Here is a 55,844-nt window from a genome sequence, read left to right as displayed (position 1 = left end):
AAAACAGGCTCAGACAGCCCGCAGTCTTCATGCATTATTGTGCGGTTCAGGAACCGAAGTTCAGGCTCCTGAAAGAAATTACGTCAGCCACCGGCTCAGGCGCGGTGAACTATACTTAGCCAGACTCAGGCACGTACTTGTCTGTTTATCTGTTCTGAACAATCCAGGAGAGCACATGCAGGCACCCGGTATTCCTGACAATGAAGAACAGAGGCTGAAGTCCCTGTATATTACCGGCCTTCTTGATACACGTGACGATGAGCGTTTTGAGCGCCTGACGCGGCTGGCCCGCAAAGTCTTCCAGGTCCCGGTGGCCCTGATAAGCCTGCTGGATCGCGAGCGCCAGTGGCTCCTCGCCTGCCAGGGCGTCGGCGTGCGCGAGACCCCGCGTAACATCTCCTTCTGCGGGCACGCCATTCTGCAGGAGGGCCCCTTCATCATTCACGACGCCGCTGCCGATGCGCGGTTTCACGACAATCCCCTGGTCACCGGTGAGCCCCACATCCGGTTCTATGCAGGCCTGCCGGTGAGCCTGCCGGACGGTACGGTGGCCGGCACGCTGTGCCTGATCCACACGTCACCCCGTGACTTCACGGATGAGGACATTGCGTCCCTCCGGGATCTGGCCTGCATCGTGGAGCACGAATTCCAGGCCGTCAGCCTGGCCATGACGGACAGCCTGACGGGTATTCCCAACCGGCGCGGGTTTTACTACGTAGGAGATAAACTCTTCAGCGCAATGAACCGGCAGGATGCGTCGTTCAGCCTCATCTATTTCGATCTGGACAGGTTCAAACCGGTTAACGATCTCTGGGGACACGCTGAGGGTGACGAGGTGCTGAAGATCTTTGCCGGCTTTTTACATCAGCACCTCGAACCGGGCGAAATTGCTGGCCGCCTCGGCGGGGATGAGTTTGTCGTCCTTCTCCGTCGGGACGACGACACCGGCTCTTTTCTTGACGCACTGGGTGCCAGCCTGGATCATTACAATGACACCTCGGGTAAACCCTACAATATCAATTATTCCTTTGGCGAGCTGATTAATAACGCAGATCAGTATGCGACGCTGGCGGAGATGATCGGCAAATGTGACGAAGTGATGTACCTGAAGAAAAAACGAAAGACCCTGTCACAGAAAACGGAACCGTGACTCGTCTCTTACCGCTGAACCCGTTACAAGGCACCGGGGTTCAGCCGGATGACAAGAACATCATTTTTGACACAAAAATGCGCAAGTCATTTTTAGTTGCTTCAAGAGCAATAATGCATAATTCGCAATAGTTTACGTACATTTCTGCTTTATTTGCACCAGTCTCTCTTTTTCTTTCCTGAGATCCGAAAAATACCAAAGTCGGATCTCCAGACTACAGCTGGGTTATTTTGGCTAACATGCCGGAGATGGAAGCAGGGGAGTAAGCTGATATAATGATGTAAGAACAAATCTTACATAATGAAACGGAGGGGTTATGACCCGTACGATGACGGTGGACGTGGGTGATGAGCTGCGCGAATATATCGATTCCCTGGTTAAGGCCGGTGATTACCGTACCCAGAGCGAAGTCATGCGAGACGCGCTGCGTCTTCTGCGCGAGAAGCAGGCTGAATCACGCATTCAGGAACTGCGCGACCTCCTGGCCGAAGGGATCAGCAGCGGCGAGGCGAAACCATGGAACAAGGATGCCTTCCTGAATAATGTCAGGGCCAGGGTGGCAAATGAAAGAGATTGAGCTGACACCGAAAGCTGAAGAAGATCTGGAATCAATCTGGGACTACAGCTTTCGGCAGTTCGGGACTGTTCAGGCGGATGCGTATATCGGGCGTATAGCCGCAGTGTTTAATGTGCTGGCCATGCATGACATCGGCACGCATCGCGCGGAGCTGGGAGAAGATATCTGCTCGCTGCCGGTGGAACAGCACATGATCTATTTTGTGTCATCACATTCGGTGGTTACGATCATACGTATTCTCAGCCAGTCTCAGGATACGGCGCGGCATGAACCCTGGAGATAACTGAATGGATAAAATCACAATTAAATCAAACACTTAGTTCGTGCAATCTATCTTATGTTAAATGAAAGAAAAATAATTGAGAAAACATGCGGTCCTACTATGCCAAGCAAACTAAACAGAATAATTCTTTTGTATCAAAATCCGGGTTGCCCCCGGATTTTGATAGTCCGTTAAATATTATTCAGTGGTATCTTTTACTGTGAAAGCAGGCATTTCACCATAGTCTACTTTCAAACCCTTAAGTCTTTGTACTAAGGCATTTGTTATATCCATTTGTTCATCTGCTGAAACAACTGAAGTACGTAATAATATAACACTACAACCCCCTTCTTTGCGCATCTTTTCTATTTCTTCCAGGATGACTTTAAGCGAACTCAATCGAGCTAAATGTTTACTTTGTTCTAAAACAATCCCCATTTTTACAGCATCTGCCTTTCGCGCTTCCTCTGCTTTTTCCGGCGATAGCTTATCATATTCCTTTTTTGATTTATCCATAGCATCCTGCATTGTTCTAATAATGCTATCAACCCTCTCTTTTTCCTGAATTGCAATTTCACTTGAGGTAAATGCTTTTGGTAAATCAATCAATGCAATATTTGCGTGACTTTCACTACGATTATCATCACAACCACTCAAAATAAAAGCAATAAACGTTACTAAAGAAAATAATTTAAAAATATTCATACTAAATCTCTTTTCGATTTTGGCAGGCTCTATACGAGCCTGCCAGCTTCCTGATTAGAAGTTAACCTTAATACCCAGCATTGCACTGGAGTCACTGTAACCCTTATCGCCGATTTGCTGTGCAACGTTACCCCAGACATTTACATTACGGGAAACTTGTCCTTCCACACCGGCCTTGAGTTCTCCTATGTTTTTAGTACCTGCCTGCTCGATCTTCACATCATTCAGACGGGTACCAAAGGTCTTGGTATTATGTATCCAGTTAGCTTCGACAAATGGTTCAAATGTTTTTTCCTTACCTTTATCTAAGGTACTACGCCCTTTAATAAAGGCTCTAACACCGAGACGAGTCTGGATGTTACCCTTTCCTTCTGCTGTAACTTTTGTGCCATTTGCTTCATGGTGGTCATCGGCATCAACACCCATCCATGTAATCTGTGCTTTCGGCTGGATAAAGTACTGCTGGTCTTTATCGCGCTCGCCAGTTTTCCAGGTATAACCAGCCTCAATCGACGTGGTAAAACCTTTAGATTTATAACTTTCTGACGATAATGACTCACCCTTTACATCATTGTCGAACCAGTTATACAACCCCCACATATCGACATAGGCTCCGGTATGGTCAATGCTGTCCTGTAGCCAGGTAGCATAAACACCTGCGCTATAACCACTGATACTACCGTCTGCACGATAATGTGTGACATCACTACGTGTATTACTCTTCTGGTTGGCATACCCAGCCATTACTCCCAAATGGAAACGATCATCTTTATTTGAGGACCATTGCGCAATGTCTCCCCCAATTTGCATGACATAGCGGTTAGATTGAGTACTTAACTGTCCGCTGCTGTCCTTGCTGCGCGTATGGCCTCCCACATTTCGCATCCACATACTGGTGACTTTATCCTCTCCGGTCAGAGCATCTACATAGTGTGTCTCACCAAGACGGTCATGCAGTCTGGAGCTAAATAATGTGTTCGCCGCAGCCATATTAGCGGAATAAATACCCGCTTCAGGCCTGCTTACCGGTTCCGGTGAAGGTTTAGGATCTGGTTTACCGCCAGCGCCAGGTATACCACCATTTTCACCCGGCTTTTCCGGTTCCGGAGTTGGCTCAGGTTCAACAACCGTGTTAGTAAGGAACCAGTTACCAGCTTGATCAGCCTGACCTCGAACAAGGGAATATTCATACGCACCAGCTACAATGCGGCCTTTTTGTGCAAAATGACCATCCGATGCTCCGTCAACGTGGATCACTTCGATACCATTGATAGTCTCATCACCGGTTCCCCCTGCATTGTTAACCACAACGTCGGTTGTACCACTTGTATTCCCTTCAATAACCAACTTGTCAGTCAAAGAGTCATCATTACCCAGCTTGGTTTGCATGAAGATGGTACCAGCATCTCCTTTGTAATCGCCTTTAATCAGAAGCGTATTCCCAGCATTGTCTCCCTGCTGAGAAATAAGCACTGAGCCCTTGTTGGTGAATTCATTTCCAACAGAAAAAATCCTGCCAGGATTACTGCCAAAGTATCGAGTATCCGAGTCCGCTTTCAATGCTCCCACAACGAACGAACCAGCGTTATTCACATCGCCAGACGTGCTTCCAAACCCTCCAAAAGTACCGTTTTCAGCAATGTTTACGGCCTTTGATAAAAGGTCGACTTTTTCATTTTCGCTACCGATTTGCAAACCACCGTTTTCAACAGTTGTAATACCTGTGAATTTCGACGCATTGCCAGTCAGTTGCAAAATGCCATTGCCAAGTTTAGACAAAGAGCCGCTTCCTGAAATAAAGTTTTTAACTTTCCAGTCGTTGTTAGTGTTGAAAGTGATATCACCGCTGTTTTCAACACTGGCTTCTCCAAGGTTATTTACTGAATGAACAGTAACCTTACTGTTTTCTTCAATATTAAACACACCACTGAATGCGTCGTTTTTACCGTTCAGGTCTATATCGCCAGAGTTAATGATACTCACTAGTCCACTTCCAGTGAGTGTATTTGCAAATATCCCTTTGGAGCCATCTAAAGAAAGCTCTCCAGCATTATTAATATCGCCATCACCTAAACCTTTAACGTGTCTGACTACAGCTTTAGCAGCAGTGTTTACTGACGTTTTGCCATGATAGCCTTCGTTTGAAGAAGTTATATTCAATACTCCCCCAGTTAATTCGAGCACACCATTACCTTCAAGCGATCCATTAACGGTACCGCCACTGCTAATGGTCAAATGACCCGTATCCACATCTGTAACCGAACCAGAGGCAGTGTTGAGGCTACCTATGACTTGTTTGTGGCCGTCCATTTTAACCATAGTACCAGCCATCTGACGCAGTTCAGCTGTATTACCTAACACATTGTCATTTGCCATCAATAAGTTACCGGCACTTACTTCTGTAACTCCCGTATAGTCATTCCCGCCATTGGAAAGGCTTACTGTCTGACCGTCAGCGTTAATTATCAGATCGCCGTCCCCTGTAACTTTCGCCCTCAGATCTGTTTGAAGCCCTTTTGCGTCTAATGATGCTGTTAATGTCAGCGCGTTGCCGCCTGTATTCAGGAGCTCAATTTCTTTAAGTCCATAACCTATGTATAAACCATCACTATTAATACCGTCACGGCTGCTGACCATCTGGTAGTCATACACTCCACGAGCAACTTCCTGGCCATTTTGTACAATAGCGAAGTCTTGACTGTCGCTAATAACTTGGTTTTTTTCGTCAATTAACTGCAACTGGCCGCCAGTCCCCTTCACCGTTCCCTTTGCGTTAACAAGAGAGATCAGAGACGTAGCATCATCTTGCTCCAGAAGGGGCTTACGCGTATCTATAGCAGGGATATCATTGATGACGCTTGCAGGCATCGCCATCTTTATCGTTCCCTCACGACTGATATCAAGAACACCCTCCGCAGATGTAGTAATCGTATTTTCAGCGTTCATATCACCCGGAGTCACTGTCCCAAATACCAGTGTGCCTCCGTCGATTTTTAACCCGCCAATTTCCTGATTTCCTCGTCCAACAGTAGTAGTGTTATCCTTTTCAGAAGACAATGTGGCCTGTGAAAGCGCTGATGTATTGTAATCCTCAAGATGGAACGTGCTTTTCCCAAGTTTAACTAAACCTTTAAATTGGTTTCCTGCCTGCATACCCAGATCAAAGGCAGATTGAGCTGTATCCAGAACGACGGACAGCACTCCTTTACCTGTCAGCTCATGATTGAACGCGAAGTCCCCTGTCTGCACCGGATTGATTGCAAGCTCGCTTCCAGCTTCGATATCAACACTGCCAGCTCCTGAACCATCATTGGTCAAACGAAAATCATCTTTCATTAACACTGTCGACATGTTCTTGAGCTTAACTTTCTCAAAACGTCTTAGTTTTTCTGCATCACTCACAGTATGGTAAGTATTGTCGAAAATGAGTTCATCCTCATTTCCTGTTCCTGCATCCAGAGACATGTATGTTGCCTCCTTACCTTCAGTACCATCCTTAATAACGAACATATTTCGACCGGTATTTTTACTCATGCCCGTTTGCACACTGTCGACATGTGCATTACCGATAATAGAGATGAAATTATCGCCGTTACCAGACTGAGCATTACCCCAGAAATGGCTGTTATTCTCAAAGCTGAAGGTGTTGTTACCATCGTCAGCAGTCAACTGGCTTAATATATCCCCATGGTTAACAAGAGTATTGTTTCCGCCACCAAGAGTGATACGCCCTTCTATTTTCGCATTCTGAGCATTTAGCAGAGTGGTGTCTGTCGAACTATCAAAACGCATGGCCGTCTGAGCATCAGATTTCGCTTTAATTAAACCAGTATTCACAAAAGTACTGACCCGTGAAGCATCGACCACATCATGCGTATAGGACTCAGAAACCAGCTTGCCACTCTGAATGACTTCCCCCCCTTTGCCGGTAATAACCAAGGCTGAGCCACCTGTATTCTTTTCAACATTAACACTTGCGCCAGTCTTGATCATCACTCCACCAGTAGTGTTAAACAGGATGCCAGTCCCTTCATCACTCTTCAGATTAACAATCAAATCCTGCGAATCGGACATGTCAAAGCTACCGGAAGTTTCAGATCCGTCTGCTTTCTGGAATGCCAGGCCAATACCTTTGCCATCAACATTGATAACGCCACTGTTTGTTTTAGACAATGAAGTTGCCGTACGAACTGCATTACCGTCAGAAACATTTATAGTTGTCGATTCCAGTTTAATGTCACTAATTTCTGCAGCGTTTTCGATACCGTTACCCGTTGCGCCTGGTGCATTAACGTCGATGCGGGCACCATTAACTTTGAGTCCTTTAGCCCCTTCAGCAATCAAAACACCATGCGCGGTTCCCTGGCCTTCAACACGACCAATACCACTTCCCTGAAGATCAAGACTCGCATTGGTGCCAAGCTTTATCGCAGCCTCTCCATTTGTTGCAATAATGCTGCCACCAGTACTATTTACTAAAGCATTTTCGCCCTCAACATATACTGCAATACCGTTGACTGCGATAGTACTCGCACTATTTTGCAGAGCCCCATTCAGTACCTTAACACCCGTGTTATTCATTCCTGTAGTGAAATCAATGAGTCCATTGTTAACAAGCAGTCCTGCATCACGAGAGATGAATCCGGTAGCATTATTTAATGGAGAAGTGATATTTGCATTATTTGTTAAAGTTGAACCGGTATGCGTGGATACAACCTTTCCTTCAAGATCGTACTCATTACCGTCAACAGTCCCTACGATGGCACCATCACCGACAAGTTCTACAGAGACGCCATTTTCGATCGTACCTTTAGCACCACCGGCAATGTAAATACCCTGTGCATCTTCTCCCAGAATCTGTAAATCACTCCCGGCAGATGCTTTGATCTGGGTTCCGGAACCAGTGGCCCAAATACCTTTAGACTCTTTACCGGAAGTCCGAATTTGAATGACACCAGACTGACTTGCGCCATCTTCAATACGGAAAAGGGTTGAACGCAGTCCTGTTGCATCAAGTACCAGGCCATTAGGTATCGAGGTGCGAATCTCAGATCCTGCACCTGCAATACGAAAACCGATTTGCTCACTTATTGTTCCATCGCCAGTTTCAAAAACGGGAAGTGCACTACCCGCGAGATTTACTAGCCCTCCATTAAGCGCTTCGACGCCGACGGAACCCTGTCCCTTTAACTCAATGTTACCGGCTGTCATATTTACAACGACACCATTACCAGATGCACGTATACCGGTCGTACGGTTGGCATTATCGCCACCTGAAAGTATAAGATCACCAGTGTTGTTTATTGTCGTTTGCTTGGCAGAACCAGATGTTTCTGCAATTAATCCAACCCCTCCGTTTGCAAGAACTATCGAGCCGGTATTGATACCTGTCGATCCGTCCTGCACACGAATACCAAAAGTATTATCTCCGGTAAAATTGATGTTACCGATATTGTTTAATGTCGCTCCATTTCGAGCGATATATCCCGTAACTTTATCTTCATCAGACCGAAGATCAGCACTGGCCTCAAGAAGCGTTGAGGTATCATTGGCATTAATGACTGAACCGTTAATGTCATGGCCATTGCCATCGGCAATACCGGCGACAGCGCTGGAGTTGTTCAGATTTATTGATGCAGATTTCTCTACAAAGCCTTTGGCTCCTCCTTCAATAACAACACCAGTCGCCCCTTCACCCTGCAAATTGATGTTCATACCGCCAGACAAAAATGTTGAATTTTTTCCGGTAGCTAATACTGCCAGCGAGTTTTTACCCGAAGCAGCTAATTCATTCACCGAACCATTTGTACCAGTGAAAGAAGCACCATTACCCACCCTGAACAGGGTGGAACCTTCAGTGGCTGCATCCATGGTACCCGTACCGATATTATTTATAGACGCACCTTCTCCGTAAACGTAGAAACCAATCTGGTTTTTCCCGTCTACGAATTCGACCCGTCCCTCTTCGGAAAGGTCAATATGGCTTTTATTTCTCGCATGCAAACCGATTGCACCGTCACCCACAAGTTTAATGACCCCACTGACATTAATTTTACTACCCTGCCCATCGGCCCAGCCACCGTAGTTACGTAACGGATTCGAATCATTTGCACCCTTAACTTCAATAACACCTGAAGAAACAACCTCCCCGGCACCTTCTACCAACAGACCGACACCGTTTACACCGTTAAGTTCGATCCGTCCGGTATTACTGATACCTTTAACACCGTTAGCATAGATGGCAATATTCTGAGCGGGAGAATCACCATCCTTACCATTAATCAGAATTTGACCACTATTAAGAATATCTACAATGCCAGTATCCTTCGCTTTTAAGGCATAACTACCCTGAACTTTCTCGCCCAGAACAATTGTGCCAGCGTTTTCAACTTTTCCTGATTTAGCTCCTACTGCTATTGCGACAGAACCCGGTGCAGAGTGAATGGCATTTCCATTTTGATCAATGCCAACAGTAATAAGGCCATTTTCTGTGTTAAGGAATGTGGAGCCATAATCTTTGATTGCTCCGGCCTGGGTTGCATTATCATATGCATCAACACGAACACCTTCTGTCACAGATGTAACATCATTAGCAATAGGTGCAGCAGTAAGATTGATTACACCATTGTTAATACCTGCTGCCCCTTCTCTGATCCACATCCCCAGATTAGAACCTGATGGTGTACGTCCCTCGATATTCCAAGGTCTGATATTGATAACACCATTATTTATAGCAAGCGTGCCCGCATTACTGGCCCACATACCAATACCCCGGGCAGTAGTACCGCCTGCACCTGCTCTGTTCCAAACGTTAAGAATGCCGTTATTAGTTAAATTTGCCCCAGACGCTGCGCGCATGGCTGTATTAACGACATCAATAACACCGTCATTCACACCCTTCGCTTTTTCAATAACATACATTAGCCCTGAATCAGGGGCGTAACCGGTTATCGTGGCATCTTTTGCAATTCGAACCGTACCGTTTTCCCCTCTTGAGTACATAAGCGTACGGGTTCCACCGGTTCCTTTATAAGCAGTTAAATCTAATTCGCCACCTTTACTGAGGTCTATTTCGTAGTCGTGTACAGTGGTAATTAATGCTTTTTTAAATTCTGCATCATAAGCAGAAGCATTTAGTCTCAGAGCTTTTAACTCTTCGACCAACCAGTTATTATAAGATTTAAGATCATCAACATTATTGATGGAATGAACACTTCCATCATATGCAGTGATATCCCCCGCATACGCAACAGAAGATATGGATTTATTGTATTTTGATGTTTCGTCTGTTAAACCTGCTACATTATACATCGAAACATTATTGCTCGACGTCCAGTTAACTGTGCTCGGATTACTTCCACGGCCATCTGCAAATACCAATTGTGTATTTTTAAACGAACCGACTATGTTTGCGTCCGTTGAGAAGTTAGCAACACCACCATTCTGATTTACAGTTAAGAATCGAGTGTTGTTATAAAAATCAGGACTCCCGTTAGGGACTAAAAAACGATCGGCAATATCTGTGCCTGCATCTTTCTGATTGAAATTTGAATTGTTATATATATTGACAGTAACTTTACCCACCGCAGGGTCATTAATGACCACAGTTGAGGATCTTGAGCCTGTATCAACTTTAAATAAACCTGTCAGATCATCCCCTTTTGCAAATCCATTATTAAGTGCATTTTGCATTGTTGTAGAGTTATATCCAGAAGCACCCGGAACCATCGTTAGAGGGCCACTAACATCCTGTGCTCCATTATCTCCAATAATAACCTGTCCATTAAGATTGTTATTTTTCTGTGGAGACCAGTTATCTGTCGTTGATGCGGCATAACCATCAGTAATCAAGCCGAAATTTAAAATTGCAGATACAATAAGAGCAGTAAGCGAATTTAACGTAAAAGTATTCGTGCGCTCTGAGCTGGAATCCGAAGCTTCACTTTTCGTTTTAGTTCTGCCACTGGTCAGTTCAGAGACCACATCGTAACGCTGTAAGTTAGCGTTCCATTTAACTTTGTAAATAGAATTCATTGTGTTTATCCAGGTAATTACTATTAACTAACAAAATAAAAGAATATACTTCCGAAAAGTATAATTGCCTTTTCTTCTGAATCTTGTTTTCAGAAATGCTTTATATCGCAAAGCATATGCCGTTTTACTGGCTATATTTTTTCTTTTGGCTATTTCGAATATACTCTTTCCTCTTGCATCAAGTTGACAAATTTGGCTTTCTCTTTCTGTAAGACAGGTTGACCCAGTTTTCGTATTGCGCCTTACTATTTTCAGCAACGTTAAAAAATCGCTTGATTTATTTTTCTTGGAAGTTATATAAATATTCCTGTTTTTTACATACAGTTTATCCATTGGCGTATTCACGCATACAATAATTGTACCTGGTTGATTAAATAAACTTTCTGTTAGTTGCCTGGTTATTGAATAATATTCAAGAGAAACGATGATGACATCGTTTTCATTAGCATTGTCACACAGGGAAATCGAAGGATTACATTGAAAAATATGGTTTAGCCTAACAATCTCAGTTCCCAATCCACTTAATGCATGTTTTATGCCATTTAAAAAAAATATGTCGTCAGATGAGATAATTACGGTCGGCATGTCACACCTGCAACATAAAACCTTGCAAAAAATTTTTCTTTGTTATCCGTAATTATACATTTTCGTTTCATTATGTCTTTTCTCACTAAAAAAAACCTCTATCTCATTAGCTCTCACTACATATCCTTTTCTTCCGACACGATAAAAAATTTCTTTTGTAAGACCAGCTTCAGATAAACGATTTCGCATCTCTCGCATTACCTGCCACAATCTGGCATTTGACGCCCTTAAGTTATGTTTCTCCCAGATATTATCCATTAATTCTTCATCACTGATTATTTCATTCTGAGAATTTTCCAGAAGATACTTAAGTAGATTCGCCATTGTTGTTCTCAGTTTGATGATTGGTCGTTCACGGCAATCAATACTAATCAGAATCTGCTCACTTACTAAATAAACAACCTCATTTGCAATGAGAAACCCTGCTGCATACATATTTGCCTGGGCAGATCCCCTTTCATTTTGTTCAGTGTTCATTTGTACTTTACCTAAAATTTACTTTTGAATGAAAGTGGCCACAGTATAGCCACATAAAAACAATGTGAAATACATGACTACCTTTAAAAAAAGCTCAAAACATATCTCTGCAGGCATTTCCTTTTGTAGAGCATTCTGCTTTTGAATCGTGTGGTTTTTACTTATTGATATTGGCTTGAGCTTTTATGTTTGTATTAGGAATCTACACTCACTATGTAAAATCATAATAATTTTATTCTGAATTTATCTTTATTTCAGATGACATATCTTTTTTTCAGCGTGCAGGTCCACCTCCTTCCCCACGACTCATGATTCTGGTCAATTTTTGATGCGATAATCTTATCAATAGAAACAACTAAACGATATAATATAATGATAAATTTCAATTTATAGGTATTTGTTCTTTTTTATGGTTTATATTAACTACTCAACGGGAAAAGTAACTAAATTGTTCTATTTTTATTGCTATGTGAAAACTGTTTTTTGGTGATGCGATGATCTTTATTATCGAGCAAGAAGTAGTGTATTCACCGGATGATGGGAAGATCAGCTGTCAGGGAGATTCAGAAGAAGAGTCAATCATACTTACACCGGTGCTGAACAGAATCCTACTAATCCTTGTTGAGAGACATGGGGAACTTGTCACACGGGACGAATTTTTAACATATGTATGGGATGATTTCGGGAAGAGTGGTTCAACCAATACCCTTATCCAGTATGTCAGTACGTTACGGAGAATTTTTGAACCCAAGTTTGATAAGGAATTTATAATCACCATTCCCAGACTGGGTTACATGCTAAACTCTGAAATTATGATAATTCAGCAGAATGAACTATCTTCTGAAACAAAAGCTAATGATTCTGATAATGAAGATCTGGCTGAATCAGCAGTTGTTTTAGAAAAAACAAGCGCTAAAACTATTGCATCCTATAAAAACTATTATTTTCTTCTGTCAATATTCGGGTTATGCCTGTCAGCTGTTGTATATATTTTATTTCCAACAAACACTCAGGAGTTAAGAATTTTAACGAATTATAAATCCTGCCCGGTATTCACTAACAACTCTTCTGAAAGCATGCAGTCTCTTGATGACTTTAATGATTATTTAAAATACTTCGAGATAAAATGCACTGGCACCGAAAAATTATTTTTCTTACGATATAATCACAACGCTTCTGGAGGTAATAAATACATTTTATCTGTATGTTCACCCTCATTAAAATCAGGTCAGTGTTTATCTTTTTCACGCGAGATGGCATCATGAACAATAAACTAATTACGATCTTGTCATTGTTCTTTTTCATACTGCTTATATCTTTTATGGTTTACATTTTTAATGTTGAGCATAGCCTGTCATGCACTGGTTCTATGACACAAAAAAAAATTTACCCGGACTATACAGTGTCATCTCAACTAAACCATTCCATATTTGAAACCACTGCATCTGGTTATGATACCATACAAGGAAATGTAATGGTTGATAATGATACGTATTCTGTTTCAAGAATCATAGAATACTCTGTCTCGCAGCCAGGAGCGTCATACCGGACTATCAAAATAAAATCAGTCAAGAAAACACATAAAGACAATTTGCCTGATGAAATCGCCAGTAAGTTCTTCCCTTATCTGTTAGATTTTAATGATGGTCTGATCAGACTGGACAGGATTTCAAAAAATTTATTTATTGTATCAACCCCTGCTGCACCTATTGTCCTGTGTTATAGTGATTAGTCTCCATAAAAATTTATTACTTTTTTATTTCCGCCCTTCTTTTTATAATGTCTCAGGAATATCGTTCGGAACCTGAGCGCCAGCCCTGACATGAAAGCCGTTAATCCTCCAGCCGCAGAACCGTGATCTATATTCAATCAGACCCAAACTCTTCTTATCTGCTTATGAAGTTGAACATCTCAGGTGATCACATGCAGGCACCCGATATTCCGGACAATGAAGAACAGAGGCTGAACCGGCCCTCTTGATACCCGTGACGATGAGCGTTTTGAACGCCTGACGCGGCTGGCCCGCAAAACCTTTCAGGTGCCGGTGGCCCTGATAAGCCTGCTGGATCGCGAGCGGCAGTGGCTCCTCGCCTGTCAGGGCGTCGGCGTGCGCCCCCCCCCCCGTAACATCTCGTTCTGCGGGCATGCCATTCTGCAGGAGGGGCCCTTCATTGTTCAAGACGCAGCTGCTGATGAGCGGTTCCGTGACAATCCCCTGGTCACCGGCAAGCCCCACATCCGGTTTTATGCCGGCCAGCCGGTGAGCCTGCCGGACGGCACGGTGGCCGGCACGCTGTGCCTGATCCACACGTCACCCCGCGCCTTCACGAACGAGAACATTGCGTCCCTCCGGAACCTGGCCTGCATTGTGGAGGACGAGTTTGAGGCCATCAGCATGGCCATGACGGACAGCCTGACGGGCATTCCCAACCGGCGCGGATTTTACCGCGCCGGCGAAAAACTCTTCCGCGCAATGAACCGGCAGGATGCGTCGTTCAGCCTCATCTATTTCGATCTGGACAGGTGCAAACCGGTTAACGATCTCTGGGGACACGCTGAAGGTGACGAGGTGCTGAAGATCTTTGCCGGCTTTTTACATCAGCACCTCGAACCGGGCGAAATAGCAGGCCGCCTCGGCGGGGATGAGTTTGCCGCCCTGATCCGGCGAAACGGCAATACCGGCTCTTATCTGCACGCGCTGAGTGCCAGTCTCGATCATTACAATGACACCTCAGGCAAGCCCTACAACATCAATTATTCCTTTGGCGAACTGATCAATAACGCAGACCGGTATACGACGCTGGAGGAGATGATCGGTAAATGTGACGAAGTGATGTACCTGAAGAAAAAACGAAAGACCCTGTCGCAGAAAACAGAACCGTGACGCTTTCCTTCCCGGCTGATCCCCTGATCCGGGGTTCAGCCGGACGGCAGGAACAATATATTTAACCTCAGGACATATAAAGTCATTTATATTTGCCTATGGGGCAATAATCCTCTTTCTCCCCTCCAGAGATCCGAAAAAAGGTTGTTCCGGATCTCCGCGAACCGCCCCGGTGCACAGTGGCCATGAAACACAATATGTGCCACTCCGTCAGCTGCGTTTTCTGCTATATATTGTGTCTCTGCCCTGCCCCGTGACCGGCAGCTCAGCACCGGAAAAGGGCGGTGTGGTTATTCCCTGACCGTGTTACACTTCCGGAAAGTTGAGATATGCCGGAAAGTCGGATCATCGCGAAACGGCCATCCAGTAATTTAACGACGTGGTTATATGACTGCTTATTATCTGCCTGAAAATAATGATGGAACGGGAAAATCCTGCATTGTGACTGTCAGGTGTGTGACTAGATGATGGTTTAGGCTTGGTAAAATTGCATTGCTAATTATTCAGATGAGGAAATGACATGTTTACTGCTTTCAATGACAGAAATGATTTCAGTTATGCCTTCGAAAAAATCCGCAACGCGATTTCCTCACCAGGAGAAAATAATTTTCATGCGGCCACTGACCTCGGCCTCAAGATTCTGCAGAAAAAGTACGAACTGTTCCGTCAGGAACTGGATGCGTCCGGTGAACTGGGTGACTGGGAATACGATCTCGATACCTACTTCCACTGTATTGCATCGCTGCAACACTATTTCACTGGTAATCCATCAGGAATGACCGAAAGGGATGCACGGATTTACAGCCACTACCTCCAGAGTGAACACAAAGGATTCGTGAAACTGGCTGAAGAACTGGCTGCTGAACGTTGATACAAGCCGAGGGCGGGATTTCTCAGTAAAGGAAGGATTATGTGTGATTTATGCAGGGCGGACGGGAATTACTTCCATACGCCGGAATGTGTGTATGACCAGCTGGTCAGTGAGTACCCCGTGATGTGGCTGCGGGACTCGACCTGGATCGGCGCCTGCTACACCCTCCGTGAACTGCTGTCGCCGGAAGGGATGGTGCTGGCCATACAGAACGCGCCTCCCGTGACGGGATGGCGGCTGCGTATGCGGTATAACGAGGCCACTGACGAAGAGATAGACCCGCAGCGCGGGGACTGTATTGAGCTGCTCTCCAGGGCGGACGCCCTGCTCGCCTTCCGGTCGTTGCGGGAAGGCACCGCATCAGCTTAAACGAACGGTCCACACAGCAACCCTTAAATCAGTAAACAGGAAACCAGATGAACAGAACCGATGATGAACCACAGACAGAAGCGGACGTGATGGCCACCGCTTTCAGCGCCATGCGCAAGTACGGCATGAATATCCTCACCGCCAGCCAGCATATGGATATTAATGCTTACGTGAAATCTGATCCGCGGATGCCGAGAAAGCGGCTGCGCCGCTACCTGGGCCAGTACGGTCTGCGCGGTGAGGCGCTGAACAGGGAGGTCAGGCGTATCGTTGCCGGACCAGAACGACGAGACAGCACGCTGCAGGAAGGGATTTACCATACGTGGCCCTATGGCTGGGAGCCAGCGGATTTCACGCCAATGATGAGGCGCATTTTCAAGGGAAAGCGCACCCGTCATGTGATGTTGTTTGATGAACTGCCTCAGTTGTTTGGCAAATTAGGATAAGCCGGAGTGAACCGGGAAATGATGGCTGCGCAGGCAGCCGGTGAGCTCGTAGAGCAGCTGCATGACAATGGAGGCATAAAATGATGCCAGCACTGCCAGGCCATAGCGGGGCCTTTTCCTCTGCTCAGTTGCCGGTGGCCATCGACTACCCGGCCGCGCTGGCCCTGCGCCAGATGGCGCTCGTTCAAGACGAACTGCCGAAATACCTGCTGGCGCCTGAAGTGAGCGCTCTGCTCCACTACGTGCCCGATCTGCACCGTAAGATGCTGCTGGCCACCCTGTGGAACACCGGCGCCCGTATTAACGAAGCACTGGCCCTGACCCGGAGTGATTTTTCGCTGGCACCGCCCTACCCGTTCGTGCAGCTGGCCACGCTCAAACAGCGGACCGAAAAAGCCACCAGAACGGCCGGCCGCGCTCCGGCCGGTAGCCAGACTCATCGTATAGTTCCACTTTCCGATCCGCAGTATGCCAGCCAGCTGGAAATGATGGTGGCCACCCTGAAAATTCCGCTGGAGCGCCGTAATAAACGCACCGGCAGGACCGAAAAGGCACGCATCTGGGAAATCACAGACAGAACGGTCAGGACCTGGATAAATGAAGCTGTTGATGCGGCTGCCGCCGACGGGGTGACGTTTTCGGTACCGGTAACCCCGCACACGTTCCGACACAGCTACGGGATGCACATGCTGTATGCCGGCATACCGCTGAAGGTGCTGCAGAGCCTGATGGGACACAAGTCAGTCAGTTCGACGGAGGTCTACACGAAGGTTTTTGCCCTTGATGTGGCGGCACGGTATCGAGTGCAATTTTCAATGGCAGAGGCTGATGCTGTTGCAATGCTGAAAATCAGATAACTGTATTTTTATAGCATTTACAGCCAGTAGTAACGAAACCCACTTGATCGATAATAAATTAATTTTGCGTTACGTGAAAACTGACAGGGTTACAGGGGGGTACCAGGTCGGAATTCACGTAGCGCACTTTACCTCTTCTTCATTATTTACCTTTTCGTTCCGATCCTGTTCATCCTGACATTACCCCATTTCACCAGAACGCATCTCACTGTTGCCGATAGCCCATGGGGTCGACTTTGCGACCGCGGGCGCACTCAGAAGGATGGACACCTTTACCGGCGCCACCCTGGCATACCTCTTCTCCTCCGAAGTGAAAGCCCTGCTCTTCTATATACCGGATCTGCGCCATTACATGCTGTTCTCCACTTTCTAGAACACTGGTGTTCGGATCGGTGAATCCCGGACGCTGACCCCGGAATCCTTTGATCTCGACGGGTTAAGACCCTTTGTGAAAATATCGGGCTCAGGGCATCCGGCCTGACGCACAATATTGACTGAGTGATGAAGGGACACATATCGCAGTGTAGATGTTCAGCAGTCTGCCCGCTCTTCCACACACCGCAGTCAATATCAATACCCCGGTAGGCGTATCCGCATATCGCAGTCAAGGTAGGCAAAACCTAAACGGGATGATGAATCAGTATAAATTGACTGTGGTATGCAGAACGCATACCACAGTCAACAAACCCTAAAGCGGCATACCTCAGTCATTTTCCGGTTTCACGCTGCCGAGCGCTTTTGCCAGTTTCTGTGGATCAATACCTGCAGCCTTCAGGGCTTTAATTACTTCGTCATAGTTCTGCTCAGGTACTTCCTCTTCCGGCTCACGGGGAACAACGACCTTGCTACTGATGAGTTTCGGATTACGATAATGCACGCTGAAGTAGGTGGCCCGGCCGCGTTTGAATTCGGTGTAATCCAGATAGCCGATATCCTTCAACTGCGCCATGGCTTTGCGCACCGTGTGGTTCTGCGTGTAGAGGTTAGACGTCAGGTTGAGTCTGTCTCGCATACGCTTCAAGGAGATTGGGGCCGGATTCTGTGGCAGGCTTTCGATGTAAGTATAGAGTGCCTGTGCGGACTCCTTGCGCTGCAGTGCATCGATGGCCTTCAGACGCAACAGGACCCGCCTGTCCATCTGATAAAGCTCAAAAAGCTTGGGCTCTGCCCTAATCTCCACAACATCAGCAGTGATGTCGTAATAGGCAGACTGAACTAGGTGCGTAGTCCACCCTTTCGTTTCACTCTGAAACTTGAGGGTTACGGATGCCAGCTTGAACAGGGAGTTGCTGATCCTGTCGCGCATTTTCTTGTTAGAGCGCCGGGAGTCAAAGCCACACATTTTAACGAACTCAACAAAAGACAGTTTGAGCGTGTCATCCTTGACGCCAAAATCATACATTGAACGGATGATCCCAAGCCAGACTTTGAAGTCCGTATCCATATCGAGGCGCGATCCGGTGATCCTGACATCGGTATACCCTTCACTCCGGGCAATGGACAGCTGTACGAGCTCCTCAGTCGCATCCGTGACGTTTTTGCGGTTCGCCTTACTCCTGGAAGTCGATTTCAGTGTAGGAACGAACAGACCAAGCCTCATGAGTGCAACAGGCTGAACAGTACTGGCGCTGTTGACATCCAGCTTAACAACTTCGCCCGTTGTCTTGTTGACCTCCTGAAGATTCAGGGGTAACTCATTATTTTCCATAGCCATTTCATTAACCCGCGGTTATCCACAAAGGAAAGTATATACGCATATCACAGTCAACGGAAATACATACCCCAGTTAATACAATTGCATACCGCAATAGGTGATCCTGCACGCAACAGTCAACATACTACACACCATAGTTAATGAAGACAGTCTCCGAGCTCAGGCGCAGCGGGGCGCTGCACGATCCGGGGATCTCTTTTTGATCTCACTATGATCTCCTTAAGGATCAGTTATTGGATCGAAATATGGAATAACTGCCAGCATCCCGTACATATGGGCTACTGACATGACACAATACGAATCCTGGTACAACAACCCGGTAATACAATACCCGGAAAGGCAATAATCTTGACTGTGATATGCAGAAAAATGCATTCCATTCCCCTTCCCTGTTCCTGTTCTGCTTCATGCCGCAGTCAATAATCTACATACTGTAGTCAATTCCTCACCATTCAGAACCATCCGCTGGATCTTCGCTAGCTTCAGAGCGTCAGCCACACCTTGTAAGTACGCAGTAATTCCAATTCCTCGACGCATGCGCCTGCGTGCACATGTTTTCTGCGGCGAGCGGATAATATTGACTGAAGTATGCGGCAGACTTTCAGGTGGATGCTGAATTGAGCACGGCTACATTTTGATCAGCTTTGCAATTTTTAAGCTGGTTTGCATTTTTAATGTTGCTTTGCGCTTTTCATCAAGATTTAATAGATTAATGCAAAGATGATAACAAGGAACAGAGAATGGGACTGATGGAAACGCTTGACCAGTGTATTAAGGCCGGTCATGAAATGACGAAAGCTATCGCGATTGCACAGTTTAACGATGATAGTCCGGAAGCCAGGAAAATTACCCGTCGCTGGCGGGTGGGTGAGGCCGCCGATCTGATTGGCGTTTCTTCTCAGGCAATCCGTGATGCAGAAAAAGCAGGACGCCTTCCACATCCTGATATGGAAATGCGTGGACGGGTGGAGCAGCGGGTGGGCTACACCATTGAACAAATCAACCATATGCGGGATGTATTTGGCACTCGTCTGCGCCGTCCTGATGACAGCGTTCCGCCTGTCATTGCGGTGGCAGCACATAAAGGGGGGGTCTATAAGACATCGGTATCTGTCCACCTGGCACAGGATCTGGCGCTGAAAGGGCTGAGGGTACTGCTTGTCGAAGGGAATGATCCTCAGGGCACAGCCTCCATGTACCACGGCTGGGTCCCTGATTTGCATATCCATGCCGAAGACACACTGTTGCCTTTTTATCTCGGTGAGCGCGATGATGCAGCGTATGCGATCAAACCCACCTGCTGGCCGGGTCTCGACATCATTCCGTCATGCCTGGCTTTGCACCGCATTGAAACAGAGCTCATGGGAAGGTTTGACGACGGTAAACTCCCGACAGAACCCCATATGATGCTTCGTCTGGCCATCGAAACGGTGGCTCATGATTATGATGTAATTGTTATCGACAGTGCACCGAACCTCGGTATTGGTACCATCAATGTTGTCTGTGCTGCGGATGTACTCATCGTGCCAACGCCAGCAGAGTTATTCGATTACACCTCTGCCCTTCAGTTTTTTGACATGCTGCGCGATCTGTTAAAAAACGTGGACCTGCAGGGTTTTGAACCTGACGTCAGAATTCTTCTAACCAAGTACAGCAATAACAATGGCTCACAGTCACCCTGGATGGAAGAACAGATCCGCGATGCGTGGGGAAGCATGGTACTGAAAAACGTTGTACGCGAGACCGATGAAGTCGGTAAAGGTCAGATCCGTATGAGAACAGTGTTTGAGCAGGCTATCGATCAACGCTCGTCTACAGGAGCCTGGCGAAATGCGCTGGCTATCTGGGAGCCTGTCTGTAATGAAATTTTTGATCGCCTGATTAAACCTCGCTGGGAGATCAGATAATGAAACGTGCTCCAGTTATTCCAAAACATACCGTAAAAGATATTCGCCCCGAAACTGAGCCGTCAGCGGCACCCGCTGCACCGATGGTTGATTCATTAATTTCACGTGTTGGAGCCATGGCCCGCGGGAATGCCATTCTGCTTCCAGTTTGCGGCCGGGAAGTGAAATTTATTCTGGAAGCCATCCCAGGCGAGAGTGTTGAAACGGCATCGAGAGTCTGGTCAGGTAATGAACGTGACCAGGAACTACTGACCGAAGACGCGCTTGATGATCTGATCCCCTCTTTCATCCTGAGTGGTCAGCAGACACCTGCGTTCGGACGACGGGTAGAAGGTGTCATTGAGATTGCAGATGGTAGTCGCCGTCGTAAAGCCGCCATACTGACATCATCGGATTATCGTGTTCTCGTCGGGGATCTTGATGACGAACAGATGATGACTTTATCACGGCTGGGTAATGATTACCGCCCTGTCAGCGCTTATGAACGGGGCAAGCGCTATGCACAGCGGTTGGAAAATGATTTTAACGGCAATATCTCTGCTCTGGCTGAAGCTGAGAATATTTCCCGTAAAATCATCACGCGTTGCATCAACACGGCCCATTTGCCAAAATCAGTGGTTGCCCTGTTTACTCATCCTGGTGAACTTTCCGCCCGCTCTGGGGAGGCGCTGTACAAAGCATTTTCGGGAAAAGAAGCTTTATTGTTGCAACGGACACAACAGCTTCATGAGCAAAAGAAAGCGGGAGTTATCTTTGAATCCGAGGAAGTTATTGGTTTACTGACGGATGTTCTGAAAGAGCCATCAGGTAGAAAAGTTAACCTTAATACCCGTCATCAATTTGTACCTGGTGCGACAGCCCTATACAAAGGCGATAAGGTGATTTTTAATCTCGATAAATCTCGTTTGCCTGCCGAGTGTATCGAGAAGATAGAAAGCATACTGCGCGACTTACAAAAAGTTTAGCCTGTTTAATGATACAAGCGAGCGTTATCATTAATTTCCAATATCCTTAATGCGTTACATGCTGCTTCGGAATATATACATCCGGAGCAGCTATTCTCTGCACGATAGCCCTGTGTTGTTAAAAAGGTCTGATTTCTTCTCCCAACCTGATTGTTACCACAATCTAAGATTTAGTTCCTGCTACTTTTTCTTAACTAGTTCCATGGTTCACCCCTCAACCTGCATATCAGAACTCAGACGGTAACCTATCCCGGAATACTGATTCCACACATCGGATTTAACTGGGACCACGGTCCCTCCTCCTACCTGCGTGTCAGAACTCACCCGTCAACCCCGCCCTAAATGTCGATTCCACACACCGGATTTAACTGGGACCACGGTCCCACATCCTACTTGCGTGGCAGAACTCACCCGTCAACCCCACCGGGAATATCTATTCCACACGCCGGACTTAACTGGGACCATGGTCCCACATCCTACTTGCGTGGCAGAACTCACCCGTCAACCCCACCGGGAATATCTATTCCACACGCCGGACTTAACTGGGACCATGGTCCCACTCTGTTCAGCTGTTTATATCACAATACCGATTTTGAGATGTTACAGTGATTCCTGTATTCGGTGCGTAAGAAGATTATGTTCGTTTTGTTCCCTGGTGCTTCCTCGCTCACTCGCGGGCTTCGCCCTGTCGTTCGGCTGCGGCGAGCACTACTGGCTCTCTCTGAAAGGCGAAATTTAACTGATCCTCGCTATGGGGATATCTTTCCAGCGGGTGGTGTACGCAGGGGAGAGCATATCGCGTTTCATCTGCCATGCAGGCGCAATCCCTCGCCCGGCAAACCAGACCTGTCCCAGACCGGAATGATTAATGCCATCGAGAACCTTCATCAGCTCAGCGCTGTGAGGACGTGGAGGACGTTCGTCGAACAGCTGCAGCTGCGAAACGCCGGAGCCGGTGAAGTCATTCAGCATCACACCGGCTTTGGCATACCGGTGCCCATCCTTCCAGATACGCTCCAGAGCCGTTGTGGCGGCCGCAATGATGTCCCGGGTGTCCTGAGTGGGGGTAAGCAGTTTCTCCGTGGCCACGTTGCCGTAGTAAGGCTCTTTAACGGCGAACGGAGACGTTTTGATGAATACGGAAATATGCCGGCAGTACTGGCGCTCTTTACGCAGCTTTTCTGAGGCCCGTTCTGCGTACTGACAGACAGCCTGGCGCAGCGAATCGTATTCAGTGATCTTCTCGCCAAAACTGCGGCTGCAGACGATCTGTTGTTTAGTAGGCGGTGCTTCCTCAAGCGACATGCAGCTTTCCCCGTTCAGTTCGCGCACTGTTCGCTCGAGAACGACGGAGAAATTTTTCCGGATGAAGGCCGGATTCGTCAGGGCCAGATCGAGCGCGGTCCTGATGCCAAGAACATTGAGCTTGCGTGCAATACGGTTTCCCACGCCCCAGAACTCTTCGACCGGCTGCAGTGAAAGCAGTTTCCGCGTTCGCTGAGGATTCCCCGGGTCAGGGCGAGCACGCCACGAAACTGTTTCCACTCCTTTGAGGCCCACAGGGCTGATTTTGCCAGGGTTTTCGTCGGCCCGGCACCCACGCCGATGGTCAGACGGGTACAGTCATACACGTGCTGGCGCAGCTGCCGGCCGAAGTCCTCCAGGTCCATGCAGTGCTCAACGCCGGTCAGGTCGAGGAACATCTCGTCAATCGAATACTGTTCCACCCTGGGGGCCAGCTCCTCCAGGCAGCTCATCACGCGCGCTGACATCGAGGCATAAAGTTCATAGTTGCTTGAGAACGCGTATATTTTTTCCGGGTACTTTTCGTTTTTCATCTGAAACCACGGCGTGCCCATTTTGATCCAGGGCTTTGCCTCGGCACTTCTTGCGATGACGCAGCCATCGTTATTACTGAGCACCACAACCGGCTTTCCTTTCAAATCAGGGCGGAAAACACGTTCGCAGCTGGCATAAAAGCTGTTCACATCGGCCAGGGCAAACATCAGTACATCTCCCTCGGGCGGTGGATGATGTGCGTGACGACGCCAAAGATATCCAGATCGTCCGGGTCGGGATAAATCGGCGACCAGGCGGCGTTCATTGGCTGCAGCGTCAGTCGTGGCGTCAGCAGAAGCCGTTTAACCGTAAACTCCCCCTGCACGCTGGCCACAACAATATCGCCGTGCCGGGGCTTCTCTGCACTGTCCACAACCAGCAGATCGCCATTGTAAAGGCTGCCGTCGGACATACTGTCACCGCTGGCACGGAGATAGTAAGTCGCGCTCGGGTGCCGTATGCAGTAATCATGGAGATCCAGGTCGGACTCGACATAGTCCGCGGCAGGGCTGGGAAAACCGCAGCTGGCCAGGTCTGCAAACAACGGATAGGCCTGTGCCGGTAGTGCTTTCCCGGTGCTGAAAAGCTGCAGTTTCATCTTTCCTCCTGACGTCTAAATATACTGGTTATGCATACAGTATATTTAACAGCGTGAGGATAATCCAGATCACCTGCTTCATGAACAGGGTGGGTAACCTAAGTTACTCAAAATGTTATTTTATATCATTATGAGAAATTTGAATTACTCATAATGAGAAATAAGGCTTTTATTTTGCCATTTTGCTCTTATAATATGTATCAAATTGAGTTTAATTGAAGGAGCATAATGATGAATATTTACTGCGATGATGGTTCAACTAATGTTAAGCTGGCATGGTTTGAAGGAAACGAGCTGCAGACCCGGGTTTCAGCTAACTCCTTCCGGCATGGCTGGAAAGTGGCGGAATTCAGTGCCGCAACGTTCAACTATCAGGTGGGCACGCTGAAATACACCTGGGACAGCGTCAGCCGGGATGCCATCCCGACAACAAACGTGGAATACCAGTACGGTGATCTCAACCTGCTGGCCGTGCATCATGCCCTGCTGAACAGCGGACTTGAGCCGCAGCCGGTGAGCCTGACCGTGACGCTGCCCCTGAGCGAGTATTATGACGGGGACTGTCAGCGGAACGAGGAGAACATCCGACGCAAACGGGAAAACCTGATGCGTGAGCTGGTTCTGAATAAGGACAGGGCATTTACCGTAACGGACGTGAAGGTGATGCCGGAATCACTGCCGGCGGCGTTCTCCCGTCTCGCCGAGCTGAAGCCCGGTCCCGCTGAGACCACACTGATTATCGATCTCGGCGGAACCACGCTCGATGCCGGCGTGATTGTCGGACAGTTTGATGATATCAGTGCGGTACACGGCAATCCGTCTGTCGGCGTGTCACAGGTCACCCGCGCAGCTGCAGGCGCGCTGCGGGCTGCAGACAGCGAAACCAGCGCGCTTATTGCTGACACGGTCATCCGCAACCGCAATGATCGTCAGTATCTGCAGCGAGTGATCAACGATGCCGGAAAAATTGACGATGTTCTGAACAAAATTACAGAGGCAATCACTTCCCTGGGCGCGCGCGTCACCAGTGAGCTGACGGCCTTCAGGAACGTTAACCGGGTATTCCTGGTCGGGGGAGGGGCATCCCTCATTGAAGAGGCTATCCGTCAGGCCTGGCCTCTGGCTCCTGACCGTATCGAGGTTATCGGCGATCCGCAGCTGGCACTGGCCAGAGAGATTGCCCTTTACAATAAAGAGGACTAAACGTGCCGGACGGCCAGTATTCTTTCTATCTGCACAGCGACGATCGCACCGACATCGCGTCGATGGCGACCATCAGCACCATCTCACAGCCCCTGCGCGGTGATTTCATCCGGACCGCCGCCACCGCCGGGGCGGTGATGTACCAGACGGATGCCCGTTTACCGGCGCTGATCCCGGTGTTCTTTGACGGACATCTGAGCGCCATCCGGCTTTGTGCCGTGATGGCGCTGGTATCCGGCACCTGGTCTTCACTCTCAGGACTTTCTGATGAGCCTGATGGTGGCGTGGCGGCTCTGGCCATGTCACCTGAGACGCAATACCAGCGCCGGCGTTACACCCTGACGCTTCAGGATGACCGGAGCAGTGAAAGGGTTGAGCGTGTGCTGACGGGCGTGTCATCCCGCCTGCGCGGAGAGCTGCTGAGAAACCTGATTATCACCGGTCTGGCCCTGCATACGACCGCACCGGAGCTGCCGCGTCTGCTGGCCAGTATGCCGGTACCGCCCGGCACGGTCAGCGAGCTGCAGGTTCTGGTTCAGCAGATGGCTGGTACGGCTGACGTGAGTATGGCTGCAGTGCCGGAGAAACCAGCGGAGCCTGCCGCACCGGTATCCGCAGAAGCGACCAGCATAAAGAAAAATATGCGCCGGGCATTCGGAGACTAGAACATGTCAGTGATTAAACAAAAAGCAGTGCAGTGCATTCATAACTTTCTGCGCGGCCGGAACGTGCCTGAATCTCAGTGGCCGGAACGGGTCAAAAAGACCGGCAGGGGGATGATACTGGCAGGCGTGGCCGTCGTGGTTCCCGGCGTTCTGGTTGATAACATCTCCCTGCCGGTGACAATCGCGATGCAGGTCTGCTATGCCTCACTGATCGGCCTCGGGGTTCTCCTGGCGTTTGACGAGAAAAAACCAGAGGGGCGGGGATGAATATGAACATTAACCTGAAGGAAACAGTATGCAGCTTGAAGAACTGACAGGAGACGAACGTACGCTGGTCGTTGTGGCACTGCAGGCGTTGTTCCGCGAGAGATTAACCGCATCAAATGCCGTCTTTACGGTATGTAGCCTGTCCGGAAAAGAGCAGCCGCCGGAAGATATTTTTGGGCTGCGTGAAGTAGAGGATGCGCTGAGACGTATTGGTGCCGCTCCTGTGCGTTAAATCCGGCCCCGTACACTTCAGAAAAAAACGGCAGGGTGACATCTCATCCCTGCCGTCAAAACTAAACGCTTAATTTTTCGGCGATTATAATGCATTGTTTTGTGATGTAAATCACATATTAATTTAATGTGAAATTTTCCCTCCGTTTTATATCTCCCGTAAAAAATTACCCGCCGTGCCTTCACGCTAACCCGGCCGCTGCGGTCGCAAGGGTTCACGTTGTCTCCGTCCTTGTATGATCAGTATGACAATGAGAAACGTATACACTCATTGTGATTTACCTGATGTTGCAGCACGTTCTTCGTCCAGGGATATGAGCCCGAGGGTGAGCACCATTGCGCAACATCAGTCTCAGTATTAGCCCGAACAATTGCCTGGGCGTATAACGAGCCCGTATCTGCAAGGCAGGGAGAACTGAATATGAGTGATAAAACCATTGTTGGTATAGATGTAGCCAAGAACACTCTGGAAGTGTTTATCGACACTACCGGGCAGTTGCTACATCTGGAAAATTCAGCTTCGGGAGTTCATGAATTACAGAAAGCACTAAGAGGGCTTACTGTAGCTGGAGTCGTCATGGAAGCTACAAGTCGGTATCATTGTACTGCTGAATTAATGCTAAGTGCATCGGGTTTGCCAGTCGCTGTAATTAATCCTCGTCAGATAAAAAACTTTGCCAGAGCCATGGGTAGGGTGGCAAAGAGTGACCCAATCGACGCGAGAATTATCTGCGAATATGGTCGGCGCATGACCCCACAATTCAGGCCGATAAAAAGCGAGCAGCAACAGGATTTGGCCATACTGTTGATGCGTCGGCGTCAGCTGGTTCAGAACCGTGTAATGGAAACCAACCGTCTCAAGGAACTATGTGGTGTTTATATTGAGCAGGGAATCATGCGGCATATCAAATGGCTTGACGCTGAGATTGATATTCTGGATGCCGAGATTAAGCTACGGCTACGCCAGGATGATACTTTGGCTATGAAACGTAAGCTGCTTGACAAGGTAAAAGGTATAGGGCCAATAACACAGGCCACTCTTTTGATACAACTTCCGGAACTCGGCTCGCTTACGCGTCGACAGGTTTCAGCGCTGGTTGGGGTTTGTCCTTATGACAGGGACAGCGGACAACTCAGGGGAAAGAGGGCGATCTGGGGAGGGAGGTCAGGTCTGCGCGCGACTCTCTTTATGGCTATGCTTTCAGCAGTGCGTTTCAACCCCCAAATCAGGGCTTTTTACACTCGATTACTTGCAAGGGGAAAGCCCAAAAAGGTGGCTCTTACTGCTTGTATAAGAAAATTTATCACCATACTCAATGCAATGTTTCGGGATCAAAAAGACTGGATTTATGAGGGCGCTAACGGTCTAAACACTTAGTTATAAAATTTCTTACACTCGCCTGAGTCAGAACGATTTTATCAGGGGGATCCCTGAGAGTCCGCTTTGTGCCAGACTCGGAACTTGCTTATATCGTGCTATTTTAGTTTGTCGAGAGCATGTTATCCATTCCTCGCTCAAAGCGAACCATCCTGGATCCTTAGAGTGTTTTATTTTTTACATTAGACCCCAGCCGACGGTTCCGAAAATGCCGCTTCTGGTGAGTCGGCTAAGCTTATTGACCTGCCGGTTACTGCAGTCGTGCTGAAACACCGGCAACGCCGGGGGGAAGGGGGGACTAAGTATAATTACTGAGATGACTCTTATGTCTTGAATACACAGTCACTAATCTCACCTTTGATCAATGTCATTTTGTTCAATAGTTGATCTTCCTACAGAAGTCTGCAGTTAAATGTTCTTTTTCAGAGAACGTCTGGGAATTAATAAAAATTTGCTCTTCAGTTTAACGGGTGTCTGACTGACATTATTTTTGATTTGATAATAATATCAATTATTTAAATACAAATGAGTCGTTAATGAATTTCAGAACCTGTAATAATCACTGTCTTCTTGAACAGTATACTCTGACGTGATAGTTTCAAAATATTACTGTTATTTGGGACGAATCTCATGGCGACTTCTGTATTGGCTAACTGGCATGGTCATGATTATCAGGCTCGATATTTCTGGATTGAGGCATCCAGACTTAAAAATCCCGATCAGGGTTTCGTATCAGAAGTTTCCTATGAGGCCGACGGCCCTAAAGCTTTTGATGACGTAATTACACGTTATAACCCTCCCCGCCGCAGCACTGGGCCAGAACGAATTCAGGCCGATTACTATCAAATCAAATTTCACGTTACACAGGCTACAAGTTTTGGTTTTGAAGACCTGATTGACCCGGCCTTCATTGGCGCTAAGACCTTCTCAATTCTTGAAAGGCTACAAGAGGCAAAGAGCACTGCGCCTGCCAACTCTGCTTTTAATCTTGTCACGACAGATCGAATTATTGATGCAGACCCACTTGGTGAAATAATCAGCAATGTGGATGGCTCATTACGACTCGATAAACTGTTCGATGGCACGACTGACATTAGCCGAAAGGGAAAGGTTCGCAAGCTCTGGCGTGAACATCTCAAGCTCTCCACAGACCAAGAACTGGAGCTGGTGCTGACAGGGTTTTACATCCATCAGTCACAGCCCACACTTGAAGCGATGCGTGAAAAAGTTAATACCTGCTTCCAGATCATTGGCCTGATTACCTGCGAAACCAGTTCTGACTTTCGGTTCGATGCAGCTGCTCGTGCTTTACGCAGTCAGGGACGTTACCGATTTACACGTGAACAATTCACAGCCCTGTGCGTGGAAGAAAACTGGCTCAGGGCGGAACCACCTGAAAACTTCAGAAGTGTTGCGCTGCGCTCCTTCAGCGATGGGCCACTGGACATCATGGATGCGCTTCCGGAACACACACTATCTCTGCTTTCTCTCTTCGAAGGTCGATTTCCCTACCCAGGCATTGAGTGGAATGATGTTATTAAGCCCCAAGTAGAAACCTTCCTCACAGGTATAAGGCAGACGGAGCGTAAAGTTCGGCTGTATCTAAATACCCACAGCTCCATTGCAATGCTTGCCGGAAAATGTCTTGGTCACAAGTCAGGCGTAGAAATCGAACTGGTCCAGAAAGGGAGATCGGGCGACTCTATCTGGTCTGAATACGAACCCCACAACGAACCTGCTGCGGTTATCGAGATCGAGACTATCGGAACCGGAAGCGATGTTGCAGTAGTGCTCAGCATTGCGAGAAATGCGCTGCCAAAAGCGCAAGCTTACATACTCGCAAATCAGCCTGACATAGGACGGATCATTCATGTCACCCCTGCAAACGGATACGGGCAACGATCTGTGAAAAATGGTTCACATGCCGTAGCGCTTGCCGAACAAATATCCGATGCCGTCACGGATGCAAATTTACCGGTTGAGGCAAGCCTGCATATTTTCAGCGCTGCGCCAAATGCCGTTAATTTTTATCTTGGCCAGCACACCGATTTTCTGGGGACATGCGTCTTTTATGAGTTTGACTTTCAACGCCAACGAGATGGCTCCTACCTTCCTTCATTTAAGGTTTAATCATTATGGAACTTCAACCTCAGTTCAACGAATTTTTAGCAAATATCAGGCCGACTGATACACAGAAGGAAGACTGGAAAAGTGGTGCAAGGACACTGCGCGAGCGCCTGAAGAATTTCGAACTACTCAAGGAAATTGTCGTATCAACGTTCCTGCAGGGCAGCATTCGTCGTTCAACGGCAATCCGTCCGCTCGGTGATAAACGCCCTGACGTTGATATTGTCGTGGTTACCAATCTTGACCATACCTTGATGTCTCCCACTGATGCAATGGACCTGTTCATCCCATTCCTCGACAAGTATTACCCGGGTAAATGGGAAACTCAGGGGCGCTCTTTTGGTATTACCCTCTCCTATGTCGAACTGGACCTAGTGATCACCGCCATCCCTGAGTCAGGGGCAGAAAAAAAACATCTTGAGCAACTCTATAAGTCAGAGTCAGTTCTGACTGTTAACTCTCTGGAAGAGCAAACTGACTGGCGCCTGAATAAAAGCTGGTCCCCCAATACGGGATGGTTGTCTGAGAGCAGCAGCGCGCAGGTAGAGGACGCCCCCGCTTCAGAATGGAAAGCACACCCGTTAGTGCTACCTGACAGGGAAAAAAATGAGTGGGGCCGAACTCATCCTCTCGCGCAGATCAGATGGACCGCTGAGAAAAACCGCGTTTGCAACGGTCACTACATTAACCTTGTCAGGGCGGTGAAATGGTGGCGACAACAGAACAGCGAAAACCTGCCGAAATACCCTAAAGGCTATCCGCTGGAGCATCTGATTGGTAATGCGCTGAATAATGGAACCACCTCAATGGGCAAAGGTCTTGTTCAGCTTTTGGACACTTTTTTGTGCCGTTGGGCAGACATTTACAGCCAGAAAGGTAAGCCGTGTTTGCCAGATCACGGCGTTGAAGAGCATGACGTGATGGCGCGCTTATCAACCGACGATTTCTGTTCATTTTATGAGGGTATTGCGGGGGCGGCGGAAATTGCCCGTAACGCGCTGGCCTCTCAGGATCCTCAGGAAAGTGCAGAACTATGGCGTAAACTGTTCGGAGCCAAGTTTCCTTTACCCGGTCCTCAGGGCGGCGATCGCAATGGCGGATTTACAGTGCCAAGTAAACCAGCGGAACCACAGAAAACCGGGCGCTTCGCTTGAGTACAGTCATTCAGCAGGTGCCACGAGAGCTGCAGGCAGCGTTCACCCTTATCAATAATGATCCCAGGATGCGGACGAACAATTCCTGGGTGCTTTCTGCTGACAAGAGATGGTCGCTTAAATTCACCGCCAGGCTTTCCGTACCCGGCTCCAGCTTCATGCCAGACCACAGCGTCTGGCATCTGGTCCTCTGGCAGGAAGAGGCTCAGATACGCATAGAGGTCTATCCCGATAAATCGGAAGGTATATCTGCAACGTTTCAGCACCAAAACTACAACTTTTCGGATGCGTCTACCCGTGGATGGACATCAGGAAATCCGTGCCTTGAGAATACGCCCGCCGCATTTGGTCGTAACTTATGGGGGCAGGAACCCGAAGCATTACTCGACAGAATCAGATGGCGACTCAGCAGGCTGCTACTCTGGATTGATGCCGCTGCACAGGAAAAACTGGTTACAACCGGGGATGCTGTTGAACTCCCCGCCTTCCCCGGTCAGTCACCCTTTACTGTGATCGGCTTTAGCGAACAGACTGATGATCTCCCTTTCTGGACATCGAAAACAGGAGAATGGGGGTTTGCAAGCAGCACTGGATTGCCTGGTGCGAGCGGTACCCGCTTTTTGCGTGAGTTTTTTGATAACAAAGGAAAGCTAATCCGGACAACCAAATGGTCCCCGTTCATGCGCAGAGGCACGAGAACAACGAACGCTGTGTGGTCTGTTTTGCCTACACTCCCCGTTCTGGCTCCTTGGCAGGCACCCAGGACCTGGCAGGAGCTCAGCCATTGCTTCGCACAATGGGGGTTATCACTGCCGGACCTTTTTTCAGATATTGGGCGTTCTGTCAGAGCCCTGCGCAAGCAACGCGCGCCCGGATTACTCTTGCTGGGTTTTCCGCTGGAAAACAAAATTGGAGATGAGCCAGCGCGCATTCACTGGTTGGCGCTGTGTCTGACCGGTCTCAGTAATACGATGACAAAGCGCCCCGGATTCCGTCCAACGGAACGGAATCGCAGAGCCTGGGATCGCGAACAGCCACTTTCACAAGAGCCCATAAGGTGGGTGAGGACGCAAAACTGGGCTGCCGACCAGCTCAGAACACGTGGCGAAGCAGCCAACGACATTCGCAGTAAAAAGGTGCTGATAATCGGTGCAGGCTCACTGGGCAGTATGATTGCAGAAAACCTGATGCGCATTGGTGTTGTCAGCCTCGGCATTCTGGACGCAGACCTCCTACAGACCGGAAATCTTAGCCGTCATGCCCTGACAATGACGTCAGTTGGCCATAACAAAGCGGCCGCGCTGGTTGAGCATCTGAATCGTATTCTGCCTGACGCAAGTGCACGTTCATTCAGCTGCGCGTTTCCCCCTGAGAGTGAGGCCGCAAAAAACTCACTGCGTCAGTACGACGTGATCATTGATTGTACCGGTGATGATGGCGTTCTTAAGTCATTGGCGGCATTTGACTGGCAAGGTGAAAAAATATTTATCAGCCTGGCTATGACATGGCGGGCTGAAGGTTTATTTGCGTTTGCTGCCAGTGAAACAACGTTTCCGGTTACGGATGCTTCCAGCCGCTTCGACGCCTCGGCGTCACCTGAGATCAAGATAGATGAGGCGAGAATAGAAGGCATCGGGTGCTGGCATCCTGTATTTCCGGCCCGTGCCGATGACGTACAGTTATGGGCGGCCGTCGGTACAAAATTCATTTGCCGGGTGGTCAGTGCGCCAGGGAGAATCTATGAATATTTTAAGCAGATGCCTGATGGTACTGTTGAGAGAGAGCCGCATGAGTATTAAAGATGTGACTTTTTCGAGAGAGGGTGCGCTTTATACGGTCGTTATTAGCTCCTCAACCATTAAGCAAATGGTTTCCGAATGTCTTAAAGCTGGCGTAAATGAAACTGGTGGCATTCTGATTGGCTCATACAGCGAAGACAGTTCTAAGGCAATGATCGTGGAAGCTACGACCCGTCCAACGGATTCACTCGCTGGACGGACGACATTTCAACGGGGCGTCAGAGGGCTGAGGCCTTTACTTCATGCTCGATGGAAAACGGGATTGTATTATGTTGGTGAATGGCATTTTCATCCAGGAGGCTCACCCGAGCCAAGTGGCGATGACTTCAGGTCCATGATAAGCATTGCAGCGAACCCTGACTACCAGTGCTTGGAGCCTGTAATGATTATACTTGGAGGGGATCCGGCAGGCTCATACAGTCTGAGCGCCAGTGTATTCCCAAGGGGAGACGCCCCCATCAGACTGCGAGAGGTACTGATTTAATATCCGTCCCCTTTGTTTTTCATCAGACCATAGTATTCAGGCGGAAACGCCACTTTTGCGGCCCGTCGGAGCCGCACTCTGCCGATTCGCGCAGTCGACAGATACTTAGGCTGGCCAGCGAACCGAGGCGTTCATTGTGTGCGGCGCCATTTAATCATCGGATCCATGAACGGTCGCTTTCAGAGCGACCATTACCAGACTATAAAGCCTGTGTCATTACTATCTGCCCCGCCGTTGATTCAAAAGGAATGCTGTCATCACTATCCGCATTTCGCTCATAACAGACATTCATCGCCTGCAAACACTACGCGTCTTTTAAACATCTTTCCTGTTTGACATCAAACACAACTGCTCACCCGTTCGCACCCTTCACGGTGCATTCAGCACGTGAAGGCTTTGCGCTGCGGCTTGCGGCGTCGCCCCTGTGTCCTCCGCTTTTCGCCGGTCTGTCGTGTCGTCACGGCGATGCCGGAACCGAGAATATGTTAACCGTGGAGGATCTATGAACCAGACCGTGACCTGTGATGCTGTTCGTCTTGAGGGTGCGCAGCGCCTGACTTTCCTGCCTGATTTGTTTGGCGGCGATTTTATGACGTCCGAGGCATCCGTGTACGCCTATGCCCAGCGTTACTGCCCTGAGTATCAGGGGGGATTCTGGCAGTTTTACCGGCTGCCGGAAGGTGGCGGATATATGGCGCCTGACGTGGAGAGTCTGACCCTGTGCAATCCGGACAACTGGTTTGAGCAGACTGTCAGCGGGGAAGTGGCGGGGATCATCCTCACGGCGCTGGTACTGAATCACCGGAGCTGGCACCACAGCAACCATGACCATGAGGAGCTGTGCCGCCACTTCTGCCGCCGTTATGAGCAGCTTATGGCATTTGCTGATACCCATCCGGAAAGCGCCACGATCTGGCGTGCCCTTGACTGACTGACCACGGGCGGCGATGCCGCCCGACTAAAGGAGAAAAACATGATTGGTACAGCAAAAGAGATCGCCATCGAAATGCTGCGTGATGACGATAATGACGGCGAGAAATTTGTATTCGCCAGCTGGAGCCGGAACGATATTCGCGGTCTCTGCATTGACTGGGATCTCAGTGATGAAGAGATCGACGTGGTGATGGAAAGACTGGAGGCAGAGCTGTATCCCTCCGGATGTGTCCCTCTCATCTACAACATTGTTGAGATGATGGTGGAAGAAAAACGGAAACACCGTAATGTCACCATTCCGGCTGCGGCGCTTGCGGTGGTGATGCAGCTTGCAGGGAAGGAAATGGAGCGTATCGCTGTATGCGCGGAGGATGGAGGCGGATCAGCGGCAGAAACCCTGAAAGAAGAAAATGACGTCATGTTGAGCCTGCGCGCGGCGCTCGATGCCTGACTGAGAAACCGGAGGCATTGCCTCCGGAAACTGAAAAAAGGAGAACACCATGCAACTGTCACCGGAAACCCGCAGCATCCTGCGTCAGTATAAAACGCTCATCAACGAGCGACGTCGCGAATCAGGACTCAGCCCCGTAACCACAGCGAAAGTGCTGGATGAGATCTGCGAATCGGCTACCCGCCAGTGCGCCGTCTATCTTTGCGGCCACTTCATTCTCCAGGGCGGTCAGGGGGATGGAAAGTAAATAATCCGGGCGGGGCATAGGCGCCGCCTGTTCGCGCGCGAAAACCCTGTCATCCCTTCGGGCTGACGGACGGTAAGGCCAGCGCCTGCGGCGCTCCCCCCTCCCGCCCGGATGTAAGCCCGGAGAGATGCAGATGAAAGGCATTGTGAGGGCAAATTGTCACGGATACGGTCCTGCGTGGCGTGGCGTGGCGTGGCGTGGCGTGGCGTGGCGTGGCGTGGCGTGGCGTGGCGTGGCGTGGCGTGGCGTGGCGTGGCGTGGCGTGGCGTGGCGGCTCTGAAACCCGATCAGCAAATCCTCTGAAAACACCTGAATCCCTCCTCTGGCCCCCTTCGGCTCCCGGCCAGCGCTGCTGTCCGGTCGTCGAGCCCCACTCCGCTAGGGCGGCTGCTGCGCACCCGCCGGGCTCCGCCGAACCCCTTCGGGTTTCGGGCTGACGCTAGGGTCTGATGGCGAAGGTCAAGGGCTGCGGCTTCTCCGGCCGTACCGTCCGGAACGCCTTCACCGCGCCGGCTGATGCCGTCGCTTTAATGGCGCCACGCCGTTCCGACGTGTCGGGTGTGTGCATCCTGTTCCCCCGGTGAAGCCATCCCCCGTGTGTCCTCACGCGGAGGGCTTGTCGTAGCACCGTCGGGTCGTCATCCAAGGGGTGAAATGCACTCCGCCAAAACTTTTTGCGTGCCGCAAAAACTTTAGTCTCCGCCCCTTTCCTTCCTCCCTTCGCCGTTGCTCCTTTGCCCTTTGCCGCGAGAGAACTCACCAGGGAGATGGACAACCATCACCACAGGAGAAAACCAGGATGCACACACGAAACGTCAACGTCAAAACCGCCGCTCAAGAATCTTCCAGGAAGATGGGGGAAGAACAAAACCCTGTTTCTGTCGCACGGGCGTGGGTGGCTCAGGCCACCTCGCTGAAAGCGGGGGTCACCGTCACTCTGTCCGATGTGTCCCGATACGGCGACGTTCAGGTGGAGATCCGCACCAACGGAACGCTTAACTGGCACGCCTGGTCGTTTGAACCGGATTTTCTTATTGAACTGAAACGCAACCTGCAATACGTGCAGCTTTAACCGGAGGCCGGATGTCCGGCCTTGACCCAGAGAAGGAGGAAACATGCAGAACCTTAACACCCGTCCGGCGACCCGTAAGGTCGGGCAGAGCACTGAAATCGTGAAGCTGCTGCGCATTCAGGCCAGCGACACCCACGTGGTCGAGTTTGACAACGTGGACACCCGATTTAATGACTGCAACAACTGGCAGGTGATGGCAGGAGGCAAACGCGTCCTGTACAGCAACCGCATGTATGAGAGTTTTTCAGATGTGAAATCGGGGATCGTGGCAACGATCAACGTGTGTGAAAACAGCGGCAGCGTAACGGATAAAGCGATGCTGGAAGGGGCAAAAGTCATGATGCAGGTTCTTGATGCCTATCCGTCCTTTGCAGCACTGGCAGCACACCCGAAACGCATTACCGGTTAACCGGGTGCCGTGACCGGAGGGCAATCCGGCCACGGCTAACCACAACTATCACTGAGAGGTAAAAATCATGGTCGCCACCAATTCTACGGCAAAAAAACCAGCCAGGACCCACCCGTCAGACAAAATCTGCGGAAAAAATCGCGCAGTCTACCGAGCAGAAGCTCGTCCAGTTGCTCGCTGATACGCCCGTGCAAATCTTCCCGTACTCCCGCCTGTCACACACTGACTTAAACACGCGCATCATTCCGCATACCGATCAGGAAGTGGAAGAGATGGCAGACAGCATTCAGGCAATGGGCATCCTCCAGAACCTGATCGGTGCAGAACTGCCGGACGGTACGATCGGCATTGTCGGCGGGGAAGGTCGCCGCAGAGGCACAGGCATTCTGGTGATGCGCGGTGTGCTCGATGCAGACACGCCGTTTGTTCCGGTGAAAGTCCTGCCCGTTGAGATGGCTGTGGCGGCCTCGATGATCGAGAACGGTCGACGTAAAAACATGCATCCCGCCGAGCAGATTATCGGTTTTCGTACCCTTCAGCAGGAAGGTAAAACGTCCTCTCAGATCGGCGCACTGATGGGCTATCACCCGCGCCACGTTCAGCGCTGCCTGAAGCTGGCGAATCTTGCCCCCTCCCTGCTGGATGCGCTGGCGCGGGATGAAATCTCCCTTGAACAGTGTGAAGTCCTGACACTTGCTGATACCCATGAGCGTCAGGAGCAGGTCTGGAAAGAGGCTGTTGAACAGTGGCGCGATCCTGCCGTACAGACTCTGCGCAAAATGGTGACCGACGACAAGATGGCCATCAGTCACCCTATGTTTGAGTATGTGGGTGAGGAAGCCTATACCGCCGCTGGCGGTACGCTGACCGCCGACCTGTTCAGCGACAAGGACAGCACCTTTGCCGATGCGGCGCTGGTGAAATCTCTGCTGGCTGGCAAGCTCACCGTGCTCGCCGCTCGCGTTAAGCAGGAGCAGGGCTGGGGCTGGGCTGAGTTCCGTATGACGGAACTGCGTGCCAGCGGTGAGGACGGTGAACAGTACCGTTTTGCGATGCCGAAAGCTGTCCTGACGGAAGAAGAACAGAAGCGCGTCAGTGAGCTGGAAGAACAAATGGAAGCCACTGAAAGCTACGATGACGAATACGAGCTTCAGCAGGATATCGATGACATTTACTGCGAGGCGCAGTACCGCGAAGCAACGCCGGAATTTCGCGCCGCGCACGGAATCTGGGTGTCATGGGACGGTAGCAATTTTCAGGTTCAGCCTGGTATCCGCAAGCTGACCGACGAAGACCGGGCAGAAGAAGAACAGGCGCGTCAGGAGCGTGAAAGTAATGTGATCAGACACACCACGCCTGACATTCCCGCTGACGCCTATCCGGCAACGCTGGTTAAGGCCATGTCTGCGGAGCGCACTCTTGCCGTTCAGGCGGAACTGGCGGGTCGCCCCGATGTATCGGTGGCGCTCCTGACATGGACGCTGTGTCTTGCGCTCTTTGACCGCACCTACGGCAAGCGCAATGAACCGCTGAAAGCCTCCGTATCCTCGAATCAGTATCACCTTGCATCACTGGCTCCATCCGGTGAAGAAGGGAAGGCGCTGACGGCGCTCAATGCACAGAAAAAAGCGCTTCAGGCAACGCTGCCCGAAAACTGGCATCTCGATTTCACCTGGCTGCTGTCATGGTCAGCAGAGCAGGTGAACACCCTGCTGGGATTCTGTGCAGCGCACGGTATCAACGGTATTCAGGAACGTATGTATAACCATACGCAAAAAAGTGAACTGGACGGGCTGGAAGCGGCGCTGGACTTTGACCTGCGCAAATGGTGGCAGCCGGATGCTGAGAGCTATTTCGGTAAGCTCACGATTTCCCAGATTGGCAAAGCCTATGAAGAAGCCGGACTCAGCGCCCGTGCGGGTGAAGTTGTGAAGCTCAAGCGCCGCGATGCGGCGAAGGCCGCCGAGCAGGATCTGAATGCTCAGGGCTGGCTGCCTGACTGGATGGTGCGCACAGCGCCAGCCGCTGAGGCTGAAGAAGCCACTGAATCTGACGCTGATACCACTGACCACGCTGCTTAATTCCGGAGGCCGCCGCCTTCGGGCGGCGGGAACAGACATGACCATGCAATATGACCTGAACCAAATCAACACCCTGACCGCCACAGACCTGGAGTTTATCCGTCAGCAGGGAGAGGACGCGCGCCGCGCCCTCAGCGATGCCGTGACCGGCCTCCTGTCGACACCTGAAGGATGGCGTGTCTGCGCCGAATACCGCAGCGAGTTCGGCGGCTTCTTCCCTGTCCAGTGCCGCTTCAGCGCGGACGGCAGTGATGACTGGCATCTGTGCGTGTGCAGCCCGGGCGAAGTCTCGCCTTACTGGCTTCTGGTGCTGCTGTCCTCCGGCGGTGAAGTGGTGCGTACTCTTTACCAGAGCGACACGCTTCAGCCTGAACGGATAAACCAGCTGATCGCGCAGCTGGCAGGTATGCGCCGCTTTAACTGCACTGCCCGCACCGTGGCGAAGCTGATGAATGTGGAGGTGACAGCATGATCCCGTCCTCACACGCGCTCGTTTCCCTGAAGCCCGCCCGTCAGGCTGCAATACAGGCTATCAGCCATGTTGAGTCTGCCCGCGAACGCGGCGCACGACTGCCCGCCATGCCGTATGTGCGTACCTTTCTGCGTCTTCTCACGGGCAGCGGACGCCTCAACGCCACGGTGGCCAATAAAATACCTGGTCTGCACTGGGTGCCAAATAACCGTCATTCGAACCTGAAACAGGTCGAGGAGGCGCTTAACACGATGATCGCCACCAGTGGCGAAGCCTGCCCGCTGCCGCTCACAATTGACGTACAGGCCGAACTGTTTCCTGAGGTCATGCACACCCGCACGGGTCGACGGCTGCACAGGTCCGGCATTAAGACCACGCGTCAGATGCGCCGCCAGTCTCGTGAGTACGAACAGCGCTGGAAACTGCGCCAGAACCTGCTGGAGCAGGCGAAAATCGACCTGAATTTTCAGTCTCCGGAAACCGTCTGCACCTGGTACACCCGGTGGAGCGACGAGTTTGACGCGGCAGAGCTTGCTGCACCGTTCTGGCGCTGGCAGTCGCGGTTCGCGTCGCTGAAGGAACTTGACTGGCTTCGCATCAGCGGTGAGCCGCTGTATACAGTGATGTATGAAATCCCGTTTATTGTCCGGGAAACACCTGAGCAAGTTCGTGTCGCTGAACGCTGGCAGGTGCCAAATAAGCTGGCTGACCGGAGCGGTGTATGAAGTGGCGCTATTCCCTGCGCTGGAAATTGCCGCACAAGCCCTGCCCAGGTCCACTGGAGCTGGTTTCAGTTGTCGTGGAGGCAGGGCAGGCGGCACCTGAGGAGGTGATGGCACGCTGGGTTGCTGGCTCAGGTTACGCTGTTTGCGTGGATTTTCTCGGTCAGAAACAGATCCAGCGCTGGAGCGATGAACGGAAAGCCGCAGTGAGAAGGCGCAACATGCAGGCACGGATCAATCGTGTTGCCCCTTTGTTTGCCGATGAGTTAATCGAGCGTGAGCTGGCTGCACGTCCGGCATATTTCAATGGCAAGTCCGCCCGATGAATCAGATACCATGTTGTCTGACTGCTCAGACAAAACATATAAGGAAAGCAGAATTATGAGGTACTGGTTGCTCGTTATCTTCCTGAACGTGCTGTTCTATTTAATCGTTAAGCATGCTGCGCCAGAATGGCATGGTACGCCTGGTTATTATGCAGGCCAGATCATCTGCACACTAATAGCTCTGGTCATCACATGGCGTGATCCGCCTGGCTGGTTAGATGAAATCCTGCTCGGCGTAATGAAATACGGCGTTCTGAGTGCCGGGATCATCTTCTTTGTCTGGGGCGTCGGGTACAAGCTGGCATTCTGGGGGCAGGGTAATTCTGATGCCGAATTTGTAAGTGCATTTGACGTCATTTTGCCCAATCTTGCGCTGGTCACGGGCGTAGTGATCGCGGGATGGGGATACCTGAGATATTTCAGGCGATAAGCAGCATAAAGCGTGGATATACCTGGTAAGAAATAGCTCCTGCCCGGTATAATCGACGTGGCGCTTGAGGCTTTTTGCCTCATGACGTGAAGGTGGTTTGTTGCCGTGTTGTGTGGCAGAAAGCAGAAAGCCCCGTAGTTAATTTTCATTAACCCACGAGGCCACCTGTATGCCTAGACAACATCAGGATAGCCTCTTAGATGCCGCAAGGCAAGGAGAAGAAGGCCATGAAACTGCCGCGAAACACCCTGCTCTGGTGCGTATTAATAGTGTGTCTCACACTGCTGATATTCACTTACCTGACACGGAAATCGCTCTGCGAAATCCGGTACAGGGACACGGACAGGGAGGTGGCAGCTTTTATGGCTTACGAATCCGCTAAGTAGCTAACCCCGGCGGGGGAAACCCCCGCCATTCAGGGGCTGAGACTGTGTGGACATGCCTGAAGCGCCTTTATGAAGGGGTTGCCGGTTCGCTGGCAGCCCCTTTTTCCTTCCCGACGCGACCGCACGCCTGAACTTCCGGGAAGGGCTGTTCCCCTGCGGGGAACGGGGGAAGGGGGGACGCGCCTTCGGCGCTGCCCCTCTGCTCCCTCCGCCTTATCCACATTCCTGCCTTTCCTGCCTGATTTTGCTGAAGTCAGAGCGCCATGAGTCACCTGCCTGTATCTCGCTTCGGCCTGGTTTTCCCTGTGTTCTTCATCCCGGGCGTTATATCCGGCGTCCTGCTGGTTAACCTTCTCAGCTGCAGCTCAGTGGCCATAACCCAAAAGACGGGCAGGGCGATGGCCCCCTTCGGCTCCCGGCCAGCGTTGCTGTCCGGTCGTCGAGCCCCACTCCGCCAGGGCGGCTGCTGCGCACCCGCCGGGCTCCGCCGAACCCCTCCGGGTTTCGGGCTGACGCTAGGGTCTGATGGCTAAGGTCAAAAGCTGCGGCTTCTCCGGCCGTGCCGTCCGGAACGCCTTCACCGCGCCGGCTGATGCCGTCGCTTTAAGGTCGCCACGCCGTTCCGACGTGTCGGGTGTGTGCATCCTGTTCCCCCGGTGAGGCCATCCCCCGTGCGTCCTCACGCGGAGGGCTTGTCGTAGCACCGTCGGGTCGTCATCCAAGGGGTGAAATGCACTCCGCCAAAACTTTTTGCGTGCCGCAAAAACTTTAGTCTCCGCCCCTTTCCTTCCTCCCTTCGCCGTTGCTCCTTTGCCCTTTGCCGCGAGAGAACTCACCAGGGAGATGGACAACCATCACCACAGGAGAAAACCAGGATGCACACACGAAACGTCAACGTCAAAACCGCCGCTCAAGAATCTACCGGAAGATGTGATTCAAACCTCACCACGTCCCAGTTCACGGATCTGTTTTGCTGGGTCCTGGCAGCAACGGAAGGGGAGCCACAACCGGCAATTTTTACGCCGCCAGAAAATGCCACTGAGCTGACGCTAATAAATGACGAATGCCCGGATTATATCTCTGTCTGGGTTGTAGATGGTCGCCCGGTGGCAGCTGCAATGCCGCTGGATAATTTTCACCGCGTTATTTCTTCATCTCTAACTAAATAATCAGGAGTAAATAAAAATGGTCAGTTTCGCAAGCCGTTATCGTATGCCTACCTCGATCCGTAAAGACCGTCCGCTGACGAATGATGAATTACAGCGCATCGTTCCGAGCGCTTTCTCATCGGATAAACACGATTCACGCTCTGAACGTTATACGTATATCCCGACCATTAACATTCTTGATCGCTTACGTGATGAAGGTTTTCAGCCGTATTATGCAACGCAGTCACGTACACGTGACCAGGATAAACGCGACTTTACAAAACATATGCTTCGCCTGCGTCGTCATGACCAGATTAACGGAAAGGAAGTACCGGAAATTATTCTGCTGAATAGCCATGATGGTTCAAGCAGCTATAAAATGATCCCCGGTATGTTCCGTCAGGTTTGCAGTAATGGTCTGGTTGCATGGAAGGATTTTGGTGAAATCCGCGTACCCCACAAAGGGGATATTGTCGGGCAGGTTATTGAAGGCGCTTACACGGTGCTGAAAACATTCGACGCGGTTGATGAAAATATAGACCTCATGAAAAGCATTCAGCTCACTTTGCCTGAGCAGCGCCTTTTTGGTGCGACCGCCATGGAACTTAAATACGATGGAAAACCAGCGCCGATTACACCGGAGCAAATTATTAACCCTCGCCGTGTGCTCGACAGAGGCCAGGATTTATGGACCACGTTTAACGTGGTGCAGGAAAATGTGATCCGTGGGGGAATTCGTGGCAGAACGGAAAAAGGGAAGATGACCAGAACGCGGGAAGTCACCGGAATAGATGGTGACATCAAATTAAATCAGGTGCTCTGGAAAATGGCGGAGGAGTTTGCAAAACTGAAGGCCTGAAAATTAAGCCGCTCAACAGAGCGGCTTTTTACTGCCCGCTATGTGACGATGCTGTTTCTGCAATTTTAATATCATGCTCCTTTCCCGCAGCTGGCGCGAGACGTTCAGAAAGTAACTTTTTTCTGGCCAGTAATACACGATATATATTTTTGATGTCCTGTGCATAGGCCTTGCGCTGTACAATGAGCTTTTTGCTCGGTCCAGTATTATACATCCCCACGCTGTCCCAGTTTTTCCCGTATGACCGAAAGTTGTGCGCCAGTACCCATGCTCCCGTATAAACGCAGATACATGGATCATTTAACAGGCGCTCACGGGTAATATTGAAGTTTTTAAGTGTACCGTAATGGGAACTGTTTACCTGCATACCGCAGACATCTTCCGTTCCATTCCTGTTTGATCCATTTATCGCATCCGGTACCAGATGGCTCTCTTTAATCGAAATTGACATAAGCAGCAGCGGATCAATTTGGTAATCTTTCCCGGCCTGATCAAAGCACATCTGCGGAGCTGCGCCAGCAGATAGTGAAAGAGTCAGCAAAGCAGCAGGCAGTAACGATATTTTCATGGTTTGGCCTTTTAGCGAAATAAACGGGCTGTGGAGAGGCGCTTTAAAAAATACCCCGTCAGATCGTCGTAATCAAGTAAATTCACTACAAACGCGCGTGAGCGCTCTCTTGATGGGATTTAACACCTGTCCGAAATAAACATGTCAGAACAGTAGGAGGTATTAACATGCCGCTCTTTACTAACCCCCTTTAAAACATCACACCCCACGCAAGACTTCGTCTTGCAGATTTTTCTTTTAATTTCAGTTGGATGCCCGTAAGAATTTTGCGCGTTGTTGGATTAAGACCGTTAAATGTCGCACATACCGACACTACACTATCGTATAATCCTGATACCTGTTAGTGTCGGTATGTCACACATGTATCGTACAATTGTAGATATGCTTTAATTCCATTGAATTATATATCGCACAGTGTCACACTGTCGCACATCCTGGTGCTGGATTGTACTACTGTATAGAGCGTAAATTCACAGCAGTATCAATCCATTGCACCTTTGCGCAGCAATCTGAAAATCCACCAACAGGCTATATGTAGTGTCGGTTCCGACACTAACTTAAAACAGGTAAGAAATATGGGAAGAGTCGGCATCTACCTTAAAGATAAAATTGAACGCGAAGTTCGTGATATCGTTCAACAAGACCTGCAAAACGGCGCTAATGCCGGAGAAGCAAACATATCAGCTACCTGCAACGAATTAATCAGGCTTGGACTTCTTGTTTATAAGCGCGATGGCGAGGATGGCAACCAGTTTGATATTGAAGGATATCGCAGAGACCTCATAAGAAAAGCAGCCGGCTCACGTGAAGGCACAGTTCTCATTGCAACACTACTCGCTGAAATGTATTTAAAAATGACAGGAAAAGACGGCGAGGGAAGCCTGGAAGATACGCTCGATATGATTATTAGCGGCATAAATACAGCCGAGAACGAAGCGGAAGCAAGGCACTTCATCAACGAAAAGGAATAAATCTGCGAGCCGGACACTCCGGCTCGCATCGATCACTGAGACGATTTTTCATCCCAGGGGAGGTCACCTTTTTCCACCTCTCTTATTTTTTCCTTCAGGAAAACTTCAAACTCCATACAGAGAACTTTAAGTGCCTGAGCATCCTCGTTCTGGTCAAGCAACCTTTCCGTAAAATAACCCAGCGTATTCATCAGGCGGGTGAGCATTTCGTCATTCAGACTACGGTTATGCACCCTCGCCATTGCCCTGATTTCATCAGCAAGATTCTCGGGAATACGCATGCTATATCCGGTTGTTTTCCCCGGAAGCAAAATCCGCTCACCCTCACGCCACATCCACAATTGTTCCTGCTTGAGTGGGGTTTTAACTTCAGCCACAACTTCAGCAGATTCACTATCAAGTAATTTTCCAAGCCACTCCTCGAATCTTACCGCTAGCGCTATGAGCCGCTCACCCTCCGCAGTTTTAATGACTGGCTTACCCGGCTGATAATTTAGCGACAATAAAAGCCTGGCAATAATTTCCTCATTCACACTCCTGTTGCCAGCTCTGGCACATATTCTCAGCTCCATAAGCAAATTATCCGGAGCACGCAATCGCCACTCCACCGCTTCACCTGGCTGGAACTTACGCGGACGGCCGCGACCATCCCACATTTTCTCTTTAACTTTCATAGCTATAGATCCCGGAGGCCATTTCCGAACTTTCTGGTCAACAAAGCCTACTCACTTACATATTCGGATAAATCTGAATGATTCCAAAAAGTGTGACATGAGTCACAGTTTTTTTTTTTAGGGTCATGGGACAATTGCGCCCGCGTAAACAAGCACTTACGCGATTCACTTTTGTTTACTTCGGAGAAAACAAACATGTTAACCAAAGGCAGTGCCCTTAACGTCGGTAAGGGATGGGCGGTAGCGTCTTTATTCCGCAAAGCACGCGAAAATCGCAAAGCTAAATTTTACTTAAAGTCAGCAGGCGCTTTTTTAATTGCACTTATGGTCACTCACCCGGCATTCGCATCTGGTACAGACCTTCTTTCCTCACAAAACACCACGGTTAATTCAACCTTCGGTTCTGGTTCTTCACTGGTTAAATGGTTCTACATCGCCGAAATCATCATGGGCCTGTTTATTTACATTAAGGCCCGCTCACCACTGGTGTTCGTCGGTATCGTTATGGCAATCATCTTTACCCGTGTCGCCTTCGGCATCGCGAGCTAAATGATGAATGGGGAAGGAGATAAATATAACTTCCCGGAAACAATGAACCAGCAGGACCGTTATTTAGGCTTACCGATTGACGAGTTAATTGTTACCGCACCCCTATTAATTTTGGGGGTGCTTAACAACTTGTCACTTGAACTTGGTGTAATCGCGGGAATCCTCTGGTTTATCGTCAGATATCTGAAAAAAGGGCAGGGGTCATACTGGTTGCTTAATTTCTGTTACTGGCACCTGCCATCAATTTTATTCAAAGTAACCTTTCGCCAGATACCTGATTCAAGTTTCCGGCACTGGAGGGCATAGTTTTTCATGAAACTGAATATTAAAGGAGAGCGCGATAAACAACTCCGCTATGCGTTTATTGGTCTTTCAGCTTTAACTTTACTCATGGGCGCAGGGAATGTACTGACAGGGTCACTGGCATGGTATTTCGCCACAACCCAGAAAACCATCACCACGCCGTTAACGTTTAACCGCCCATTTGCATCAGATTCTAAAAGTGTCGATGCGACCGGTCTGACACAGTTCGCCGCTTCCTTTATTTACTGGCGACTCAACGTTACCCCGGAAAACATCGAACATAACCAGAAAATGATTCTTGGATTTGTCCCATCCGCCGAACGGGACGTACTCAAGAAAGCCCTGGACATAGAAACTGAGCGCATCCAGAAAGCGGGCATCACCACCCAGTTCGACACGAAAGAAATTCGCGTCATGGATGATGGCTCCGTGCAGTACAGCGGGGTACTGAAATCCTCCACCACAAACGGCGCAATCATCACGCCACTGAAAGACCAGGAAAAAACCTACCGACTGAAACTGAGTTATGACAACGGTGTGATTAACCTCCACAGCTTTGAAGAACTCAAGCCGGTATCTTCCACTAACTGACAGGACTGCCCATGAAATTTCGCATTTCACCGGCAGCTGCTGCTGTGTTTCTGGCAGCGGGATTATTTACCAGCGGCCTCCGGGCCGCTTCCGCACCCGCAGCCATTCCGTTTGAGAACGACGCCGCCTTTAACGTCACCCTCAGCAACACCAACCCGAGCAAGGTTGTTGTAGACGGAGAACTCATTACCAGCATCAGCGGACCAACCGGTGCGTATGACCAGAGCCAGACCGAGGACGGAGCGCTTATCCTGTCTCCGCTTGTCGGCCAGAACTTCACCCTGTTTATCCAGACTGACCACGGTTCATCGCTGAGCCTGAACGTCAGGCCGCAGCCGGGTAACGGCAAAACACTGCGCTTCACCCCGATGTCACCACCACTTCGCAAGAACGATGATGCGAAGGCATGGGAAGAAGGGCAGACCTATGAAAAAACGCTGGTTGCGCTATCCCGCGCCGTAGTCAATGGTCAGGTGCCGGACGACTACCGGGAATACCCGGTCAGCCGCATGCCGGCTTACACACCCGCCAGTGATGTACGCCTGACGCCTGAACGCCAGTTTGTGGGCAACCACCTGCGGGTTGTTCGCTTCCGGATGAGCAACCCGGGCAGCATCACCCGCAGCCTCCGCGAGCGCGATTTCTGGCGCAAGGGCGTCCGGGCCGTAATGCTGTCGCAGAATCAGCTCTACGCTGGCGGCGAAGGCTATGCCTGGATTGTGTTTTCAGATGACGGAGACGCCCGCCCATGACCATAAGCCTGAATGAAAACCTGAAAACCCGCCGCAAGCAGCTGGCCATCCTGGCCGCCGTCATCATTGGCGGCGCAGCTGCAGCAGGCGGCGTAATGTGGTACGGGCAATACCAGCAAAAACAAAAGCAACCCGCACCGGTTGCAACACCAAACCTGACCGGCGTTGTGACCGCGACGTTTAACGAGCAGGTCAACGATGCCGCGCTGACACAGCAGCAGGCAAAGACCTCCGCTCTTGAGCAAAACCTTGCCACGCTTGCTCAGCAGTTCGCGCAGAACAAGCTCACCACCGAGCAAAAGCTGGCTGAAAAGGATGCTGAAATTCAGCGCCTGAATGACCAGCTTACGAAAGCCCCCGGCAGCAACCAGACCACTGGCCAACAGACACCACCTGCTGGCCAGAACGGAACACCACTCCCCGGTCCTGTTGCTGCCGGCCAGGCCCGACCACCCGAATACAATGTGACCCCCGCAGGTGCACCGGCCGCCACTGGTGTGAATATGGGGCAGGGCGCAGCGTTCTATCCGGGCGGCTCTGGCCAGCGCATAACAGGCAGTCTCTCGACAACAAAGTTCAGCTACGACAGCCTGAAGAAAAGGCCAACCAAACTCCCCTGGATTCCATCCGGCTCATTCTCTGATGCTGTTCTGATTGAAGGTGCCGACGCGAACGCCAGCGTCACCGGCCAGCAGAATACCAGCCCTGTTACCATTCGCCTGCAGGGCAACATTCAGATGCCCAACAACAAGGAGTTCAACGCTGACGGCTGCTTTATTGTGGGTGAGATGTGGGGCGATATCTCCAGCGAGCGCGGAAACGTCCGCACCCAGTCCATCAGCTGCATCCTGAAAAACGGCAAGCACGTTGACATGGAGTTTCAGGGACATGTCAGCTTCCAGGGTAAAGGCGGCATTCGCGGCAAGCCCGTTATGCGAAACGGCATGATTGTCGGCTACGCCGGTGCAGCAGGCCTCCTGTCAGGCTTTGGCGAAGGTATCAAATCTGCCGCTACACCATCCGTCGGCCTCGGTGCCACAGCGGATGTCGGAGCCGGTGACGTGTTTAAGCAGGGCATAGGCGGCGGGGCCAGCAAGGCGGCCGACACGCTGAGCCAGTACTGGATTAAACGCGCTGAGCAGTACCACCCGGTAATTGATATCGGCGCTGGCAATCAGGTGACCGTTGTATTCCAGAAGGGTTTCCGCCTTGAAACCATCGAGGACGCCGAGGACGCGAAAGCGAAAGAGGAACTGCAGAAAGCCGGCAACGCCGCGCAGAATGCCGTAACTCCGCAACCGGCGAGCCAAACCACCGCATCCAGTACCACCTCAGTCGGCAATATCAACCCGGATGACGTTCTCCGTCAGGCCAGTCAGCTGCGCCTCGGTGACACCATCAACTGATGAGAGAATGAAGATGAAAGCACGGAAAATAATGTTTCGGGCGGCAACCGGATTGATCCCAATGCTGTTATTCACAGTAACAGTATTCATTTTATGGTTCGCGCTGCACTTCAATATATGGGTAAAGCTCATAGGACTTCTCATCTGCTTTGCAGGTGGTTACTTCCTGATTGAAACCATGCCGGGTGGCTGGATATGGCGTGAGCTGCACTCATCATCTTCAGACGTAACACCGGAAGAAAAGGAGAGCAAATGAAGGGACCACGCATAGATGACCGTATTAGTTTTCTGAGGGGTATTGAACGGGACTGGGAAGACTGGTCCGCAGGAAAAAACACAAAACCCCACTGGCTATTTTTGGTAGGGGGATTAACCGCTACAGGGATGTTGATTTTTAGCTTCTGGTCAGGCAATCAGAGGCTTACCGTGGCTTTCATTGCTGTTGGAATGGCTTTTCTTCTCGCCGCATTGCTACAGGCATGTGAAACACGGGAAGAAAAAATACAGCGGAAAATTCGGGCATATGAGCCGCTTGATATTGATGCCATGCGCACCCTGGCCGTTTCTGTTTTTCACAAGGATAAGCTGACACGGGAAGAACTCAGACAGTGGCTGGACGCGGAGTTCAGCGCCATTTCTGATGCTGCTCTTCGTGGGGGAAGCCGTAATGCGTGATGAAGAGCGTAATAACTCACTGCTCAGGAAAATGCGGATGCATATTGCTGAATGGGAGGCTGGCCGGCCCACTCCGCAAGGAAATAAGTACATTTTCCTTTGGCTTGCAACCTTCATCGTTGTACTGGTAGCTACGGTTTCAGTGTTCCGCCCGTCATTGTTTGCACTGTGTTTCCTGATTGCCTGGTTTTTTCTGAGTCAGGAGATATTTAAGCGAATTATCCCGCGTTACAACGAAAGCTGGGAGGAGGTATTCGACAGGTTACTTTCTGATTATGAACCCCTGAACCTTTCTGCCTGGGAACACCTGAAGCACCAGGCTGAAACAGAAGGGCTGACGGCCAGAATTGTCAGCAACTGGCATCATGAGGAAGCCAGGTCCGTCTGGCCAGAAAAGAAACCTGACCTGAAGTTCCTCCATAAAGTCACTGACGGTAACGAGAAAATCGGAGAGGAATGAAGCGTACCAGAGCCATTGCACTACTGGTAATAACAGCCGGAGCGACCGGTGTTTCTGTTTACAACCATACTGGAGGGCTCACTGTATTACTCACCCTGGTGACCATAGGCGCACTAGCTCATGTCATCAACGTCTTCCTGTAATTCATTTCACTGGAGTGTTTATGTCTGCCAACATGGCAAACTACCCATTACTCAAAATCCTGCACAACTATCGCTATATCCTGATTCCAGCACTGGTATTCACTACCGAACTGACAGTGTGGGCAGCGCTCAATCTTAAAGACGTGGGTGATATGGGCTGGGTCTCCTGGCGAGTGTGCCTGCTCTTTAGCGTGTTCCTCGTATGCTTTAGCGACTCAGCCTTTAACAAACTCGATGGTGGGTTTCTTATGTATGGTTCAGTCGTTCCGTGGGGCGGAATGCTGATAGGGACCATTGTTTATGGCTTTATCCAGATGAACCTGAACTTTCTGACGCTGGATTTATTTTATGCCGGCGTGTTTTGCAGCCTTGCTGTGCAGTTGGTTTTCACTTTGATTCAGTGCAACTGCAAATAATCGAAATTAAGTATTACCCCTCCCTGAATACCGCTTAAATTAAAACCGGAGTTACCCCATGAAAAAACTACTGGGTGCTGCACTGCTGTGCAGCGCACTGACCGGCTGCGCCGGTCTCAATTCTGATTTCGACTGCAACAAGACCGCGACCGACCAGTGCCTGACTACCGGTGAGGCCAACAAGCTGGCCGCTCAGGGTAAAAGTCTGGATGACCTGACGGCAGAGAAAACCGCAAAAAAGCCTGCGGGTGAAACCCTGCCGGCACTGCGCAATTCAGCACCGGTCGTGAATCCCTTCCGTCCTGTTTCCGCCGCAGCAACCGGAACCACCGCCGCTAAGCCTGTCGCACCGCGCCCCCTGACCACTGCGCCGGCGAAATCGTCAGGTTCGCTGGTCACGCCGCTGGACACGTCCAGTCATGCAGCCCCTGTGCCGGTTAACACGGCGGGCCGCGTTCCGGTTCAGCGTATTCCAGACGCCACGCAGCGCCTGTGGATTGCACCCTGGGTGGACACGGACGACAACTTTCATCAGCCGGCTGTGGTCGAGTTCGTGAAAAACAAATCCCACTGGGATGAAAGCTACCGCGTTATCGGGGAGGGAGGGGAATGAGCAGCCACTACATTTCCGGCAGGAACGGCGTCGAATATCTGGCGAAATCGTTAGCCCATTCACGGAAAGGAACGACGCAAATCACCGCCACACAGTCAGTCGATTCCGACGATGAAACGCTGGCCGTTTTGAGCGTGAGCCGTGACTGGCAGATTAAAACAGCCGGTGATGCACCGCTAACCGGGCAAATGAACGAAGAGAAGCTGCGTCGCCTGGAGTTAATCCGGGCCGCTGCGGAGGGCCGAAAATGAGTTTTGTCGACAGCCTGATGGATATGCTGAAAAACGGGAAAGAGGAAGACGGTGCAGCAACGGCCCGCAACAACCTTTCCCAGACCTGGGACTATCCGTCTCTGGTCGCTGCACTGCCGTACCGGTATTACGACGACAGGAATGAAATTTTCGTCAATGCCGGCTCTGCGGGCTTCATTATGGAGGCCGCCCCGCTTCCTGGCGCGAACGAGCAGGTGATGGCCGCGCTCGATGACATGCTACGTAAGAAGCTTCCCCGCCAGACCCCTGTGACCGTCATTATGCTTGCCAGCAAGTGTGTCGGGGAACGCATCGATCGCGGCGTGAGTAACGACATGTGGAAAGGGGGGATGGCCGATCATCTCAATAAAATCACCCGCGCGTTCTGGCAGCGTTCCGCGCTGCACGGCCTGGCCAACGAACGGGAATACCCGCTCTACCTGCGTAACTACCGTATCTTTATTGTCTACGGTCAGCCCATTAAGCGCGCTTCCCAGGTGCAGCGGGTGATGGATGACCTGATTCAGATACGTAACACCATCCGCGTCTCACTGGGAGCCGCGCGCATCGACAGCATGAACACCGATGTGCACGCATTCCTGTCTGCGGTACGCGAGCAGATGAACTACCGTCAGGAACAGGTGCTGACGTCCTCCGGGGACTACAACGAGGATGAGAAGCTCAACCGCCAGGTGGTTGATCCCGGGATTGACCTGAAGGTGCATCCATCGCATATCCGGATGGAGCTGCCTGAAACCATTGACGCGCGCGGGACACGCCTGCCGGCATCGGCATGTCGCATCATCAACATGCAGCTTGCTAAAAATCCGCGTCGATTCGCGCTCTGGCAGGGGGCTGACAATCTGCAGAACCTGCGTTTTCCCGACCTCGGGATACCCTGTCCCTTTATGCTGACCTGGACGACGGCGCTGGAAGAACAGACCAAAAGTCAGAGCGAGGCTTTCCGTAAAGACCAGGACCTGTCTAAAAAGGCCAACTCAGCCTACGCTGCACTGTTCCCCAACACCAAAAAGGCTGCAGAGGAATGGCGGCGTACCCGAGAGCAGCTTCACAGTAATGAAATCGCGCTCTGCAATACCTACTTCAACCTGACCCTGTTCGCCCCGGATAACAATACCGAGGCACAGAAGTGTGAACTGGCCGCCGTCAACGTGTTCCGTAAGAACGAGCTGGAAATGGTGACGATACAGTACCAGCAGATGCGCAACTGGCTGGCCAGTTTCCCGTTCGTCATGCAGGAAGGGATGTGGGAAGACCTGAAGATGACGGGGGCAACGCTACGCTCCAAGTCATGGAACGCAGTGAGCCTGATGCCGGTCGTCGCCGAACGCCAGCTGTCCAACGTGGGTATGCCATTGCCGACCTACCGGAACCAGGTTGCATTCTACGACATGTTTGGTGAAGAGAACGGCAGTACCAACTTTAACATCGCCGTCACTGGCACGTCCGGGGCCGGTAAATCATTCCTGACGCAGGGCATTCTTCGTGACGTACTGAATGCCGGGGGATACGCCTGGGTTATCGACATGGGGGACAGCTACAAGAACTACTGTCACCAGGCCGGCGGGGTTTATCTCGATGGCTCTAAACTGCGCTTTAACCCGTTCGCCAACGTTAAGGACATTAATCATTCTGCGGAAGGGATTGTGCGCCTGCTGACGGTACTCGCCAGTCCGACGCAGCCGCTGGATGGCGTCTGTGAAGCGATCCTGCAAAAAGCGGTAATGGATGCGTGGGAGAAGAAGGCAAACAAAGCCCGTATCGACGACGTTCATAATTACCTGACCAATGAGGATGTGAACCAGGCGTTTGCAGACAAGCCGACCATCATCGCGCGCCTTGCTGAGCTGGCCATGTTGCTCGATACCTACTGCACCTGGGGGCCTGACGGAGAATACTTCAACGCCGACGCACCGACGCTCGATGGTGAAACCCGCTTCGCGGTGCTGGAGCTGCTGAGCCTGGAAGACAAGCCGAAGCTGCTCTCGTCCATCCTGTTCTCGCTCATTCTGGCGATACAGGAAAAGATGTACCACAGCCCGCGCGACCTCAAAAAAGTCTGCATCATCGACGAGGCCTGGCGTTTGCTGGGTGGCTCCAACCCACACGCGGCAAGGTTTATCGAAACCGGCTACCGCACCGTGCGTCGTCACCGTGGGGCGTTTATCACCATCACCCAGGGCATCAAGGACTTCAGCGCCAGTAAGGAAGCAGAAGCCGCCTGGAACAACAGCTCCACCAAAATCACCCTCTTGCAGGATGCGAAGGCGTTTAAACAGTACCTTGCCGATAACCCGGATCAGTTCTCGGACATGGAAAAAGAAGTTATCCGTGGCTTCCAGCCAGCCCTGCAGACCGGCTACAGCTCCCTGCTGATAAACGCCGGTGAATACAGCTCCTTCCATCGCCTGTTCGTCGACCCCGTGACGCGTGCCATGTTCAGCTCGCGTGGCGAGGACTTCGCTTTCATGCAGAAAGCCCAGAAAGAAGCGGGAGCGACAGCGGAAGAGGCGGCATATCTGCTGGCGGAGAAAAAGTACGGTAGTGAACTTCGCGAACTTGAAGAGTGGGTGAAAGCAGCATGAGTGAACAACAGGTCAAGCCGTATAACGGCGACACCGTCCGCGACGGTGTAACGATAGCCAGCAAGACATCCCGCTGGGTTAAAGCCAGCATGCTGGGGCTGGCGGGACTTCTGGTTATGACTGGCGTGGCATATGTGACGGCGAAAGCCGTCACCCCGGAGGTGGTGGTCTTCGACATGAAGGGGACTGTGGACCTCTTCATGCAGCAGTCCGCTCAGTTACAGCTCGATGAAAACAGGGCTAAAGCGATGACCCAGCAGTTCAACGCGGCACTGACCGGCAGCCTGGATGCATGGCAGTCCTCACACAACGCCATCGTTCTGGTGAAGCCGGCGGTGATGAGCCCGCAGCGCGATATCACGAATGAAATTCGTGCTGATATTGCCCGACGCATCCAGGGGGGCCAGTGAAAAAACGACTGCAGCTGACGGCCATGATGCTGCTGATGCTTTCCGCCGGCAGCGGGGCGAAAGATCTCGGTACCTGGGGCAACGTCTTCGAGCCTGCAGAGCAGGACATGCTGGCGTTTATCCAGAATCGCCTGAAGGGAATGGAGCAGACGGGCGAGCTGGACCGCCTTCGCAAAGAGGCAACGGAAAGAGTGAAGGAGCATGCGGTACGTCCGACACCGGTGGAAGGGCTCACGAAAGCGAAGGAATACCGCAGCTTTGCCTGGGACCCGACATTTACCGTGAAGGAAACGATCACAGACATGCAGGGCAACGTGATCGCCCGCAAGGGCGACACGGTCAATCCTCTGGATAAGGTGCCCTTCAGCCAGGTGCTCTTTTGTATCGACGGCGATGACAAGGAGCAGGTGAACTGGACCCGACAGCAGCTCGCCGGCCAGACCAGCGTGAAGGTCATCCTGGTGAACGGCAACATCAAGGAAACCAGTGATGCGCTGAACGAACGTATCTACTTCGACCAGTCTGGCGTACTGACCCGTAAATTCGGTTTTGAACACATCCCCGCGCGGATCTCGCGCGACGGCCGCGTGATGAAAGTGGAAGAGATTCCGGTATCAGGAGCGAAAAAATGAGTGCAACAACGTTAGGTGACCTGTTTCCCGAAATGCGTCAGGCGGTCACATCCCATCAACGTTACGGCAGAAAACCGCGCAAACCCGCTGAGATAACGCCGCGCATGGGAACAGCAGAACGACTGAAGACGCTGTACCCCGAAATTGACTCCTGGCATCCGGTACTGGTGACCAAAGCCTGGCTCCACTGGTGTGAACAGAACCAGCAGGACAGTCGGGAGCCGTCCAGGCGTGATGAACGTTTCCCGGACTACATCATTCACCTCTTACTGGAGAACATGCGGGCCGAGGACAGCGCGAAACGTAAAAAGGGCCAGACGCTGTCACTTTCCGAGCGCCTCGACAGGTTGTTTGCGGGCGAAGAGCAGGAGAGCGCCGAATGTCACTGATACACAATAGCGCTGTGCCGTCTGTGTCTCAGCGTATGACAGGTCACAATGCTGATAACAAAGGCTGTGACGAAACCGTGAATCAACTCTGTCATCTGTACCCAGAAATCGCTTCATGGCAACCGGCGCTGATCGCCGGTGCCTGGCACAAGTGGTGCGCTGAGAACCAACTTCAGCCGATAGCGCCGGACGAACGTGATGAGGCGTTTCCCCTGTACCTCGTCAGGCTTATCCGTAACAGAATGGAGGAGATGAACGCATGGCGTTAATCAGCTGCTTCACCGGCCCTCAGGGGCTGCAGGAGATGCTCACCTGTTTGCGTGATACTGAGGGCATGACCGGTATTCTGGT

The 55,844-nt window shown here is 50.6% G+C and carries 60 protein-coding genes and 4 pseudogenes (1 of these 64 only partly in view); 55 read left to right on the top strand and 9 right to left on the bottom strand.

Features of this window, described 5'->3' with window-relative positions; translation table 11 throughout:
• Positions 1-175 precede the first annotated feature (175 nt).
• The 3 genes from ACMGGU_RS23865 to ACMGGU_RS23855 all read left to right on the top strand — a co-directional run bounded on the left by ACMGGU_RS23865 (position 176) and on the right by ACMGGU_RS23855 (position 2,010).
• Positions 176-1,150, top strand: coding sequence for a diguanylate cyclase domain-containing protein (locus ACMGGU_RS23865; protein ID WP_420301039.1), 975 nt, complete (start codon positions 176-178; stop codon positions 1,148-1,150).
• A gap of 316 nt (positions 1,151-1,466) precedes the next feature.
• Positions 1,467-1,727 carry a type II toxin-antitoxin system ParD family antitoxin gene (locus ACMGGU_RS23860; RefSeq protein WP_420301038.1) on the top strand — a complete coding sequence of 87 codons (261 nt, stop codon included), beginning with the start codon at positions 1,467-1,469 and terminating at the stop codon, positions 1,725-1,727.
• Entirely contained in the window at positions 1,714-2,010 is a 297-nt protein-coding gene (locus tag ACMGGU_RS23855; protein ID WP_420301037.1) for a type II toxin-antitoxin system RelE/ParE family toxin, read from the top strand. Before ACMGGU_RS23860 ends, ACMGGU_RS23855 begins: the two co-directional genes overlap by 14 nt.
• A 177-nt stretch (positions 2,011-2,187) precedes the next feature.
• Here ACMGGU_RS23855 and ACMGGU_RS23850 read toward each other — a convergent pair whose 3' ends face one another.
• From ACMGGU_RS23850 to ACMGGU_RS23835, 4 genes are read right to left on the bottom strand one after another with little or no spacing between them, the layout of a single operon-like run.
• Positions 2,188-2,694, bottom strand: coding sequence for a hypothetical protein (locus ACMGGU_RS23850; RefSeq protein ID WP_420301036.1), 507 nt, complete (start codon positions 2,692-2,694; stop codon positions 2,188-2,190).
• Between the two features lie 54 nt (positions 2,695-2,748).
• Entirely contained in the window at positions 2,749-10,728 is a 7,980-nt protein-coding gene (locus tag ACMGGU_RS23845; RefSeq protein ID WP_420301035.1) for an autotransporter outer membrane beta-barrel domain-containing protein, read from the bottom strand.
• A gap of 27 nt (positions 10,729-10,755) precedes the next feature.
• A complete protein-coding gene (locus ACMGGU_RS23840) occupies positions 10,756-11,313 on the bottom strand; it encodes a helix-turn-helix transcriptional regulator (RefSeq protein ID WP_420301034.1) in 558 nt (185 codons plus the stop codon).
• 42 nt (positions 11,314-11,355) lie between these two features.
• Positions 11,356-11,790: a winged helix-turn-helix domain-containing protein gene (locus ACMGGU_RS23835; protein WP_420301033.1), complete on the bottom strand. Its 435-nt coding sequence runs from the start codon at positions 11,788-11,790 to the stop codon at positions 11,356-11,358.
• A gap of 494 nt (positions 11,791-12,284) precedes the next feature.
• Between ACMGGU_RS23835 and ACMGGU_RS23830 the strand changes: the two genes are divergently transcribed.
• The 8 genes and pseudogenes from ACMGGU_RS23830 to ACMGGU_RS23795 all read left to right on the top strand — a co-directional run.
• Complete coding sequence (locus ACMGGU_RS23830; RefSeq protein WP_420301032.1) at positions 12,285-13,055, top strand: winged helix-turn-helix domain-containing protein; 771 nt, start codon at positions 12,285-12,287, stop codon at positions 13,053-13,055.
• Positions 13,056-13,264: 209 nt separating this feature from the next.
• Positions 13,265-13,522 (top strand): hypothetical protein, encoded by a 258-nt coding sequence (locus tag ACMGGU_RS23825; RefSeq protein WP_420301031.1) that lies wholly within the window; start codon positions 13,265-13,267, stop codon positions 13,520-13,522.
• Positions 13,523-13,713: 191 nt separating this feature from the next.
• A pseudogene (locus tag ACMGGU_RS23820) lies at positions 13,714-14,674 on the top strand (sensor domain-containing diguanylate cyclase).
• A 520-nt stretch (positions 14,675-15,194) separates the two neighbouring features.
• On the top strand, positions 15,195-15,545 hold the full coding sequence (locus ACMGGU_RS23815; protein WP_256460509.1) for a hypothetical protein: 351 nt from the start codon (positions 15,195-15,197) through the stop codon (positions 15,543-15,545).
• Between the two features lie 39 nt (positions 15,546-15,584).
• Complete coding sequence (locus ACMGGU_RS23810) at positions 15,585-15,914, top strand: hypothetical protein (protein ID WP_420301030.1); 330 nt, start codon at positions 15,585-15,587, stop codon at positions 15,912-15,914.
• An 89-nt stretch (positions 15,915-16,003) separates the two neighbouring features.
• On the top strand, positions 16,004-16,360 hold the full coding sequence (locus ACMGGU_RS23805; protein ID WP_420301042.1) for a hypothetical protein: 357 nt from the start codon (positions 16,004-16,006) through the stop codon (positions 16,358-16,360).
• Between the two features lie 80 nt (positions 16,361-16,440).
• The gene (locus ACMGGU_RS23800) at positions 16,441-17,217 is read left to right on the top strand and encodes a site-specific integrase (RefSeq protein ID WP_420301029.1); all 777 of its coding nucleotides are present in this window, start codon (positions 16,441-16,443) and stop codon (positions 17,215-17,217) included.
• A gap of 187 nt (positions 17,218-17,404) precedes the next feature.
• Positions 17,405-17,674: pseudogene (locus ACMGGU_RS23795) on the top strand (site-specific integrase); the annotation flags it as partial.
• A gap of 246 nt (positions 17,675-17,920) precedes the next feature.
• On the opposite strand, the gene ACMGGU_RS23790 reads toward ACMGGU_RS23795, so the two are convergent.
• Positions 17,921-18,931, bottom strand: coding sequence for a RepB family plasmid replication initiator protein (locus ACMGGU_RS23790; protein ID WP_048242205.1), 1,011 nt, complete (start codon positions 18,929-18,931; stop codon positions 17,921-17,923).
• A gap of 740 nt (positions 18,932-19,671) precedes the next feature.
• Between ACMGGU_RS23790 and sopA the strand changes: the two genes are divergently transcribed.
• Positions 19,672-20,838: a plasmid-partitioning protein SopA gene (sopA, locus tag ACMGGU_RS23785; RefSeq protein WP_420301028.1), complete on the top strand. Its 1,167-nt coding sequence runs from the start codon at positions 19,672-19,674 to the stop codon at positions 20,836-20,838.
• On the top strand, positions 20,838-21,803 hold the full coding sequence (locus ACMGGU_RS23780; RefSeq protein ID WP_420301027.1) for a ParB/RepB/Spo0J family plasmid partition protein: 966 nt from the start codon (positions 20,838-20,840) through the stop codon (positions 21,801-21,803). Before sopA ends, ACMGGU_RS23780 begins: the two co-directional genes overlap by 1 nt.
• 735 nt (positions 21,804-22,538) lie before the next feature.
• Here the strand turns inward: ACMGGU_RS23780 and ACMGGU_RS23775 are convergent.
• Positions 22,539-23,809: pseudogene (locus tag ACMGGU_RS23775) on the bottom strand (Y-family DNA polymerase).
• Positions 23,809-24,240 (bottom strand): translesion error-prone DNA polymerase V autoproteolytic subunit, encoded by a 432-nt coding sequence (umuD, locus tag ACMGGU_RS23770; RefSeq protein ID WP_256460515.1) that lies wholly within the window; start codon positions 24,238-24,240, stop codon positions 23,809-23,811. Before umuD ends, ACMGGU_RS23775 begins: the two are co-directional and overlap by 1 nt.
• Before the next feature lie 231 nt (positions 24,241-24,471).
• Between umuD and parM the strand changes: the two genes are divergently transcribed.
• The 24 genes and pseudogenes from parM to ACMGGU_RS23650 all read left to right on the top strand — a co-directional run bounded on the left by parM (position 24,472) and on the right by ACMGGU_RS23650 (position 43,084).
• The gene (gene parM, locus ACMGGU_RS23765; protein ID WP_420301041.1) at positions 24,472-25,443 is read left to right on the top strand and encodes a plasmid segregation protein ParM domain-containing protein; all 972 of its coding nucleotides are present in this window, start codon (positions 24,472-24,474) and stop codon (positions 25,441-25,443) included.
• 2 nt (positions 25,444-25,445) lie between these two features.
• Positions 25,446-26,108: a plasmid partitioning/stability family protein gene (locus ACMGGU_RS23760; protein WP_420301026.1), complete on the top strand. Its 663-nt coding sequence runs from the start codon at positions 25,446-25,448 to the stop codon at positions 26,106-26,108.
• A gap of 3 nt (positions 26,109-26,111) precedes the next feature.
• Positions 26,112-26,375, top strand: a complete 264-nt coding sequence (locus ACMGGU_RS23755; protein WP_338235287.1) for a hypothetical protein — start codon at positions 26,112-26,114, stop codon at positions 26,373-26,375.
• Between the two features lie 28 nt (positions 26,376-26,403).
• Positions 26,404-26,607, top strand: coding sequence for a hypothetical protein (locus ACMGGU_RS23750; protein WP_338235285.1), 204 nt, complete (start codon positions 26,404-26,406; stop codon positions 26,605-26,607).
• Positions 26,608-27,027: 420 nt separating this feature from the next.
• Entirely contained in the window at positions 27,028-27,984 is a 957-nt protein-coding gene (locus ACMGGU_RS23745) for an IS110 family transposase (protein ID WP_420301025.1), read from the top strand.
• Between the two features lie 630 nt (positions 27,985-28,614).
• Positions 28,615-30,114, top strand: coding sequence for an SAVED domain-containing protein (locus ACMGGU_RS23740; protein ID WP_420301024.1), 1,500 nt, complete (start codon positions 28,615-28,617; stop codon positions 30,112-30,114).
• Positions 30,115-30,119: 5 nt separating this feature from the next.
• Entirely contained in the window at positions 30,120-31,265 is a 1,146-nt protein-coding gene (locus tag ACMGGU_RS23735) for an SMODS domain-containing nucleotidyltransferase (protein WP_420301023.1), read from the top strand.
• A complete protein-coding gene (locus tag ACMGGU_RS23730; RefSeq protein ID WP_420301022.1) occupies positions 31,262-33,064 on the top strand; it encodes a HesA/MoeB/ThiF family protein in 1,803 nt (600 codons plus the stop codon). Before ACMGGU_RS23735 ends, ACMGGU_RS23730 begins: the two co-directional genes overlap by 4 nt.
• Positions 33,006-33,548, top strand: coding sequence for a Mov34/MPN/PAD-1 family protein (locus ACMGGU_RS23725; RefSeq protein WP_420301021.1), 543 nt, complete (start codon positions 33,006-33,008; stop codon positions 33,546-33,548). Before ACMGGU_RS23730 ends, ACMGGU_RS23725 begins: the two co-directional genes overlap by 59 nt.
• A 502-nt stretch (positions 33,549-34,050) precedes the next feature.
• Positions 34,051-34,479 (top strand): antirestriction protein, encoded by a 429-nt coding sequence (locus ACMGGU_RS23720; RefSeq protein WP_008502215.1) that lies wholly within the window; start codon positions 34,051-34,053, stop codon positions 34,477-34,479.
• A gap of 42 nt (positions 34,480-34,521) precedes the next feature.
• A complete protein-coding gene (locus tag ACMGGU_RS23715) occupies positions 34,522-34,932 on the top strand; it encodes a DUF1380 family protein (RefSeq protein ID WP_048209978.1) in 411 nt (136 codons plus the stop codon).
• A 49-nt stretch (positions 34,933-34,981) separates the two neighbouring features.
• Positions 34,982-35,179, top strand: coding sequence for a hypothetical protein (locus ACMGGU_RS23710; RefSeq protein ID WP_023345621.1), 198 nt, complete (start codon positions 34,982-34,984; stop codon positions 35,177-35,179).
• 177 nt (positions 35,180-35,356) lie between these two features.
• Complete coding sequence (locus ACMGGU_RS23705; protein ID WP_301001518.1) at positions 35,357-35,482, top strand: hypothetical protein; 126 nt, start codon at positions 35,357-35,359, stop codon at positions 35,480-35,482.
• Between the two features lie 496 nt (positions 35,483-35,978).
• Positions 35,979-36,251, top strand: coding sequence for a hypothetical protein (locus tag ACMGGU_RS23700; RefSeq protein WP_420301020.1), 273 nt, complete (start codon positions 35,979-35,981; stop codon positions 36,249-36,251).
• A 43-nt stretch (positions 36,252-36,294) separates the two neighbouring features.
• Positions 36,295-36,660 carry a hypothetical protein gene (locus ACMGGU_RS23695; protein ID WP_420301019.1) on the top strand — a complete coding sequence of 122 codons (366 nt, stop codon included), beginning with the start codon at positions 36,295-36,297 and terminating at the stop codon, positions 36,658-36,660.
• 170 nt (positions 36,661-36,830) lie between these two features.
• Positions 36,831-38,741, top strand: coding sequence for a ParB N-terminal domain-containing protein (locus ACMGGU_RS23690; RefSeq protein ID WP_420301018.1), 1,911 nt, complete (start codon positions 36,831-36,833; stop codon positions 38,739-38,741).
• A gap of 37 nt (positions 38,742-38,778) precedes the next feature.
• Positions 38,779-39,213: a conjugation system SOS inhibitor PsiB gene (psiB, locus tag ACMGGU_RS23685; protein WP_407365203.1), complete on the top strand. Its 435-nt coding sequence runs from the start codon at positions 38,779-38,781 to the stop codon at positions 39,211-39,213.
• Positions 39,210-39,938, top strand: coding sequence for a plasmid SOS inhibition protein A (locus ACMGGU_RS23680; protein ID WP_407365204.1), 729 nt, complete (start codon positions 39,210-39,212; stop codon positions 39,936-39,938). The genes psiB and ACMGGU_RS23680 overlap by 4 nt, the downstream gene beginning before the upstream one ends.
• Positions 39,935-40,261, top strand: a complete 327-nt coding sequence (locus tag ACMGGU_RS23675) for a hypothetical protein (protein ID WP_063617439.1) — start codon at positions 39,935-39,937, stop codon at positions 40,259-40,261. Before ACMGGU_RS23680 ends, ACMGGU_RS23675 begins: the two co-directional genes overlap by 4 nt.
• Before the next feature lie 55 nt (positions 40,262-40,316).
• A complete protein-coding gene (locus tag ACMGGU_RS23670) occupies positions 40,317-40,691 on the top strand; it encodes a hypothetical protein (protein ID WP_023345473.1) in 375 nt (124 codons plus the stop codon).
• A 169-nt stretch (positions 40,692-40,860) separates the two neighbouring features.
• Positions 40,861-41,010, top strand: a pseudogene (locus ACMGGU_RS23665) (DUF5431 family protein); the annotation flags it as partial.
• Positions 40,958-41,077, top strand: coding sequence for a type I toxin-antitoxin system Hok family toxin (locus tag ACMGGU_RS23660; protein WP_223230179.1), 120 nt, complete (start codon positions 40,958-40,960; stop codon positions 41,075-41,077). The pseudogene ACMGGU_RS23665 and the gene ACMGGU_RS23660, both read left to right, overlap by 53 nt.
• An 875-nt stretch (positions 41,078-41,952) precedes the next feature.
• Positions 41,953-42,246 (top strand): hypothetical protein, encoded by a 294-nt coding sequence (locus tag ACMGGU_RS23655; RefSeq protein ID WP_072163962.1) that lies wholly within the window; start codon positions 41,953-41,955, stop codon positions 42,244-42,246.
• Positions 42,247-42,262: 16 nt separating this feature from the next.
• Complete coding sequence (locus ACMGGU_RS23650; protein WP_420301017.1) at positions 42,263-43,084, top strand: DUF932 domain-containing protein; 822 nt, start codon at positions 42,263-42,265, stop codon at positions 43,082-43,084.
• Positions 43,085-43,112: 28 nt separating this feature from the next.
• Here ACMGGU_RS23650 and ACMGGU_RS23645 read toward each other — a convergent pair whose 3' ends face one another.
• Complete coding sequence (locus ACMGGU_RS23645) at positions 43,113-43,652, bottom strand: lytic transglycosylase domain-containing protein (protein WP_420301016.1); 540 nt, start codon at positions 43,650-43,652, stop codon at positions 43,113-43,115.
• A 575-nt stretch (positions 43,653-44,227) separates the two neighbouring features.
• On the opposite strand from ACMGGU_RS23645, the gene ACMGGU_RS23640 reads away from it, so the two are divergent.
• Entirely contained in the window at positions 44,228-44,623 is a 396-nt protein-coding gene (locus ACMGGU_RS23640) for a conjugal transfer protein (protein WP_029403780.1), read from the top strand.
• A 32-nt stretch (positions 44,624-44,655) separates the two neighbouring features.
• On the opposite strand, the gene ACMGGU_RS23635 is transcribed toward ACMGGU_RS23640, so the two are convergent.
• Positions 44,656-45,297 carry an Arc family DNA-binding protein gene (locus ACMGGU_RS23635; protein ID WP_420301015.1) on the bottom strand — a complete coding sequence of 214 codons (642 nt, stop codon included), beginning with the start codon at positions 45,295-45,297 and terminating at the stop codon, positions 44,656-44,658.
• Positions 45,298-45,492: 195 nt separating this feature from the next.
• On the opposite strand from ACMGGU_RS23635, the gene ACMGGU_RS23630 reads away from it, so the two are divergent.
• The 17 genes from ACMGGU_RS23630 to ACMGGU_RS23550 all read left to right on the top strand — a co-directional run.
• Complete coding sequence (locus ACMGGU_RS23630) at positions 45,493-45,846, top strand: type IV conjugative transfer system pilin TraA (protein WP_032645467.1); 354 nt, start codon at positions 45,493-45,495, stop codon at positions 45,844-45,846.
• 3 nt (positions 45,847-45,849) lie between these two features.
• A complete protein-coding gene (gene traL / locus ACMGGU_RS23625) occupies positions 45,850-46,152 on the top strand; it encodes a type IV conjugative transfer system protein TraL (protein ID WP_208557651.1) in 303 nt (100 codons plus the stop codon).
• A 6-nt stretch (positions 46,153-46,158) separates the two neighbouring features.
• On the top strand, positions 46,159-46,740 hold the full coding sequence (locus ACMGGU_RS23620; RefSeq protein WP_032641264.1) for a TraE/TraK family type IV conjugative transfer system protein: 582 nt from the start codon (positions 46,159-46,161) through the stop codon (positions 46,738-46,740).
• 11 nt (positions 46,741-46,751) lie between these two features.
• Complete coding sequence (traK, locus tag ACMGGU_RS23615; protein ID WP_023338038.1) at positions 46,752-47,492, top strand: type-F conjugative transfer system secretin TraK; 741 nt, start codon at positions 46,752-46,754, stop codon at positions 47,490-47,492.
• A 2-nt stretch (positions 47,493-47,494) separates the two neighbouring features.
• Positions 47,495-48,898 (top strand): F-type conjugal transfer pilus assembly protein TraB, encoded by a 1,404-nt coding sequence (gene traB / locus ACMGGU_RS23610; RefSeq protein ID WP_208557652.1) that lies wholly within the window; start codon positions 47,495-47,497, stop codon positions 48,896-48,898.
• A 7-nt stretch (positions 48,899-48,905) separates the two neighbouring features.
• On the top strand, positions 48,906-49,154 hold the full coding sequence (locus ACMGGU_RS23605) for a hypothetical protein (protein ID WP_208557632.1): 249 nt from the start codon (positions 48,906-48,908) through the stop codon (positions 49,152-49,154).
• Entirely contained in the window at positions 49,151-49,573 is a 423-nt protein-coding gene (locus ACMGGU_RS23600; protein WP_208557633.1) for a hypothetical protein, read from the top strand. Before ACMGGU_RS23605 ends, ACMGGU_RS23600 begins: the two co-directional genes overlap by 4 nt.
• Positions 49,566-50,033 carry a hypothetical protein gene (locus tag ACMGGU_RS23595; protein ID WP_208557634.1) on the top strand — a complete coding sequence of 156 codons (468 nt, stop codon included), beginning with the start codon at positions 49,566-49,568 and terminating at the stop codon, positions 50,031-50,033. Before ACMGGU_RS23600 ends, ACMGGU_RS23595 begins: the two co-directional genes overlap by 8 nt.
• Positions 50,034-50,196: 163 nt before the next feature.
• Complete coding sequence (locus ACMGGU_RS23590; RefSeq protein WP_208557635.1) at positions 50,197-50,592, top strand: hypothetical protein; 396 nt, start codon at positions 50,197-50,199, stop codon at positions 50,590-50,592.
• Positions 50,593-50,650: 58 nt separating this feature from the next.
• Positions 50,651-51,205: a type IV conjugative transfer system lipoprotein TraV gene (traV, locus tag ACMGGU_RS23585; protein WP_032641275.1), complete on the top strand. Its 555-nt coding sequence runs from the start codon at positions 50,651-50,653 to the stop codon at positions 51,203-51,205.
• Positions 51,202-51,456: a hypothetical protein gene (locus ACMGGU_RS23580; RefSeq protein ID WP_208557637.1), complete on the top strand. Its 255-nt coding sequence runs from the start codon at positions 51,202-51,204 to the stop codon at positions 51,454-51,456. Before traV ends, ACMGGU_RS23580 begins: the two co-directional genes overlap by 4 nt.
• Entirely contained in the window at positions 51,453-54,062 is a 2,610-nt protein-coding gene (gene traC, locus ACMGGU_RS23575) for a type IV secretion system protein TraC (protein ID WP_119916811.1), read from the top strand. Before ACMGGU_RS23580 ends, traC begins: the two co-directional genes overlap by 4 nt.
• Entirely contained in the window at positions 54,059-54,472 is a 414-nt protein-coding gene (trbI, locus tag ACMGGU_RS23570; RefSeq protein WP_208557639.1) for a type-F conjugative transfer system protein TrbI, read from the top strand. Before traC ends, trbI begins: the two co-directional genes overlap by 4 nt.
• Positions 54,469-55,104, top strand: a complete 636-nt coding sequence (gene traW / locus ACMGGU_RS23565; RefSeq protein ID WP_420301014.1) for a type-F conjugative transfer system protein TraW — start codon at positions 54,469-54,471, stop codon at positions 55,102-55,104. Before trbI ends, traW begins: the two co-directional genes overlap by 4 nt.
• On the top strand, positions 55,101-55,493 hold the full coding sequence (locus tag ACMGGU_RS23560; RefSeq protein WP_208557640.1) for a hypothetical protein: 393 nt from the start codon (positions 55,101-55,103) through the stop codon (positions 55,491-55,493). The genes traW and ACMGGU_RS23560 overlap by 4 nt, the downstream gene beginning before the upstream one ends.
• Positions 55,484-55,762: a hypothetical protein gene (locus ACMGGU_RS23555; RefSeq protein WP_208557641.1), complete on the top strand. Its 279-nt coding sequence runs from the start codon at positions 55,484-55,486 to the stop codon at positions 55,760-55,762. Before ACMGGU_RS23560 ends, ACMGGU_RS23555 begins: the two co-directional genes overlap by 10 nt.
• Positions 55,753-55,844 carry the beginning of a hypothetical protein gene (locus ACMGGU_RS23550; protein ID WP_208557642.1) on the top strand. Its footprint extends 919 nt past the window's final position, so 92 of the gene's 1,011 nt are visible here — the first part of the coding sequence; the start codon lies at positions 55,753-55,755; its stop codon lies off the right edge, out of view. The genes ACMGGU_RS23555 and ACMGGU_RS23550 overlap by 10 nt, the downstream gene beginning before the upstream one ends.

Source organism: Enterobacter sp. BNK-8 (genome assembly GCF_048685095.1).
GTDB lineage: Bacteria > Pseudomonadota > Gammaproteobacteria > Enterobacterales > Enterobacteriaceae > Enterobacter > Enterobacter quasiroggenkampii.
This window is presented reverse-complemented; position numbering and strand designations above follow the sequence as displayed.

Coding starts and splice junctions, on each gene's coding strand:
- ACMGGU_RS23630 (WP_032645467.1), top strand. CDS start 45,493: ATGTTAACCAAAGGCAGTGCCCTTAACGTCGGTAAGGGATGGGCGGTA.
- ACMGGU_RS23555 (WP_208557641.1), top strand. CDS start 55,484: ATGTCACTGATACACAATAGCGCTGTGCCGTCTGTGTCTCAGCGTATG.
- ACMGGU_RS23655 (WP_072163962.1), top strand. CDS start 41,953: ATGCACACACGAAACGTCAACGTCAAAACCGCCGCTCAAGAATCTACC.
- ACMGGU_RS23595 (WP_208557634.1), top strand. CDS start 49,566: ATGCGTGATGAAGAGCGTAATAACTCACTGCTCAGGAAAATGCGGATG.
- ACMGGU_RS23725 (WP_420301021.1), top strand. CDS start 33,006: ATGAATATTTTAAGCAGATGCCTGATGGTACTGTTGAGAGAGAGCCGC.
- ACMGGU_RS23810 (WP_420301030.1), top strand. CDS start 15,585: ATGTGTGATTTATGCAGGGCGGACGGGAATTACTTCCATACGCCGGAA.
- ACMGGU_RS23815 (WP_256460509.1), top strand. CDS start 15,195: ATGTTTACTGCTTTCAATGACAGAAATGATTTCAGTTATGCCTTCGAA.
- ACMGGU_RS23830 (WP_420301032.1), top strand. CDS start 12,285: ATGATCTTTATTATCGAGCAAGAAGTAGTGTATTCACCGGATGATGGG.
- ACMGGU_RS23750 (WP_338235285.1), top strand. CDS start 26,404: ATGCAGCTTGAAGAACTGACAGGAGACGAACGTACGCTGGTCGTTGTG.
- ACMGGU_RS23710 (WP_023345621.1), top strand. CDS start 34,982: ATGCAACTGTCACCGGAAACCCGCAGCATCCTGCGTCAGTATAAAACG.
- ACMGGU_RS23840 (WP_420301034.1), bottom strand. CDS start 11,313: ATGCCGACCGTAATTATCTCATCTGACGACATATTTTTTTTAAATGGC.
- ACMGGU_RS23640 (WP_029403780.1), top strand. CDS start 44,228: ATGGGAAGAGTCGGCATCTACCTTAAAGATAAAATTGAACGCGAAGTT.
- ACMGGU_RS23805 (WP_420301042.1), top strand. CDS start 16,004: ATGGCCACCGCTTTCAGCGCCATGCGCAAGTACGGCATGAATATCCTC.
- sopA (WP_420301028.1), top strand. CDS start 19,672: ATGGGACTGATGGAAACGCTTGACCAGTGTATTAAGGCCGGTCATGAA.
- ACMGGU_RS23700 (WP_420301020.1), top strand. CDS start 35,979: ATGCACACACGAAACGTCAACGTCAAAACCGCCGCTCAAGAATCTTCC.
- ACMGGU_RS23635 (WP_420301015.1), bottom strand. CDS start 45,297: ATGAAAGTTAAAGAGAAAATGTGGGATGGTCGCGGCCGTCCGCGTAAG.
- parM (WP_420301041.1), top strand. CDS start 24,472: ATGAATATTTACTGCGATGATGGTTCAACTAATGTTAAGCTGGCATGG.
- ACMGGU_RS23600 (WP_208557633.1), top strand. CDS start 49,151: ATGAAGGGACCACGCATAGATGACCGTATTAGTTTTCTGAGGGGTATT.
- ACMGGU_RS23740 (WP_420301024.1), top strand. CDS start 28,615: ATGGCGACTTCTGTATTGGCTAACTGGCATGGTCATGATTATCAGGCT.
- ACMGGU_RS23850 (WP_420301036.1), bottom strand. CDS start 2,694: ATGAATATTTTTAAATTATTTTCTTTAGTAACGTTTATTGCTTTTATT.
- traV (WP_032641275.1), top strand. CDS start 50,651: ATGAAAAAACTACTGGGTGCTGCACTGCTGTGCAGCGCACTGACCGGC.
- ACMGGU_RS23825 (WP_420301031.1), top strand. CDS start 13,265: ATGGTTGATAATGATACGTATTCTGTTTCAAGAATCATAGAATACTCT.
- ACMGGU_RS23675 (WP_063617439.1), top strand. CDS start 39,935: ATGAAGTGGCGCTATTCCCTGCGCTGGAAATTGCCGCACAAGCCCTGC.
- ACMGGU_RS23780 (WP_420301027.1), top strand. CDS start 20,838: ATGAAACGTGCTCCAGTTATTCCAAAACATACCGTAAAAGATATTCGC.
- ACMGGU_RS23620 (WP_032641264.1), top strand. CDS start 46,159: ATGAAACTGAATATTAAAGGAGAGCGCGATAAACAACTCCGCTATGCG.
- ACMGGU_RS23755 (WP_338235287.1), top strand. CDS start 26,112: ATGTCAGTGATTAAACAAAAAGCAGTGCAGTGCATTCATAACTTTCTG.
- ACMGGU_RS23590 (WP_208557635.1), top strand. CDS start 50,197: ATGTCTGCCAACATGGCAAACTACCCATTACTCAAAATCCTGCACAAC.
- ACMGGU_RS23560 (WP_208557640.1), top strand. CDS start 55,101: ATGAGTGCAACAACGTTAGGTGACCTGTTTCCCGAAATGCGTCAGGCG.
- ACMGGU_RS23720 (WP_008502215.1), top strand. CDS start 34,051: ATGAACCAGACCGTGACCTGTGATGCTGTTCGTCTTGAGGGTGCGCAG.
- ACMGGU_RS23715 (WP_048209978.1), top strand. CDS start 34,522: ATGATTGGTACAGCAAAAGAGATCGCCATCGAAATGCTGCGTGATGAC.
- ACMGGU_RS23650 (WP_420301017.1), top strand. CDS start 42,263: ATGGTCAGTTTCGCAAGCCGTTATCGTATGCCTACCTCGATCCGTAAA.
- ACMGGU_RS23680 (WP_407365204.1), top strand. CDS start 39,210: ATGATCCCGTCCTCACACGCGCTCGTTTCCCTGAAGCCCGCCCGTCAG.
- ACMGGU_RS23860 (WP_420301038.1), top strand. CDS start 1,467: ATGACCCGTACGATGACGGTGGACGTGGGTGATGAGCTGCGCGAATAT.
- ACMGGU_RS23845 (WP_420301035.1), bottom strand. CDS start 10,728: ATGAATTCTATTTACAAAGTTAAATGGAACGCTAACTTACAGCGTTAC.
- ACMGGU_RS23670 (WP_023345473.1), top strand. CDS start 40,317: ATGAGGTACTGGTTGCTCGTTATCTTCCTGAACGTGCTGTTCTATTTA.
- ACMGGU_RS23745 (WP_420301025.1), top strand. CDS start 27,028: ATGAGTGATAAAACCATTGTTGGTATAGATGTAGCCAAGAACACTCTG.
- umuD (WP_256460515.1), bottom strand. CDS start 24,240: ATGAAACTGCAGCTTTTCAGCACCGGGAAAGCACTACCGGCACAGGCC.
- ACMGGU_RS23855 (WP_420301037.1), top strand. CDS start 1,714: ATGAAAGAGATTGAGCTGACACCGAAAGCTGAAGAAGATCTGGAATCA.
- traC (WP_119916811.1), top strand. CDS start 51,453: ATGAGTTTTGTCGACAGCCTGATGGATATGCTGAAAAACGGGAAAGAG.
- psiB (WP_407365203.1), top strand. CDS start 38,779: ATGACCATGCAATATGACCTGAACCAAATCAACACCCTGACCGCCACA.
- ACMGGU_RS23835 (WP_420301033.1), bottom strand. CDS start 11,790: ATGAACACTGAACAAAATGAAAGGGGATCTGCCCAGGCAAATATGTAT.
- traL (WP_208557651.1), top strand. CDS start 45,850: ATGAATGGGGAAGGAGATAAATATAACTTCCCGGAAACAATGAACCAG.
- ACMGGU_RS23695 (WP_420301019.1), top strand. CDS start 36,295: ATGCAGAACCTTAACACCCGTCCGGCGACCCGTAAGGTCGGGCAGAGC.
- ACMGGU_RS23645 (WP_420301016.1), bottom strand. CDS start 43,652: ATGAAAATATCGTTACTGCCTGCTGCTTTGCTGACTCTTTCACTATCT.
- ACMGGU_RS23790 (WP_048242205.1), bottom strand. CDS start 18,931: ATGGCTATGGAAAATAATGAGTTACCCCTGAATCTTCAGGAGGTCAAC.
- ACMGGU_RS23735 (WP_420301023.1), top strand. CDS start 30,120: ATGGAACTTCAACCTCAGTTCAACGAATTTTTAGCAAATATCAGGCCG.
- ACMGGU_RS23580 (WP_208557637.1), top strand. CDS start 51,202: ATGAGCAGCCACTACATTTCCGGCAGGAACGGCGTCGAATATCTGGCG.
- traK (WP_023338038.1), top strand. CDS start 46,752: ATGAAATTTCGCATTTCACCGGCAGCTGCTGCTGTGTTTCTGGCAGCG.
- ACMGGU_RS23865 (WP_420301039.1), top strand. CDS start 176: ATGCAGGCACCCGGTATTCCTGACAATGAAGAACAGAGGCTGAAGTCC.
- ACMGGU_RS23800 (WP_420301029.1), top strand. CDS start 16,441: ATGATGCCAGCACTGCCAGGCCATAGCGGGGCCTTTTCCTCTGCTCAG.
- trbI (WP_208557639.1), top strand. CDS start 54,059: ATGAGTGAACAACAGGTCAAGCCGTATAACGGCGACACCGTCCGCGAC.
- ACMGGU_RS23605 (WP_208557632.1), top strand. CDS start 48,906: ATGAAGATGAAAGCACGGAAAATAATGTTTCGGGCGGCAACCGGATTG.